Raw genomic sequence first — 55967 nt, 5'->3', positions numbered from 1 at the left:
GCGCTTGTCGGACAGCACGATGGGCGCCGCCATTTCAGGGTGCAAGCCCTGGTGGCAAGCATACACGGCGGCAATCGCCCCCATGTCGGCCTCCTTGTCGCCCGTCAAGTATAAGTGGTCGACGACGCCCAGCACCTTGTTCGGGTAGTCGATGTAGACCAGCAGCAGCGGCACCTTGGCGGCCAGGGCCAGGTGATAAAAGCCGCTTTTCCAGTTCGGGCGGTAGCTGCGCGTCGCTTCCGGCGTGATGGCCAGCCAGTACCAGTCTGCGGCCAGCATGCGTTCGGCCTGGCGCTGGATCGTGCCGCTGGTGGTGCTGCGGTCGACGGGTTCGCCGCCGAGATAGCGCAGCACCTTGCCCATGGGGCCGCGGAACAGCGAATCCTTGGCCAGCCAGCGGAACGGCAAGGACAGCGCCCATTTGCCGAACAGGCCCACCATGAAATCCCAGTTGGACGTGTGCGGATAGACGACGGCGATGCCGCGCGGCCCCGGCAAGGGGCGGAAGCGCAGGCGCCAGCCGAACAGGTGCAGCACGCGCAGCGCGCAGCGCTGGTGCCAGGTCGGCAAGTCGCCCGCTTGTACAAATAAATCGTCCATTGATACCCTTCAGTGACACTGTTTTAATGGGATGGCGCTGGTGGCCATTTTCCTTGAAGCAAAAATTCTGCGCAGGCATTCTATACGGGGCTGGCGGTGGCGACAAGCAGCCGAGGCCGCTATCCATGCGGTGTCGGCGCCGTTTGTACTGCCATTTTAACCATGCTTGCTTCCTGTACCGGGCACTAAATGCACGGTATGTGGTCAAAACTTGATGCAGGGTTGATTCACCCGATAGGGAGCCATGGCATGAAAAACAGTGTCGATGATGTACATGGAAACAATGTCCGAACGGACAAAGTGATGGCCGAGCTCGTCGAGCGTGGCGTGGCGTTTCATCACGCCCTGGGCCGGACGGTGGCGACGGCCTATTTGCGCGAGCATGCGGTACCGGCCGAAGTGATACGCCGCGTCTTCAGCAGCGTGCAGGCGCGCCGCCCGGCCCGGCCGGCACGGCGCCGATGGCGCTGAAAGACAGGCAAAAACGGCGGCCGCCACGATCATTGCGCAGCGAACTGCGTTGGTGTCGTTGCGCCCGTCGCGTGGGGGAATGAGCGGCGCAGAGCCGCTCAGGGTGTGCTCAGGGCGCTGTTCAGGCTTGTGCCGCCAGTGCCGGGTAGTCCGTGTAGCCGGTCGCGTCCGGCGCGTACAGGGTGTCCGGGTTCAGCGGGTTGAGCGGCGCGTCGCTGCGCAGGCGGATGGGCAGGTCGGGGTTGGCGATGAACCACAGGCCAAAGGCCACGGCATCGGCTTCGCCCTTGGCCAGCAAGGCTTCGGCCGCCGCCTTGTCCATTTTCTCGTTGGCAATGTACACGCCGCCAAATTCCTGCTTCAGGTACGGGCCCAGGCGGTCTTCACCGAGCGCTTCGCGGGCGCAGATGAAGGCGATGCCCCGTTTGCCCAGCTCGCGCGCCACATAGCCGAAGGTGGCGCGCGGGTTCGAATCGCCCATGTCGTGCGCGTCGCGGCGCGGCGCCAGGTGCATGCCGACCCTGTCGGCGCCCCATACTTCGATGCACGCGTCCGTCACTTCCAGCATCAAACGGGCACGGTTTTCAATCGAGCCGCCGTAGTTATCGGTGCGCAAGTTGGTGCTGTCTTGCAGGAACTGGTCGAGCAGATAACCATTGGCGCCATGGATTTCCACGCCGTCGAAGCCCGCCTTTTTCGCATTTTCGGCGCCCAGGCGGTAGGCTGCCACGATGCCGGGAATTTCTTCCGCATCGAGCGCGCGCGGCGTGACGTATTCCTGTTTCGGGCGCACCAGGCTGACATGGCCGGCCGGCTTGACGGCGCTGGGTGCCACGGGCAGGTCGTCATCGAGGAAGACGGGCGCGGAAATGCGGCCCACATGCCACAGTTGCAGCACGATCAGGCCGCCTGCGTCATGTACGGCCTTGGTGATGTGTTTCCAGCCTTCCACCTGCTCGTCGGACCAGATGCCGGGCGTGTCGGCATAGCCCACGCCCTGCGGCGTGACGGCCGTCGCTTCCGATATGATCATGCCGGCCGAGGCGCGCTGCGTGTAGTACTCGGCCATCAGGGCGTTGGGCACGCGGCCAGGATTACCGGCGCGCGAACGCGTCAGCGGCGCCATGATGATGCGATTTTTCAGTTGCAGGCTGCCTATGGTGATGGGGTCGAATAAAGTTGCCATGGTTACTATCTTTCCTGTCGAGAATGCCGCGAACGGTGATATGGATGGGGGTTGCTGTTACAAACCTTGCTGCATGTGGTCCAGAAAGGCCTGGATGGTGGCTTCATTGCGCTTGAAAAAGCTCCATTGGCCAACTTTTCTGGCGGAAATTAAACCGGCCTTTTGCAGGGTGGCCAGGTGCGCCGAGACCGTCGATTGCGACAACCCCAGCCGCCGGTCGATCAGGCCGGCGCAGACGCCAAAGTCGAGTGGATGGTCCTGTTCGCAAAAATACTGCTCCGGCTCCTTCAGCCACTGCAAAATCTGCCGCCGTACGGGATTGGCCAGCGCCTTGTGAATGGCGTCGATGTCCATGCTGTTTCTCCTGGTCGATGTTCGTCTTCAAGCGATATATGTATCGTCTTTTGTGAATTTCAATATCGGAATTTTACGATATAAGTAAAAAACGTGCTGGCCGGCGGATTTGTCAGGCAGGGCGGGTGCTGGCGCCGGTCGGTCGGCCGCCCCCGGCAGGTATCAGGCGAAGTGGAACAGCAGCAGGGCGATGACGGCAGGCACCGTTTGCAGATAGAGGATGCGCGTCATGACGGTCACCGCGCCCCACACGCCGGCCACGGCGATGCAGGCCAGGCCGAAGACGGTGAATGCATGGGCGATGGCCGCGTCCGGGTGAAAAAAGCCCAGCGCCAGCGCGGCGACAAGAAAGCCGTTGTAGCAGCCCTGGTTCGACATGGCGGGGCGCACGATCTCCGCCTTTTCCTTGGACAAGCCAAATACCTTGCGTCCGCGCGCATCGAACAGCACGGTTTCCAGCAGCACGATATAGACGTGCAGCAGCAGGATGAGGGCGGTAAGGATTTGGGCCAGCAGTAGCATCATTGTTCCCGGGTGTGTGGATGCCCAATTATGCTGCCATCAGCATATCTTTTGGCAATAGCACCAGAAAAAATGTTCTGGCGGCAAGAGTTTTCACCCGATGGTATACTTTTCCTTTTGCTCCTGTGGGGACGACCCCGCTCGATGTGGGGGCTGCATGGCGGGGACGACCCTGCCGCCTCGGGAGAAATAGATGGCGTGGATCATTCTGGTATTGGCGGGCTTGCTGGAAATCGGCTGGGCAATCGGCCTCAAGTACAGCGCGGGGTTTACCCGCCTCGTGCCCTCCGTCTTGACGGCAGTGTCCATGCTGGGCAGCGTGGTGATGCTGGGCCTGGCCTTGCGCACCTTGCCTCTGGGCACGGCCTACGCCATCTGGACGGGCATCGGCACCGTCGGCACGGCCATCTTCGGCATCATGGTGCTGGGCGAGCCGGCCAGCGCCGCGCGCATCGCCTGCATCGCCCTGATCGTCTCCGGCATCCTGGGCTTGAAATTGCTCAGCCCGCAATAAAGGATGCCAGCATGAGTCTCACCATGACCTATTTCTACCTGGCCATCGCCATCATCGCCGAAGTCATCGCCACCAGCGCCTTGAAGGCGTCCGAGGGATTCAGCCGTTTGTGGCCCAGTGTCATCACCGTGGTCGGCTACAGCATCGCCTTCTGGTGCTTGTCCCTGACCCTGAAGGTCATTCCTACCGGCATCGTGTATGCGATCTGGTCCGGCGTGGGCATCGTGCTCATTTCCGCCGTCGGCTGGTTCTGGTTCAAGCAAAGCCTCGATACGCCGGCCTTGATCGGCCTGGGGCTGATCATTGCCGGCGTGCTGGTGATTAATCTTTTCTCCAAATCAGTGGGGCATTGATCAGAAGCTGCTGGCCACCCGCGCCAGGTAATACCACTCGGCATTGGCTTGCGCGTTGACGTCCGGGAAGAGTATGTAGGCGTCGAATTCAGCCGTCACGGGCGTGCCGTCCGCGCGCACGCCGATCTGCTCGCCCTGTTTAACCTTGTCAAAGCTGGACCAGGTCTTGATGAAGCGGTCGCTTGCATGCAGCTTGTCGTGCACGACGACCATGTTCAGCGCTTCCATGTCGGTGTCGGCGATCGGCTCCGGCTGCGGTGCATCGATAAAGCCGAGGAAGGCCAAGGTGTTCATGATGGCGCGGTAAGCCACGTCCGGCGCGACCGGGTCCGCGTGCTGGCCGCATTCCAGGGTCAGGGCGTAGCCGCCCGTCGAGCGCATGTATTCGGTCGTGCCCACGCCATAGCGCAATACCATGCCTACCTGGTCGCTGCTGCCCAGGCGGCGCTGCACGCCTGCGCCATACGTTTGCAGCCAGCCATCGACGAAGCGGCGCACGCCCAGGCGGCGCGCCAGCGCGCGTTCCTTGTCTTCATGTTGAAACGGTTGCAGCGGGCCATCGTTGTTGCGCGGCCCCACCATGACGAAGGGCTGGCTGTCGGCATTGAACGAGTGCAAGTCGAGCAGCACGTCGTGCTGGCCCAGCAAAGGGCACAGCCAGTTGGCGATGCGGTCTTCAAAATCTTGTGGATTGTCGTTCGGAAACAGATTGCGGTTCAGGTTGCGGTCGCCGCTGCGCACGCCCTTGGCGTAGGCCAGCGGGTTGGTGATGGGCACGAAGGTGACGCTGCCGGCCAGAATCGAGAGGGCGCCGCTGTCGAGTTCAGCCATCACGCGGTGGATGCCCTTGGTGCCGCAGGTTTCATTGCCGTGCACGGCGCCCGTGACGATCAGGCGCGGGCCGCTGCCCTGGCCCGTGTAGTTGATGGATTTGAAGTGGAGTGCGCTGCTCATGCTGGACATATCCTATGCTGTTGCGGGAAGGGAAAGCGGGGTCGGCATATTTTAGCGGGATTCGCCGTGCACGCCTGCAAAAAGTTGGCCATGGCAAGGTGTGGCATGGCATGATCGGCGCCACCGTTGTTTTCCCTTGCCGATTCCATGTCCAGTACGTCCCATCCTTCCCGCCTGTATGGCCTCGATACCTTGCGCGCGCTGGCCATCGTGCTCGTCTTCATGAACCACTATTTGCTGTTCGTCAGCGAGGGCGGGGCGTTTGGTTTCTGGGGAGAAATCGGCTGGACGGGTGTGGACCTGTTCTTTGCCCTCAGCGGCTATCTGATCGGCAACCAGATCTTTGCGGCCCTGCGCAGCGAACACGGCTTTTCCCTGTCCCGCTTTTATGCGCGGAGATTCTTGCGCACCTTGCCCAATTTTTATGTCGTGCTGGCTTTGTATTATGTGTGGCCCGCGTTTCGCGGCGACAGCGCGCTGCTGCCCCTATGGAAATTCCTGACGTTTACGCAAAACATCAATCTGACGCCGGGCACGGCGTTTTCCCATGCGTGGTCGCTGTGCGTGGAAGAGCAGTTCTACGTGCTGCTGCCGGCCGTGGCGTTGTTGATCGCCGCCTGCCGCAAGTCGCTGCTGTGGGCGTGGCTGGCCGTGGCCGCCAGTTTGATCGTCGGCATGCTGGTGCGCGCCTATCTGTGGGATGAATATGTGCAAGTGCCGCGCGGCGGGCTTGGCTACTACAAGTATATTTATTACGCGTCGTGGTGCCGCTTCGACGAACTGGTGGCGGGCGTGGCGCTGGCGCTGCTGAAGAATTACCACCCGACCGCCTGGGCGCGCCTGACCTCGCACGGCAACCGTACCTTGCTGGCGGGAATCGCGGGCACGGCGCTGATGTTTTACGTGTTTCTCACCGATCACTATGGCTATGCGGTGACCGTGTTCGGCTATCCGGCCCTGGCCGCCAGTTTTACTTTATTGCTGGTCGCCGCGCTCAGTCCCGCCAGTGCGCTCTATCGACTGCGCGTGCCGGGCGCGGCCAGCCTGGCCCTGTGGTCGTATGCGATTTATTTGCTGCACAAGCAGCTGTGCATCCTGCTGCGGCCGGTGTTGCAGGATCTCGGTTATGGGCCGGACGGCGCGCCGGCGATACTGGTCAGTGTCGCCGTCAGCATCTTGACGGGCTGGCTCTTGTATAGAGTGGTGGAAACGCCGTTCATGCGCTTGCGGGCGCGCTACGTTCCCGCCAATCATGCATGACGACTACATGTCGATAACGTCGAGTCCCCGTGGCGTGCCGACCAGCAATTCCAGGATCGCATGCACGCGCAGATTCGTGTCTTCGTGTTCCGTGTTGTAGATCAAGGTGCGCAGGCCGGGCACGGCTTCCGTGATGTGGGGGCTGGCGTAGGCATTGATCAATAACAAGACCAGGTCCGTGGCGCCCGCGCCGGGCTGGCGCCGCAGCCGGTCGTGGATCACGTTCAGCAGCGCGCGCTGCATGCGCGGCGTGGGATTGCTGACGTAGGCGAAGACGCTCGGCGTGTTGGTGATGGCCGCGCAGATGCGCCGTTCGATCTCGTCGGGCTTCACGTCGGAGGCAATATCGAAATAAGCGGCTTCCCAGCGCGTGCGCGCATAGGGATGATTGGGCGGGAAGGAGTCGGCCGTTTCAAAACCGCAGATGCGGCTCAGGGTTTTCAGCCAGGCGAATAGGGTGGAGTTCATGCCGCGATTCTAGCGGCATTCCGCGTGTGCCGGGCCGACTCTATATAAAGAGGAGGCTGACGCCCGGGAAGCGGATGAAAAACAGATTAAAGTTTCCTGTAAAACAGCCCTTGTCATTCTGGGAAAGCCTCTCTATAATGCTGGTCTTCGGGGCGGTTAGTTCAGCTGGTTAGAATACTTGGTCGACATCCAAGGGGTCGGGGATTCGAATTCCTCACCGCCCACCAGAATTTAGCAGTAAGTGGTTTTAAAGAGTTTTAAGCTGGCGCAAGCCGCAAGCAGTCATTTGAAATACAATGATCAACAAAAGTTTTACGGGCGGTTAGTTCAGCTGGTTAGAATACTTGGTCGACATCCAAGGGGTCGGGGATTCGAATTCCTCACCGCCCACCAGAATGCAGTTAGAGAGAAAGGTAAAACCGGTTATGACACCGCGAACTACTACCAAGCTTTGGGAGTGACGCTAGTCGAACGGGTTTCCTTTGTCTCAAAAAAGTGAAAAACGCGGCTAGTCCGCGTTTTTTTGCGTCTGCGTTTTCCTTTCAGTTTTTCAGTCCACACCATTCATTGCAGTTTTACCTGGCGCCAGCGCCGATATGGAGATCAATATGCTTACAATCCGACTTCCCGATGGTTCCGCCCGTCAATTTGACGGTCCGGTCACCGTGGCCCAGGTTGCGGCCAATATTGGTACCGGCCTGGCCAAGGCTGCCCTGGCGGGCAAGGTCGACGGCAAGCTGGTCGATACCTCCTATCTGATCGAGCAAGACGCGGAATTGGCGATTGTGACGGACAAGGATGCCGATGGCCTGGAAGTGATCCGCCACTCGACGGCCCACTTGCTGGCGTATGCCGTCAAGGAATTGTTCCCGGACGCGCAAGTGACCATCGGTCCCGTGATCGACAACGGCTTTTACTATGACTTCGCCTACAAGCGTCCGTTCACGCCGGAAGATCTGGTCGCGATCGAAAAGAAAATGGCGGAACTGGCCAAGAAGGATGAGCAAGTCACGCGCAAAGTTGTCGCGCGCGACGAAGCCATCGACTACTTCAACAGTATCGGCGAAGCGTACAAGGCTGAACTGATCGGCTCGATCCCGGCCGACCAGGAAGTGTCGCTGTATTCCGAAGGCAAGTTCACGGACTTGTGCCGCGGCCCCCACGTGCCGTCGACGGGCAAGCTGAAAGTGTTCAAGCTGATGAAGCTGGCCGGTGCCTACTGGCGCGGCGACTCGAAAAACGAGATGCTGCAGCGTATCTATGGCACGGCCTGGGCCAAGAAGGAAGACCAGGAGCTGTATTTGCACAACCTGGAAGAGGCGGAAAAACGCGATCACCGCAAGCTGGGCAAGCAGCTCGATTTCTTCCATTTCCAGGAAGAAGCGCCGGGCCTGATCTTCTGGCACCCGAAAGGCTGGTCGATCTGGCAGCAAGTCGAGCAATACATGCGCAATGTGTACCAAGTCAACGGCTATCAGGAAGTCAAGGCGCCGCAGATTCTCGACCGTGGCCTGTGGGAAAAAACCGGTCACTGGGATAATTACCGTGAAAACATGTTTATCACGGAATCGGAAAACCGCGCCTATGCGCTGAAGCCGATGAATTGCCCTGGCCATATCCAGATTTTCAACAATGGCATGCGCAGCTACCGCGACTTGCCATTGCGCTACGGCGAATTCGGCCAATGCCACCGCAACGAACCGTCGGGCGCCTTGCACGGCATGATGCGCGTGCGCGGTTTTACGCAGGATGACGGCCACATCTTCTGTCTGGAAGAGCAGATCGCCGGCGAAGTGACGGCTTTCCACCAGCAGGCCATGGATGTGTACACGGCATTCGGCTTCACGAATATCGACGTGAAACTGGCCTTGCGCCCCGATAATCGCATCGGCACGGAAGAGTCGTGGGATTTCGCCGAGGAATCCCTGCGTTCGGCCTTGCGCGCCTGTGGCGTGGAATGGACGGAATTGCCGGGCGAGGGCGCGTTCTACGGTCCGAAGATCGAGTACCACCTGAAGGATAGTCTGGGCCGCGCATGGCAAGTGGGCACCGTGCAGATCGATCCGTCGATGCCGGGCCGCCTGGGTGCCGAATACGTGGCTGTGGACAACACGCGCAAGGTGCCGATCATGCTGCACCGCGCGATCGTGGGTTCGCTGGAACGTTTCATCGGCATCCTGATCGAACACTATGCGGGCGCCATGCCGCTGTGGTTGTCGCCGGTGCAGGTGTCAGTGTTGAATATTTCCGACGCCCAAGCTGATTATGTACAAGAAGTAACAACAAAACTGCGCAAAGCGGGGCTGCGCGTACAGGCTGATTTGCGTAACGAGAAGATTACCTATAAAATACGTGAACATTCCGTACAAAAATTGCCTTACATCTTAGTAATTGGCGACAAAGAGCGGGATGCGAATACAGTGGCCGTGCGGGCGCGGGGCAATGTCGATCTGGGCGTCATGTCCGTCGATGCCCTGATTGAGCGACTCAAACATGAAGTCGACACCAAGGCCTGACGAGGAAACTCGCTGCACGACCGTCTTACAAGATTTTTAAAGGAAATTACAATAGCTACTGACAAGTCACATCGCATCAATGGCGAAATCACTGCCCCTGAAATGCGTTTAAGCGGGGTCGATAACGAGCCACTCGGTATCGTAAGTTTGGCTGAAGCCTTCCGCCTGGCGGAAGAGGCAAACGTCGACCTGGTGGAAATTGCGCCTACCGCGCAGCCACCGGTGTGCCGTTTGATGGACTACGGCAAATTTAAGTATTCGGAGCAAAAGAAAGCTCACGAAGCCAAATTGAAGCAAAAGATCATCCTCGTGAAGGAAGTCAAATTCCGTCCGGGGACTGATGATGGTGACTACAATATCAAGTTGCGTAATCTCATCAAGTTCCTCGAAGATGGCGATAAAACCAAGATCACCTTGCGGTTCCGCGGTCGTGAGATGGCGCACCAGGATATTGGCTTCCGCATGCTGGAACGTCTGAAAGCCGATCTGGAGCCGTACGGCCAGGTCGAGCAGTTCCCGAAGATGGAAGGCCGCCAAATGATCATGGTTCTTTCGCCTAAGAAGAAGAAGTAAGCTACAATAGCGTTTTACTGTGGATCGACGTGGTTTGTGCCAGCATTGGCGCGACACCAGATTCCAGGCAGAATTTGCGCGGCCCGCTCAGTAATGTGCGGGCCGCGTGAACTGTAGCGGACTCGCATCCGCTGCACAACATGTGAAAGCAGGCATCTAAGCGCAGCGTCGTGTTGCCACCTGCAATCCTGTTATAAATGGAGCTGTCCGTAAGAGGACAGATTGCTATGCCTAAAATGAAGACCAAAAGCTCCGCGAAAAAACGTTTTCGCGTGCGTCCAGGTGGAACTGTCAAGTCGGGTCACGCGTTCAAGCGCCACATCCTGACCAAGAAGACCACCAAGAACAAACGTCAGTTGCGCGGTACCCGTAACATCAACGCATCGGATGTCACATCCGTCATGCGCATGATGCCGACTGCTTAATCTCACACTCAATTTAAGGAGTTACTATGCCTAGAGTAAAACGTGGGGTTACAGCTCGTGCCCGTCATAAAAAGATTCTTGTTCAAGCTAAAGGCTACCGTGGTCGCCGCAGCCGTGTATACCGTGTTGCCAAGCAAGCAGTTATGCGCGCTGGCCAATACGCTTACCGTGATCGCCGCAACAAGAAGCGCGTTTTCCGCCGCCTGTGGATCGCCCGTATCAACGCCGCTTCCCGTGAGCATGGCGTAACGTACAGCGTATTCATGAACGGCTTGAAAAAAGCAAATATCGAACTGGACCGTAAAGTCCTGGCCGATATGGCTGTGATGGACAAGCCAGCATTCGCTGCGATTGTCAACGCAGTGAAAGCAAAAATCGCTGCGTAAGCATCGGTCATTGCACAACGTCATCCGTAGGGTGACGTTATAAAGAGCGGGGCAGGGGTGTGAACCTTATGCCCCGTTTCCGTTTTTGATTGTTGGGTTCTAGATTACTAAATCCAGGATTGATTTCCAAAACAGGAAAAGCCGCATGAACTCCCTAGAAGAACTCGTCGTCTCGGCCCAGGCTGACTTTATCGCCGCCGCAGACGCTGCCGCACTTGAAAACGCCAAAGCCCGCTACTTGGGCAAGACTGGCCAGATTACCGAAATGATGAAGGGCCTGGGCAAACTGGACCCGGACGCGCGCAAGGCGCAGGGCGCCCTGATCAACGCCGTCAAAGTGCAGATCGAAGACGCGCTGACGGCGCGCCGTGATGCGCTGGCCGATGCCCAGATGCAAGGTCGTCTGAACGCCGAAGCGATCGACGTGACCCTGCCAGGCCGTGGCCGCATGCCAGGCGGCATCCATCCCGTGATGCGCACGTGGGAGCGTGTCGAGGAAATCTTCCGCTCGATCGGCTTCGACGTGGCCGACGGCCCCGAAATCGAGAACGACTGGACTAACTTCACGGCGCTCAACAGCCCGGAAAACCACCCAGCCCGTTCCATGCAAGACACGTTCTACATCGATGGCAACGACACCGACGGCAAGCCCTTGCTGCTGCGCACGCACACGAGCCCGATGCAGGTGCGCTATGCGCGCACGCATACGCCGCCGATCAAGGTCATCGCGCCGGGCCGCACCTACCGCGTCGACAGCGACGCCACTCATTCGCCGATGTTCCACCAGGTCGAAGGCCTGTGGATCGCCGAAGACATCAGCTTTGCGGACCTGAAGGGCGTGTACCTGAACTTCGTCAAGGCTTTCTTCGAGACGGACGACCTGCAAGTGCGCTTCCGCCCGTCGTACTTCCCGTTCACGGAACCGTCGGCCGAGATCGACATCGCCTTCGGCTCCGGCCCCCTGAAGGGCCGCTGGCTGGAAGTGTCGGGCGCCGGTCAGGTGCATCCGACCGTGGTGAAGAACTTCGGCCTCGATCCCGAGAAATTCATCGGTTTTGCTTTCGGCTCCGGCCTGGAACGCTTGACGATGCTGCGTTATGGCATCAACGACCTGCGTCTGTTTTACGAGGGTGATTTGCGCTTCCTCAAGCAGTTTAACTAAGGCGTTTCATTATTCCATGTCACTCGATGCGCTGGAGCGTGCCCTTGCATGCTCGCGCATTGAACATTTGAAAGCTTGATTATGCAATTTTCCGAAAACTGGCTCCGTACCATGGTCGATCCGAAGATGACTTCGGACGAACTGGCCCATCTGCTGACCATGTCCGGTCTCGAAGTCGAGGACGTCGATCCTGTCGCGCCCCCGTTCTCGAACGTGGTGGTGGGCCTGGTCCTGGAGATGGAAAAACATCCGAACGCGGACCGCCTGAATGTGTGCCAGGTCGATGTCGGCACGGGCACCATGCTCAACATCGTCTGCGGCGCGCCGAACGTGCGTCCGGGCTTGAAAGTCGTGTGCGCGATGGCGGGCGCCGTGCTGCCCCCTGGCGCCGATGGCAAGCCGTTTGAAATCAAGGTGGGCCAGCTGCGCGGCGTCGAGTCGCAAGGCATGCTGTGCTCCGCGCGCGAATTGAAATTGTCGGAAGAAAACGCCGGCTTGATGGAATTGCCGGACGACGCGCCGATCGGCCAGAATTTCCGCGATTACTTTGCTTTGAACGACTTGAAATTCACCATCAAGTTGACGCCGAACAAGGCGGACTGCCTGTCCGTGCTGGGCGTGGCGCGCGAAGTGTCGGCATTGACGGGCGTGCCCCTGAATGCGCCGCAGTTCCGCACCGTGCCGGTTTCCAGCGATGAAATCCTGCCCGTGAAAGTCAGCGCGCCGGACCTGTGCGGCCGTTTCACGGGCCGCGTCATCCGCGGCTTGAACGCCAAGGCAGCCACGCCGGACTGGATGAAGCAGCGCCTCGAGCGCAGCGGCCAGCGTCCGCTGTCGGCGCTGGTCGACATTTCCAACTATGTCATGCTGGAACTGGGCCGTCCCAGCCACGTGTTTGACCTGGCAAAGATCCACGGCAGCCTCGACGTGCGTTGGGGCAAGGCGGGCGAATCCGTCAAGCTGCTCAATGGCAACACCATCGCCGTCGACGAGTGGATCGGCGTCATTGCCGATGAGCAGGAAATCGAATCGCTGGCCGGCATCATGGGCGGCGACGCCAGTTCGGTGTCGGACGATACGGACAGCATCTACCTGGAAGCGGCATTCTGGTGGCCGAACGCCATCCAGGGCCGCGCCCGCCGTTTGAATTTCTCGACCGATGCGGCGCACCGTTTCGAACGCGGCGTCGATTTCGCCACCACCGTCGAACATATCGAGCGCATCACGGCCCTGATCGTGGAAATCTGCGGCACGCCGGCCACCACCGTCGGTCCCGTCGACGACCATGTAGTGAACTTGCCGCAACGCCAGCCCGTGACCATGCGCACGGCGCGCGCGCAAAAAGTGATCGGCGTGCCGCTCAACGATGCGCTGATCGCCGATATCTTCACGCGCCTGGCCCTGCCGTTCACCCTGGCCGACGGCGTGTTTTCCGTGACCTCGCCCAGCTACCGTTTCGACATCGAGATCGAGGAAGACTTGATCGAGGAAGTGGCGCGCGTATACGGCTTTGAAAACATCCCGACCTTGCCGCCCGTGGCAGCGAACGTGATGCAGATTGCACCGGAAAATACCCGCTCCTTGTTTGCGGTACGTCATGAGCTGGCCGACCTGGGCTTCCAGGAAGTGGTTAACATGAGCTTTGTCGATACGGCATGGGAGCGCGACTTCTCGGGCAACACCAATCCGATCAAATTGCAGAACCCGATCGCCAGCCAGATGAGCGTGATGCGTTCCTCGCTGATCGGCAGCCTGATCGCCAACGTGCGCTACAACCTGAACCGCAAGACGAACCGCGTGCGCATCTTCGAAGTGGGCGCCATTTACCAGCGCGACGACAGCGTGCAAAACGGCCCGCTGTCGGTGGCCGGCTATGCCCAGCCCAAGCGCGTTGCCGCCATGGCCTACGGCGCGGTGGCCGACGAGCAGTGGGGCCAGCCGTCCCGCACGGTCGACTTCTTCGACGTGAAGGCGGACCTGGAAGCGCTGTTCGCGCCGCTGGTCTTGCGTTTCAGCAAGGCGGAACACCCGGCCCTGCATCCGGGCCGTTCGGCCAACGTGGAGCTTGACGGCAAGGTCATCGGTTTCATCGGCGAATTGCACCCGCGCTGGATGCAAAAGTACGACTTGCCGCTGGCGCCCGTGCTGTTCGAAGTTGACGCGGCAGCCCTGACGCAGCGGGTCGTGCCCGTGTACCAGGAAATCTCGAAATTCCCTGGCGCCAGCCGCGACCTGGCCGTGGTCGTCAAGCAATCGGTGGCCGTGCAGGATCTGCTCGACAGCTTCCATGCCGCCGCCAAGGCAAGCCCTGCGGCGCGTATCGTGCAAGCCATTGTTTTATTTGATGAATATCGTGGAAAAGGTCTGGAAGCGGATGAAAAAAGCCTTGCTTTCCGGATTAGCTTGCAAGATACTCAAAACACCCTGCAAGACGATGTCGTCGATGGCCTGATGGCTGTCCTGATCGATGCCGCCAAGCAGGGCCACGACGCGAAACTGCGTTCGTAATTATCGGACTGGCCGTCGCTTTTTGCGTGACGGCCTTTCCGTCGTCAATCGTAGACGAGCTTGCCATGTGGCGGGCTCGGGCGCACAGAAAAGGCAGGGCAGGAAAATTAATAACAGCGACGTTGATTCCGCCGTACTGCAATCCGCACTGGCCGCCGATTTGCATCGGGCCATGCTGGTTGCCAAAGTGCGCCAGGAAGCGGAAAAAGATTTACCCACCTTGACCAAGGCGGAACTGGCCGAATTGTTGTTCGAGCAAGTGGGCCTGAACAAGCGCGAAGCGAAAGATATGGTCGAGACCTTTTTCGACGAAATCCGCAATGCGCTCGAGCGTGGCGAGGCCGTCAAATTGTCCGGTTTCGGCAATTTCCAGTTGCGCGACAAACCGCAGCGGCCGGGCCGCAATCCGAAGACGGGTGAAGAGATTCCTATCACGGCGCGCCGTGTCGTGACCTTTCATGCGAGCCAGAAGCTGAAAAGCATGGTCGAAGAGACCAGTCCGCTGGCACGTGCTGCCTGAGTGAGTGGCGATGAACGAGCGCATCAGTAAAACCGAGTTGATCGCCCCCTTGCCGCCCATTCCGGCGAAACGCTATTTCACGATCGGCGAGGTGAGCGAGTTGTGCGGCGTCAAACCGCATGTACTGCGCTACTGGGAGCAGGAGTTTTCCCAGCTCAAGCCGGTCAAACGACGCGGCAACCGCCGTTATTATCAGCACCATGAGGTGCTGCTGATACGCCGCATCCGCGAATTGCTGTACGAGCAGGGCTTTACCATCAGCGGCGCGCGCAACAAGCTCGACAGCCGTGGCGCATCGCATGCCATCGCCGACGAGTTGCCAGTGCTGCCGGCCATGCCTGCCGTGCCGCAGGAAGCGCCGCTGGACCGCGTGTGGATACGCAATGAATTAATTGCGATTTTAAACTTGCTAAAATAAGATTTGTACCAATATAGGTGGGGTTGTCCGGTAGCTGTTGACTAAGTTGACTATACTGCATGGGCGCTCCGCCTTGGTGCTGACGCTACCGTACGGCGCGCCATATTTTGAATATAATGTTAATGTTGCGTTTTTGTTAGTGACGCTAAGCCGGAGCAGCGTTCAGGTTCCGGTAGTCTTTCCCAGGCCAGGAAAATTTAAGGGGAAACAATGATACGCGTTGCCATTTGTGATGATCACCAAATAGTACGAGCTGGGTTCAAACAGATTTTTTCGTCGTCAAGCGACTTCAGTGTGGTGGCGGAAGCCGGTACCGGGCGCGAAGCGCTCGATATCGCCCGCCGCGAAATTTGCGATGTATTGCTGCTCGATATCGCCATGCCCGATCAGAGCGGCATCGATACCTTGCGCACGATCCGCCAGGGCCAGCCGGAATTGCCCGTGCTGATCCTCAGCGGCTATCCCGCGCAGCAATATGCGCTGAATCTGTTCAAGATGGGCGCGAATGGCTATCTGAACAAGGAATGCGAAGCCGACGAGCTGATGACGGCCGTGCGCACCGTATTCCAGGGGCGCCGCTATGTCAGCTCCACCGTGGGCGAGTTGCTGGCGCAGTCGTTCGACCGCGACACGAATGCCGCCCTGCATACGGAATTGTCGGACCGCGAGTTCCAGGTCTTCCTGCGCCTGGCACGCGGCGCCACCGTGTCCGATATCGGCGTGGCCTTGTCGCTGAGCATCAAGACGGTCAGTACCTACCGTACGCGCATTATGGAAAAAATGGGCTTGCAATCGAACAGCGACTTGACCTATTACGCAATGAAAAACAATTTGCTTGACTAGCGCTGCGGTGCGATCATGGAAACATGATCGCTCAGCCAGCTAGCCGGGCACGACTTGATGTTGTGCAGTGCAGCAGTTTGTGGCGAGGACTATAATTGGCCGGCGCCGGCGCTCTCTCCCGCGCCGAACCTTGCTAAGGATGCACACCAGGATGTATTTCACCGCTCAACCGGCCCCGAATCACCGCCTGCCCCTGTACAAGACGATCCTGTGCGTGACGTGCGCCTTGTTGCTTGTATTGAATGGTTTCAGTCTTTACCATAACCTGGAGTCGCTGAAGGGCACGAATGCCTTGCTCAGCCAGAGCGCCCGCGTGGCCGACCGCCTGCAGTATTTGAACGTGCTCGTGCTCGATGCGGAAAGCAGCTTGCGCGGCTATTTCATTTCCGGCTCCGAAACCTATCTGGGGCCGTCAAAGACCGCTGCCACCGAAATCGACAACGAATTCAACGAGCTGCAAACCTTGCTCGCGGGCAGTCCCACCCAGCTGAAAAACCTGGGCCAGCTGAAAAGCTTGATCCGTCGCAAGATGTCGATGCTGCAACAGTCGATCGACGTCTACAAGCAGGGCGGATTGGCCGAGATCGTCAACATTTCCCGCGTGACCGATGACCGCGCCACCATGGACGAGATCCGTCTGCAGGTGGTGATCATGACACGCGAACAGAATGAAGCGCTGTCGACCGGCAGCGCCGCCTTTTATCATGAGTACCAGAAAGCCGTGCTGCTCGGCATCGGCATCAATGCCCTGGCCATCCTCGTGCTGATCATGTTTTACCAGCTGGTGCGGCGCAGCTTCCAGAACAGGGCAGCCGTCGAGTATGCATTGCAAAATGCCAACGACACCCTGGAATCGACGGTCAGTAAGCGTACCGAGCAGTTATCCGTGCTGTCGCGTCATTTGATCAGTGTCAACGAAGTGGAAAAAGCGCGCCTGGCGCGCGAGCTGCACGATGAACTGGGTGCCAACTTGACCTCGATCAGCATGGACCTGGGCGCCGTCACGCAGCAGTTGGCGCATACGCAGCCGGAACTGGCCGCGCAGTTGCGCCATGCCAAGGCTACCTTGCTGGAAACGGTGGAACTGAAGCGCCGCATCGTGGAAGACCTGCGCCCCAGCCTGCTGGACAACCTGGGCCTGTGCGCCGCCATCGAAAGCTATTGCGAGGATTTTGCGCGCATGAGCTCGGTGCGCTGCGATACGGACGTGGCCATCAATATCGATAACCGCGAAGCGACCTTGACGATCGCCCTGTTCCGCATCGTGCAGGAATCGCTGACGAATATCCTCAAATATGCTCGGGCCGGCATGGTCAGCGTGACCTTGAAACGCAACGAGCACGGCCTGGTGCTGCGCGTGATCGACGACGGCATCGGCATCACGGAAGACGCGCTGCAAAAACCGATGTCGCACGGCTTGCTGGGCATGCGCGAGCGGGCCCTGCTGCTGGGTGGCACGCTTACCGTGCGCCAGGGGCCGGAAGGCAAGGGGACGTGTGTGGAGGCCGTGATTCCCATGCCGCTGACGCCGGAGCTGGAAGATATCGATGCGGATGCCGAAGCGTAATTTTCCTTGAGATAAAAAAATGGCCGGGCATGCAGCCCGGCCATTTTGCTAACTATCTTGCCCGATCAGCAGCGTGAAACGTCGCGCAGCAAGCGGTCGTATTCCGTCTTGGCGACCTTGTAGCACTCGCCCGCATAGCATTCCAGGCCGGCGCGGTCCAGCACCGTGATATTGCCGCGGCGATAGTGGATCAAGCCTTCTTCCTGCAGCTTGCCGGCGGCGGCCGTGATGCTTTCGCGGCGCACGCCCAGCATGATCGAGATCAGCTCTTGCGTGACTTTCAATTCATTCGATGGCGAACGGTCCAGGCGGTCCAACAGCCAGCGGCACAGCTTTTGCTCGATCGAGCTGTGGCGGCCACCGACGGCGTTCTGCGCCATCTGCGCAAACAGGGCGTTGGTGTAGCGCATCAGCAGCTGGGGCAGGGCGCCGCCTTGATTGAAGGCGTCGCGCAGGCTTTGCGTTTTCAGGCGGTAGCCGTAGCCGGCGCTTTGCACGACGGCCGTGCACATGGCGCGCTCGCCTGCCAGCAGCGAGGCACCGGCTACACCTTCATGGCCGACCACGGCGATTTCCGTCGTGGCGCCGTCTTCCATGACATACAGCAGCGAAATGATGGCGGTGGTGGGGAAGTAGCTGTATTCCAGGTTGTTACCGTAGGCATACAACTCCTTGCCGAAAGGCAGTTCCACCAGTTCCAGGTCTTCGAACAGCGATTCGAGCGCGGCGCGCGGCAGGGCGGCCAGCAATTCATTCTGTTGGGCACTGCTGAGGCTAACCCGCGACGCAAGCTTGATTTCCCGTCCGGCCGCCGGCATGGCGCGCGGCAGCAGCTGGTTCTTCTGGACCGGGGTGCTAAGTTGAGTATGGCTCATAGTATTCCTCACAGGCTTTTTACATCGGAGTGCGACTGCCGCGTTGCTGGTCAAAAAAAAGCTGCCGTACTCATGTGATAACGGCGTTTTGTTCGACCGCGCGGTGCAGATCGCGATGTAGCTACTTTAAGAGCTTATGTAAGTGGCGAACATAAGATTAGCAGTCGCCACTTTGTAGTCTCTTTTGAGGCGAAATTGTAGTCCTTGTCCTACGTGCGCACTTTTGACTAGCTAGCCTTGCGCCGTTCTGCGCGATTTTGTGATATGACGCGCGGTTTATTGGCGCTCCACAGCCCGGCCGGACGCACGCTGGGCAAGCCGTCGCGCACGATCGCGGCGGGCGCCTGGCGTGCGTTTGGCGCCTCGTGTTCTCCCAGGCGGAAGCGGCTCACGGCCTGCGTCAGTGCTTCGCCTTCCTGGTGCAGGCGCTGCGAACCGGCGCGCGCCTCGTCGACCAGACCCGCGTTCTGGCGCGTCATGTCGTCGATTTGCGCCAGCGCCTGGTTGATGCGGGCGATCTCGCCATTCTGTTCGGCGCCCGCGCTGCTGATGCGTCCGATCACCACGGCCACCTGCTGCACCGCATCGACGACCTGGCGCATGGTGCTGCCGGCTGCATTGACCAGGTCGCCGCCCGCATCCACGGTGGCGACGGAATCGCCGATCAGGCGCTTGATTTCCAGCGCCGCCTCGTTCGAGCGCTGCGCCAGGCTGCGCACCTCGGATGCCACGACGGCAAAGCCGCGCCCTTGTTCGCCCGCGCGTGCCGCTTCCACGGCCGCGTTCAGGGCCAGGATATTCGTCTGGAACGCGATGCCGTTGATGACGCTGATGATGTCGACGATCTTGTGCGAACTGGCCTTGATCGAGGCCATGGTCTCGACCACGGCGCCGACGGTCTGTCCGCCGCGCAGGGCCACGTCGGCCGCCGTCGCCACCAGCGTGCGTCCCTGTCCTACGTGGGCTTCGTTGCGGCCCACGGTGGCCGTCAGTTCGCGCATCGAGTCCACGGTGGCGCCCAGCGCGTCCGCTTGCGTGGCCGTATGGCCAGACAGGGCGGCGTTGCCCTGGGCGATATCGGCGCCGGCCGCCGCGATGACGGCCGCGCCGCCGCGGATTTCCTGCACCAGGGTGGCCAGGCCGTGCGTCATGGCGCCGAAGTCGCGCACCAGGTCGCCGATCTCGTCGTGCGCCTGCGAAGTGATGCGCTGCGACAGGTCGCCCGCCGCCGCCGCGCCGACGGCCACGCGCAATTGCGTCACGTCGCGCGCGAACGCGGTATAAAAGCCTGCGCACAGGTAGGCGGCGGCCAGCAGCACCAGCAGCATGGCCGCCAGGATCAGGGCGCGGCGCGCCTCGTCGCGGGCGATGCGCTGCGCCAGCAAGTCGTCCAGCGCGGTGGCGGAGGCGCCGGAGAGCGCGTGCAGGGCGTCGATCGCCTGCATGCCGGCCGCGTGGAATTGCGCGCCCGACGTCTGGTCGTAGGAATTCGTCACTTCATTTTTCGTGCGTTCGAGGAAGGCCAGCGCGGCCGGCACGGCTTTCAGGGCCGGCTGCAGGCTGGCGCGCAGTTCCGGCCTGGCGGCAAGGATCTCGTCGAAACGGGAGGGCAGGCGTTCCAGTTCGTGGCGCGCGATCAGGGCGTTGGCGTTGACGAGCTGATCTTCGTTCGCCTCGAACAGGCCCGTGTCGATGTAGGCGGCGCCGCGCCCGCCGATGTCCGACAGGCTTTCGGCCAAGTCGGGCAGGGTGGCGGTGAAGACGGCGCTCAGGTGGTTGGCGCCCGCGTCCGGGTCCAGGCTCAGGTGCGAACGGTCGGCCACCAGCTGGCCCAGTTTGGCCGCCTGGCGCAGCAGCGCCGTGTGCGCCGCGTAGCTGTCGCGCGCCGCCAGGCCGGCCTGGCGGCCCAGCAGGGCTTGCCACTGTTTCGTCAGTTCGGCCGCCTGGGGCAGGCCCGCGCCGGCCGGCAAACGCGCCAGGGCCGACAGAGACGCCGTGATGCGCGCGTTAAGGGCCGTGTTATCCATGCCCGCCTTGCCGCTCAGGCGCAAGTGCTCGAGGCCGCGCCGCTGCTGCAGCAGGCGCGTGCCTTCCTGCAACTGGCGCACATAGGTCACGCCCCGCTGCGCATCCTGCGCCTGGGCCAGCGACTTGCCCAGCTCCGAGATCAGCAGGGTGGTTGCCAGCGCCAGCGGCAGCAGGAAGACCAGGCAGACAAGCATGAATTTGGGCAGCAGGCGCAGGCGCTGCATGAGTCGGATGGCGGGGGTGAGAAGGATTTTCATCGGGTTTCCAGGGTAGGGTGACAACATTTCTGCAGTGCAATGTTGCCTGCGGATTGTGACCCCTTGATGAAGTGGCTGATTTTGCTTTTCTCCACAGTGAAGCAGTTCACACGGAAGGCCGATCCTTCTGTAAAATCGAGGGTTTTTTGCGAGGGCCATATTATGGTCACCAATATGGCCAACGAGAACGACATCACTACCCCCGATTCCAGCGACAATGCGGACAACGCCGCAGCGCCGGCGAGCAGCAAGGCGCCGGCCGTGATCGCGCGCGAAGTGCAGCGCCGCCGCACCTTCGGCATCATTTCCCACCCGGATGCGGGTAAAACCACCTTGACGGAAAAACTGCTGCTGTTCTCGGGCGCGATCCAGATGGCCGGCACCGTCAAGGCCCGTAAATCGGGCCGCCACGCGACGTCGGACTGGATGGAGATCGAGAAGCAGCGCGGCATTTCCGTCGCCTCCTCGGTGATGCAGTTCGAATTCCGCGACCACGTCGTCAACCTGCTCGACACCCCGGGCCACCAGGACTTCTCGGAAGATACCTACCGCGTGCTGACGGCGGTCGACTCGGCGCTGATGGTGATCGATGCGGCCAAGGGCGTGGAAGCGCAGACGATCAAGCTGCTGGCCGTCTGCCGCATGCGCAATACGCCCATCGTCACTTTCATGAACAAGATGGACCGCGAGACGCGCGATCCGCTGGACCTGCTCGACGAACTCGAGTCGGTGCTGAAGATCCAGTGCGCGCCCGTCACCTGGCCTATCGGCATGGGCAAGAACTTCCGCGGCGTGTACCACCTGCTGAACGACGAGATCATGCTGTTCAAGGCCGGTGAAGAGAAGGCCGACGGCGCCTTCGAAATCATCAAGGGCATCGACAACCCGCGCCTGCAGGAGATGTTCCCGCTGGAGATGGACCAGTTGCGCATGGAAGTCGAATTGGTGCACGGCGCCTCGAACCCGTTCAACCTGGAGGAATTCCTCTCCGGCGTGCAGACGCCCGTGTTCTTTGGTTCGGCCATCAACAACTTCGGCGTGCGCGAGATTCTTTCCGCGCTGGTCGACTGGGCGCCGGCGCCGCGCCCGCGCGACGCGACCGTGCGTTCCGTCGATCCGACCGAGCAGCCATTCACCGGTTTCGTCTTCAAGATCCAGGCGAACATGGACCCGGCCCACCGCGACCGCATCGCCTTCCTGCGCGTATGCTCGGGACGTTTCGAGCGCGGTATGAAGGTCAAGCACTTGCGCCTGGGGCGCGAGATCAAGGTGTCGAACGTGGTGACCTTCATGGCCTCCTCGCGCGAACAGGTGGAAGAGGCGTACGCGGGTGACATCATCGGCTTGCCGAACCACGGCAACATGCAGATCGGCGACAGTTTTTCCGAAGGCGAGATGCTGACCTTTACCGGCATCCCGTACTTCGCGCCGGACTTCTTCCGTTCCGTGCGCATCCGTAATCCGCTGAAGATCAAGCAATTGCACAAGGGCTTGCAGCAGCTGGGCGAAGAGGGCGCGGTACAGGTCTTCAAGCCGGTGCAGGGCGGCGAACTGGTGCTGGGCGCCGTCGGCGTGCTGCAGTTCGAAGTGGTGGCCAGCCGTTTGCTCAACGAATACGGCGTCGACGCCGTGTTCGAAGGCACCAGCATCAGCAGCGCGCGCTGGGTCAGCTGCGACGACAAGCGCGTCCTGCAGGATTTCGAAAACGCGCTGGGCCACAACGTGGCCTACGATGCGGCCGGCAACATGGCCTATTTGGCCACATCGGGCGTCAACCTGCGCCTGACGGAAGAGCGCTGGCCGAAATTGACATTCCACGCGACGCGCGAGCATTCGGCCAAGCTGGCTTGATGTAGCGGCGTCGTCGGGTTACGCGCTTCGCGCTAACCCGACCTACGGGGGGCATGGGCGCGTTGCGCTAACCCCGCCTGCCTGTGCCTGGCGTAGGTCGGATTAGCGCGGCAACGCCGCGCGTAATCCGACAATATCGTTGGCCAGACCTCAAGCCGGCAAGCTCGTGCGCGTGCTCCAGTCGCGCCGCTCCAGCAGCAATGCCGTCAGCTGCGCCGCCGTCATCGGTCGCGCAAAGAAGTAGCCCTGCACGTTGTCGCAGCCCGCTGTTCTTAAAAATTCCACCTGCTGCAAGGTCTCCACCCCTTCGGCCACCACTTTCAGGTGCAGGCTGTGCGCCATGGCGATGATGGCCGTGACGATGGCTTCGCCCTCGCCGGGCAGGTCGTGCACGAAGCTGCGGTCGATCTTCAGCTGGTCGATCGGCAGGCGCTTCAGGTAGGACATCGACGAATAGCCGGTGCCGAAATCGTCGATCGACAGGTGGATGCCCGTCTCCTGCAGGCGCCGCATCAGTTCCACGTTGGCGTGGACGTTGTCCATCAAGACCCCTTCCGTGATTTCCAGCTCCAGCAAGCCATGCGGCAGCTGCGTTTCGTGCAGGATGGCGCGGATATCGTCCATCAGGCCCGGGTCGCGCGCCTGGCAGGCCGACAGGTTGACGGCCACGTGCTCGAGCGAGTCGAGCAGCCCCGCCTTGCACCAGACGGCGGCCTGGCGGCAGGCGCTTTGCAGCACCCAGCGTCCCAGATCGACGATGATGCCGCTTTCCTCGGCCACGGGGATGAATTCGGCAGGGCTCAGCTGGCCCATCTCGCGGCAGTTCCAGCGTATCAGCGCTTCCACGCCGACGATGCGCCCGCTGCGCAAGTCGATCTGCGGCTGGTAGTGCAGATACAGTTCCTCGTTTTGCAGCGCGCGGCGCAGGTTCGCTTCCATGCGCAGGCGGCGCTGGGCGCGCAATTCCATTTCGGCCTTGAACACGGCGTAGCGGTTCTTGCCCTGGTGCTTGGCGTGGTACATGGCCGTATCGGCATTGCGCGTCAGGGTGGCCACGTCCTGCGCGTCGAACGGGTACAGGCTCACGCCGATGCTGGCGCTGACATACAACTGGTGGCCTTCGAGGTCGAACGGTTCGGCCAGCACGGCGAGGATCTTGCTCGCCACGCTGGCCATTTCCGAGGCGTCGTCGGCCGGTTCGACGATGACGACGAATTCGTCGCCGCCGATGCGGCAGATGATGTCGGTGCCGCGCAGGATGGCCACGAGGCGCTCGGCGACGAGCTTGAGCAACTGGTCGCCACAGTGGTGGCCCAGCGTATCGTTGACGATCTTGAAGTTGTCCAGGTCCAGCAGCAGCAGGCCCACGCTGCTGTCCTGGCGGTCGGCGCGCGCCAGCGCGTAGGCCAGCGCGTCGTTGAATTCATGGCGGTTCGGCAGCTGTGTAACGGAGTCGACGTGGGCCAGGTAGTGCAAGTGGCTTTCCGCATGCTGGGCGGCGGTGCGCGTGCGGCGCACCATCAGGAAAGTCAGGCCGAATGCGCACAGGCAGACGAGCAGGGTGAAGGCGGCAAATTGTGCCAGACTGGCGTACAGCGGCGCCAGGCTGGCGCGCAGATACAGGGCGCCGCCGCCGGGCAAGGTCTTGAGGATGGCGGCGCTGCCGTCCAGGTAATCGAGGTGCACGCCGTTGCGCGGCGCGGCGGGCACGGTATCGACGCTGCTGCGCGCATAGCGGGCAAACGGTGCGCCATAGGGGCTGTAGAGCAGGGCTTGCCGGATATGCGGGGCGGCGGCGAGGGGAGCGAGCAGTTGTTGCGCCGCCAGGCGATTGTCCTGGCGCATGGTCTCGGTGGCGGCGGGCGCCAGCATGTCGGCCTGGATCTGCAGGCTGCGCTGGAGGGATGCCTGGAGGGAAAACAACTGGAAGAGGATCAGCAGCAGGCTGGCCATGGTCAGCATGGCCGCCGCGGCCAGCAAGTTCAGCCGGGCTATCCGGTCGCCGCGTAATTGCACGGACGGCAGTATCAATGGCGTCATCATGACGCTTCCTCCTGCCGGCCCCGCTTGTCGCCGCCCCGTGTGATCGCGCCTCGCCCTGCCATACTTTACGTTCCAGTCTGATGAAAACCGAAGTGAGCCGGAACTCTCAACGTGTTGCTAAGTGTTGCTAAGGCCGACATATTGTCATTTTGCAGCGTGAAAGTACAGGGCGTGCGGCAATTTAGTATCCATGCCGGGCACCGCTGGCGGCGGACAAGGCGACAAGACAGGCGGAAAAGGCGGGCGTGTCTTTCTAATAATAATACATGCTGAAGTTTAATCCTTTTTTTGCCTGGCGGTTTTTTTCTCTAAAAACATGCTGAAGGTAAACAAAATACCGCCAAGAATAACTTCAATGTGCCCGGCCATTCCGGCACGGATTAACTTTTTGTCTGTATCGGCCATTGCAAGTCATTGATTTTAATAAATTTTAATGAAGAATGCGCGAACGCTATGGCCTTGCTTCGCGAGTTCGTCCATAATCCGCTGATGATGGACGTTCTGATGCTGTTTGTTTTGTCTGCCGCGGCCAAGCAAGTCGCCGCCAGCAAAACCGGACGCCGCCCTAATGATCAATAGTGAGGATATCTTGGAAAAAAAACCAAAAATTATTTTGTCGTCACAAGACTTGGAACGACTGGAAGCGTTGTTGTATGCCTTGGGTAATAACTTGTCGCCGGACAAGGCCGCCTTGCTCGATGAGCTGGGCCGCGCCGAGGTGCTCGAACCGCAAGAGATTCCCCCGACCGTCGTGACGATGAATTCCACCGTGCGCTTCACGGTGGAAAACAAGGAGGAATTCTGCCTCACGCTCGTGTATCCAAAAGATGTGGAAGGCCAGGCCGACCGCATTTCCGTGCTGGCGCCCGTCGGCAGCGCGCTGCTGGGCCTGTCCGTGGGCGACAGCATCGCCTGGCCCATGCCGGGCGGCGTGGTGAAGGTCAAGATCGAGGAAATCGTCTATCAGCCTGAACGGGCCGGCGAGTACCACCGATAAGCAATGACGGCGGACGGCGCCTGCCGTTCGCCGGCCAGGCCGTGCCGGGACGGAAATTAACTGTTTCGCTGCACGCGCACCACCAGCCATCCCGCCACGACCGTAAATGTGACGATGATGGCGACGATGATCCAGAAGCCCTGCGGATGCTGGGCCAGCGGAATACCCCCCACATTCATGCCCAGCATGCCGGCGATGATATTGATCGGCAAGGCCAGCACGGTGACGATGGTCAGCACGAACAGGCTGCGGCTGTTTTCCTCGTTGACGCTGGCGGCGATCTCTTCCTGCAGCAGCTTGATGCGTTCCTGTAGCGAGGACATATCGCTGAGCACCACCGAAAATTCCTCCGTCGATTGGCGCAGTTCCAGGCTGTCCAGTTCCGACACCCATGCGGGCGGACGCTGCAGCAGGCGGAACAGGGCAGCCGGTTCCGGCGCCAGCAGGCGCTGCAGCCGCACCAGCACGCGCCGCATGGCGCCCAGGTCTTCGCGTTTCGGCACCAGGCGCCCGGCCAGCAAGTGATCCTCGATATCGTCGACCCGCGCCACGGCGTCGCGCACGATGTTGACCAGCACGTCGGCCTGGTCGCGCAGCAGATGGATCAGCAGCTCCACCGACGAGCGGATCGGCTCGTGGTTCTTGATGACGGCCTGGCGCAGCCGTTCGATCGACTGCAGCGGCGCGCGGCGCGCCGTGATGACGAGGTTTTGCGCCACGCTGGCCCACATGGTGGAGATATCGGATGCCTCGAACGAGAAATTGTGCACCACATCGTTGACCACGGCGATCAGGGTATTTTCCGCCTGCTCGATGCGCGTGGAACGGGAACCCTGGTGCAGGGTTTCATAGAATTCGTCGGCCAGCTGCGTGTGCGTCATCAGCCATTTTTCGCTGGCCGCATGCGACAAATTAAAATGCAGCCAGACGAATTCCTGCGCCGGCTGGGCCGTGCTCGCATTGAGCCAGGCCAGCGCGGCCGTCGAGTCGAGCGCCAGCGGCTGCGCCTCGCGGCCAAACAGGAAGCCCCAGACCAGGCCCGAGGTGTCCGAGCCGTAGGTAAAACCGGCAGTTTCCATCGCCATCGTGAATCTTTCTCGCGCAGTGTGATTGATCGTCGCGCGATGTTAATACACGGATGTGTCCGGAAAATGACAAGGCCACCGCGATGGGTGGCCTTGTCCGAACTACGGCTGCATGTTAATTGCGATGGGGATTATCGGGACGGCGGTCGTCGCGGTTTGGAACGCCGTCGCTGTCGCGGTCGTGGCGGTTGCCGTTGTCGCGGTCATAGCGGTTGGGGATGCCGTCGCCGTCACGGTCGTGGCGGTTGCCATTGTCGCGGTCATAACGGTTGGGGATGCCGTCGCGGTCGCGGTCGCCGTTCGGGCCGCGTGGCGACCAGCGGCCTTGCTCCATCTGCCAGCGGCCATCGCGCTGGTTCCAGGCGGGCGGCGCATACACGTAGCCGGGGCGTTCGGCGATCCATACGCCAGGCGTCCAGGCGTAGCGCTGGCTGCGCCATTCCCAGTGGCCGGGCACCCAGGCGTAGCCGTGGCGGGCGCGCGGGATGGCTTCGCGGCGCGGCGGCGGCGGGGCGATGCGGATGTCGTCATAGCGCACCGGCTGCACCTGTGCGGCGACCCAGCCGCCACGGTCCAGGCGCCAGCGGTTGTTCTCTTGTATCCAGGCGGCGCGGCGGTACTGGTTGCCGCCGCGTTCGCGCAGCCATTCGCCGTCGTTCCACACATGGCGCTGGCCATCCCAGTTCCAGTAGCCGGGCGCCCAGACATAGCCGGCGCGCGGTGCCGGCACGCTTTCAAACCGTGGCGGAGGCGGGGCGTTGCCGACGACAATGCTGACGCCGAGCTGATTCTGTGCCATGGCCTGCGCGGGCAGGAAGGCTGCGGCGCTGATGGCAAGCATGGCTGCTGCGTAGAGTGTGATGGGTTTCATGATGTGCTCCATTTCGGTGATTGCGTGAAATGGACTATAGGCGCTTGCCGGCGGTTTTTCGCCTTTGATTCAACTTATTACAATTGACACAATGCTGTGTGTCCGTGTATCCGTGGCCGATACAAATGGCGGCCTGGCGCGGTCGTGTTCAAACTGGCGCCAGGCGGCGTGGGGTCAGCATCGGTGACTCACAGGGCGCTGGCGGTGGTGTTGCCCAGCAAGGCCTGGCGTTCCTCGATCAGCGAGATTTTCTTTTCCTGTTCCGTCAGGCGCTTGGCGCTGACCACGACGACGGGGATGGCGCGGGCCTGCGCCGTATTGCCGGTTTCTGCCGCCTGTGGCCTGGTGAAGCTGGCATAGCTGGCACCGCAGGCGATGGCGACGGCGACGGTGAAGATGGCTTCCATGTTTTTCAGGGCTTTCATGATCGTTCCTTTCGGTGGCGGGTGGGTATGCATGCACTGTAGCCAAGCGCGCGCCCGCCCGCCATGCGCATGCGACCAGCCGTGGTTTTGGCAGGATGGCCTGCAAAAAAACGGCGCTGAAATGCCTGCGCGGGCGACCGCTTGAATTGAGGCCTAATTAGCCCTGTATCCGTGCATATGAATGCACTTGCCGCATGGCATTATTTGATACTGCACCGTGTTGTGCGCCGTGTTGCGCACGCTCGGCGCGCGGCAGGTGCTGCGCCGGCTGTCCTGCTAGAATCGGCATGGCAGCCGTGTTGCGCGCACAATAATTCTCATCAGGAGTGACACATGTTCCAATTGTTTGGTTTTGGCGGCGCCCGCTGCCCGCGCTGCGAGCACAAGAATGGCGCTGCCGCCGGCTATTGCGCGCAATGCGGCTTGTCGCTGGGCGCTCCCGACAGCGACGCGGTGCTGCATGCCAATCAATGGCATCTTGCTGATGGGCAACTGGCCCTGTTCTTTGGCGTGCGCGAATTGTCCTCGCTGTTCGGCAGCGCCGCACGCCGCCTGCAGGTGCCCGCCGAGTCGCGCGCCTGGATCGTGCAATCGGACGCTTTCACCTTGATACCGGCTGGCGATTACGACAGCGCCGCCTTCTTTGCGCGCCTGCCCGCGCTGCTGCCGGCACGCCCGGCCGAAGTGCTGATCGCGCGCGCCGACGCCGTCAGCCTGGAATTCGACCTGCCCGCCCTGGCCAGCACGGAACTGCTGAACATCGCCGCCTCGCTGCGCGTGGACATCGCGCTGGGCCAGCCCGATGCGTTCGCGCGCCAGTTCATGCGCGCGCCGGGCGCCGTCACGCACGCCCACCTGCACGCCTTGCTGCTGCCGTCCGTGCGGCAGATTGCGCTGGAATTCATCGGCAGCCGCGCGCTGCGCGAGATGGAGGCGAATGGCGACCTGCGGCCTGAATTGAACGAACGCCTGCAATCGGCCCTGACGCAGCGCCTGGCGCCGTCCGGCCTGGCCGTGGCGCGCGTGGAAACGCTCAGTTTGCGACACGACAAGCGCGCAGGCGAGGGCGATGCTGGCACCAGCATCGGCACCCTGTGGCTGGGCGGCTTGCCGGCGCAGGAACTGGAACAGCACAGCCTGGAGCGCATGAAGCAGCTCGACCAGCTGTATGACGAGGAAGAATGGCAGCGCATCCGCCGCGAGGAACTGGCGGCGCGCCACGCGCACCGGCGCGCCGAACTGCGGCAGGACGCGACGCTGGAAAAGGCGGAACTGGGCCACCAGGAGGCAGAACGCCTGCAAGCGCTGCGCGGACGCCAGATCGACCTGTATGGCCGCATCCTGGAAGCGAAGTCGCGGCGCCAGGCGCTCGACCATGGTGCCGCGCTGGCGCTGGGCGAGCTGGAACAGGAACTGGCGCAAAAGGGCGCGCAGCGCGCCGATGAGGCGGCCAACTGGGAACACGTGCGCGCGCTGGCCGCCATCAAGATGCGCAGCGAGCTGGAATTGTCGCAGCTGCACGGACGCGAACAGATCCAGATGGCGCAGCAGCGCTTCACCCACCAGGTCCACTTGCAGTCGATCGCGCAGCAAGTGGAAAGCGCGCTGCTGATCGACGACGAGACGGGCCGCCGCACCCAGCTGGCGCGCCTGCGCCAGGCGGAAGCGGATGCGGCCCAGCGCGAGGCGCAGCTGGAGGCGGAGCAGCACCAGGCGGCCTGGCAGGGCCTGATGCTGGCCAACGCGGCGCGCAAGCGCGAGGCCGAGCGGGTGCAGGAGTGGGAAGACCAGATGCAGCTGGCGCGCCAGCGCGAACTGCTGCGCGCCGAGGCGCACAAGGATGAAGCGGCCCAGGTGCAGGCGGCGGAGATCGCGGAAAAGGTGGCGGCGCTGCGGCGCGGCGGCGCGCGCGAGGAGGCCGTCGCGCAGCAGGAAAAGCTGCTGCGCACCATCGAGGCCGACGGCGTGCACGCGCGCCAGCTGCAGCAGCAATCGCAGCTGGCGCAGCTCGACGCGCTGGCCATCGAGGAACAGCGCCAGCAGCTGCGCCAGCTGGAACAGGAAGCGCAATGGCAGCGCGACTTGCTGGCCATGACGCAGCAGCGCGAAAGCGATTACGCGCGCTGGAAGGGAGAATATGAAGCGTTGCTGGCGCAACAGGCGCATGCGGCCGAACTGGCGCGCATCGATATCGACCGCATCGAGAAAATCGGTTCGCTGAGCGATACGGGCAAGGTGGCCATGGCCGCCGGGCAGAACGCGGCCGCGCTGGCGCAAGTGCTCAAGGTGCAGCTGCAGGCCGGCATGAGCGCCGAGCAGATTCACGCGCTGGCGGCGCTGGCTGCGGCCGAGAACAGCATCGCGCCGCTGGACGCGCTGCGCATGGCGCAGGACAGCGTGGCGCAGGAGCGCAGCTACCTGGAAGGCCAGGCGGAACGCGAACGGCGCCAGCAGCTCGACCTGGTCAACCTGCAGAACGCGGCGCACGCGCACGGCCTGTCGGCGCAGGCGCAGCTGGGCGTGGCCGTGGCGCAGGCGCTGCAGCCTGGTGCGGCCTCCGCCGCACCGGCATCAGCGCCGGCCCGCTGCAAGAACGGCCATGCGCAGCGCGCGGGTCACCCGGAAGATAAATTCTGCGCCGCCTGCGGTGTCGCCCTGCAGCCTTGATGGAAGCGTTTCACCCCAGATGATGCAAAAAGCACGAGACAAACTGCGGGAACTGCGCGCCCTCCACGACGACGGACTGCTCAGCGAGCAGGAATTTGAACGCCGCAAGAACGCCATCCTCGACGCCGAGTACGCGCCGCCCGGCGCCGCTCCCGTGGCCGCGCCGCTGCCCGTACGCCAGGGCACGGAGCTGGGCTTCATGACGGGCCAGGAAATCGGCCCGCAGAACCGCCGCTACCGGCTCGAACGGCTGATCGGCACGGGCGGCATGGGGCAGGTATGGCAAGCGACCGACCTGGCCACGCACGCGGAGCTGGGCAGCAGCGAAATGGTGGCGCTGAAGATCTTGCCGCCCCAGCTGACGCAAAGCGCCACGCATGCCAAGCTGCTGATCGAGGAAGCGACCCAGGCGAGGAAGCTCGCGCATGAAAACATCGTGCGCGTCTACGAGTGGGCGCAGGACCCGGCCACGGCCAGCTATTTCATCATCATGGAATGCCTCGAGGGCGAAGACCTCGAGCATTATCTGGCGCGCGAGGGCGCGCTGCCCCTGTCCACCGTGCAGCAGCTGCTGCAGCCGGTGGCCGACGCCCTGTCGTATGCGTGGGAAAAGCACAAGCTGGTGCACCGCGACATCAAGCCTGGCAATGTCTTCCTGACGGCGAAGGGCGACGTCAAACTGCTCGACTACGGCATCGCTTCGCGTGTGCGCAATGCGGACAGCAGCCTGGCGCTGGACATGCCGAATGCGGGCACGCACGGCTACCGTGCGCCCGAGGCCGGCGCCAACCAGCGCCAGCCCAGCCCGCGCCTGGACGTGTATGCGGTGGCCGTGATGATCTACCAGATGCTCGAAGGGCGCATGCCGTTCGACGACGCGCGCAGCGCCAGCCATCTGCCGTCGGCGCCGCAAGCGCTCAACGCGCAGCAGTGGCAGGTGCTGCAGAACGGGTTTTCGCTGACGCCGGAATTGCGTCCGCAATCGGTGCAAGCCTTGCTGGAAAACCTGGAACGCGCGGCCGGGCCGTCGCCCGAAGAACTGGCGGAGCAGGCGCGCCAGCAGCAGGCGCGCGCGGCGCAGCAGCAAAAGGAGGCGGCGCTGGCCGCCGAACAGGCCCGCGAGGCGGCGCTCAAAGAGGCACGTGCGCGCCAGGAAGAACTGGACCAGCGCCGGAAGGCGGAAATCCAGGCCGCCGCGCTGGAAAAGCAGCGATTGGACAAACTGCGCCGCGAGCAGGAGGCGCAGCGCCATTTCGAAGCGGAAGAGGCGCGCAAGCTGCGCAAGGAAGCGCTGCGCGGCCAGCTGCGCGCGCGCCGCGAAGCCGATGCCGCCACCGCCTTGCAGGAACACCAGGAATTGCAGCGCAAGGCCATCGTCGCCAAGGCGGAGGCGGCCTACCGCGCCGAGCAGGAACGCGCGCGCCGCGAAGAGGCCAGCCGCGCCGCCGCGGCCGCTGTCCCCGCGCCGGCATCCGCGCCGGCGACGGAAGCGGAACACGTGGAACCGGTGCCCAATGCGGAAGGCGTCTTGCGCGACGATTTTCTCGATGGCTCGGGACAGGGGCCGGAACTGGTGCTCATTCCCAGCGGCCGTTTCCAGATGGGCGCGCACGAGACGGAACACAAGGCCGCCATCCAGGCCGGCTCGCAACAGGCCTGGCTCGAGCGCGAGATGCCGCAGCACTGGGTCGGCATCGAGCGCCCGTTCGCGCTGGCGCGTCACCCCGTCAGCGTGGGCGAATGGCGCGCCTTCGTCAAGGCGACCGGCTGGGCGGGCGGTTCCGAGACGGACTGGGACAATCCCGGCTTCGTGCAGAACGACCAGCACCCGGTGGTGGGCGTGAGCTGGAATGACGCGCAGCTGTATCTGGGGTGGCTCAGCGAGCGTACCGGGCGCAAGTACCGCCTGCCCAGCGAAGCGGAATGGGAATACGCATGCCGCGCCGGCACGCGCACGGCCTTCAACGTGGGCGACACGATCAGCACCGAGCAAGCCAACTACGACGGTTTGTATGTCTACAACGGCGGCCCGCGCGGCGTGTACCGGGGCGGCACCAGCCCGCTGGGCACCTTCGCGCCGAATTCCTGGGGCCTGTTCGACATGCATGGCAATGTGTGGGAATGGGTGCAGGACGTGGTGCACGACAATTACGAAGGCGCGCCCGTCGATGGCAGCGCATGGGAAGAGGGCAGCGACAGCAGCCGGCGCATCCTGCGCGGCGGCTCGTGGCTGTACCACCCGCGCTACCTGCGCTCGGCCCTGCGCAACGGTTTTTCCACCGTGCTGTCGAACGACATCGTGGGCTTCCGCGTGGCGCGCACGCTCGATTAGGCAAGTACGGCGCCTGGCGTCGTCACGCCGGACCCGGAAGAAATGGCGCTGATGGCCGACGCCGTCTTCCGTATCATATGACCAGGTAGCAGGAGAGCGGGCTGCGCCAAGCGGGCAAACGGTGTAAATTGTGGCTTTCCAAACGCACCAAGGAACGCCATGACCATCAAAGCCATCCGCGACCAGTCGCAGCCCATGCGCCACATCGTGCACGTGCGCGATCACATCATTTCCGCCGACGCCTCGGTGGAGGAGGGCGGCGGCGACGCCGGCCCTTCGCCGCACGACCTGTACGACGCGGCCCTGTCGGCCTGCAAGGCGCTCACCGTCGTCTGGTACGCCAGACACAAAGGCATCCCGCTGGAACACGTGGAAGTGTCGACCGAGCGCGATGCCAGCGACGAGCGCAAGGGCGTGTACCGCCTGGCCGCCACCCTGCACCTGACGGGCGAGCTGACGGATGCGCAGCGCCAGGAATTGCTGGCCGTGGCCGGCAAATGCCCGATCCACAAGCTGATGACGGCCGTCACCACGGAAATCACGACGGTGCTGGCATGAGCGCGGCCATCCTGAAAAGCCACGAAAAAGACCTGGGCGGCGGCTTCGTCGTGCGGCGCCTGCTGCCTTCCGCAGTAAAGCAGGCCGTCGGCCCCTTCATCTTCTTCGACCATTTCGGCCCCATCGACGTGGCGCCCGACGCCAACCACGACGTGCGCCCGCATCCGCATATCGGCCTGGCCACCGTCACCTATCTGTTCGAGGGCGCGATCGACCACCGCGACAGCATCGGTTCCTGCCAGCGCATCGAACCGGGCGCCATCAACTGGATGACGGCCGGACGCGGCATCGTGCATTCGGAGCGCACGCCGCACGACCTGGCGGGACAACCGCACCGCACGCACGGCTTGCAGCTGTGGGCCGCGCTGCCGAAGGCGCACGAAGAGGATGCGCCGAGTTTCACGCACACGCCGCAGGCCGACATTCCCGTCGTGACGCGCGATGGCGCCGTGGTGAAAGTCCTCATTGGCACGGCGTTTGGCAAGACTTCGCCCGTGCGCACCTACATGCCCACGCTGTACCTCGATGTAGCGCTGCAGGCGGGGCGCGAATTGCGCCTGGAGGGCTTGCCGCCGGAAGCGGCGATCTATCCGATCAGCGGGGAGGTGCGGCTCGACGGCGTGGCGCTCGCGCCGCACACCATGGCCTTGCTGCAAACGGGCGCCGTGCCCGTGGTGACGGCAGGCGGCGGGCCTGTGCAGTTCGTCGTGATCGGCGGCGCGCCGCTGGACGGCCACCGCTACCTGTTCTGGAATTTCGTCTCGTCGAGCAAGGAGCGCTTGTCGCAGGCGGCCGACGACTGGAGCGCCCAGCGCATGGGACAAGTGCCGGGCGAGACGGAATTCATCCCGTTGCCGAAGGCGCCATTGCGTCCTCCGGCATAAGCTGGCTTAGAAGCGCGCGCGCAAGGTCAGTTGCGCCTTGCGCGGCTCGCCATAGAAATTGCCCCAGGCCGGCGCGCCCACCGTCTGGTAGTAGCGCTTGTCGAGCAAGTTCGTCACGGACAGCGATGCCGTCCAGTTGCGGTCGATCTGGTACGCGGCGCGCGCGCTCCACAAGGCATACGCGCCCTGCGCCACGGTCACGTCGCGCGTGACGCGCGAGCTCTCCGTCTGGAAGTTCACGCCGCCGCCCACGCTCCACTGCTGCAAGGCGCCGGGCAGGCGGTAGTCGCTCCACGCGCGCAGCATGTGGCGCGGCGAGTAGGTGCTGGCGAACATCACGCCCGCGTTCGACGTCTGCTCCAGGTACTTGAAATTGTTCAGCGTGTAGCCGGCGAACAGCTGCCAGCCCGGCGCCACTTCGCCGCTGATTTCCGCATCGAGGCCTTCGCTGCGCACCTTGCCCGTCGAGAAATAGCACTCCGTGCCGCTGGAGCAGGTATTAGCCAGGTCGAGTTCCGCGCGGTTGCGCTGCTCGATGCGGAACAGCGCCAGCGAGGTGTTCACCTTGCCGTCGAACAGTTCACCCTTGACGCCCACTTCCAGGTTGCGGCCCTTGAGCGGGTCGAGCAGGGCGCCATCGGCCGTGCGCTGGTTTTGCGGCTGGAAGATGTCGGAAACGCTGGCGTAGCCGGACCAGCGCTTGTCGAATGCATAGATCACGCCGCCATACGGCGTGACGACGCCGTTTTCGCGGTACGGGTCGATGTACACCTCGCCCGTGTCGCGGTACACGCTGCTCCATTTGTAGTTCGACACGCGGGCGCCCGCCACTACGGTGAGCGGATCGCTGACGCTGAAGCGCGCCACGCCGTAGGCGCCCGTCTGCGTCATTTTTGTTACGCTGGGATCGCCCCGGTAGCTGTGTTCGCGGAACCAGGCGTCGCTCGGTTCGGCCACGCCGTGATTCGGCTGCAGCGGATTGTTCGCTTGCTGCAGCAGGGCCAGACTGAAATCGCTGTCGCTTTCCAGGCGGTTCGTGCTGATGCCGGCGCTGAAGCCGTGGCGGCGGCCGAAGGCGTTGAATTTGCCGTCGAGCGACAGGTCGAGGCCCTTGTTGGTGCTGCCGTAGTCGAACACGCCGCCAAACATCATCATGCCGGCCAGGGTGGCGGGGTCGATCGCGCCCTGGCTGAACATGTATTTCACGTCATGCCGCTCGCGCGTGTAGTTGGCGCTGGCCTTGAGCGACCAGTCGGCGTCGAAGCGGTGCTCGAATTCGGCGAAGACGGCCGTCTGGCGGCTAGCCCAGCGGTTCCAGTCGGCACCGAGGAAAGTCTCGCGGGGCAGTTTCGGATCGCTGCCGTCGCGGTAGCGCGGCATGCCGGAAAAGAAGGGCGTCGCGTGCAGTTTTTCGTAGCTGGCGCCCGTCGTCAGCTTGCTGCCCGGCGCCAGGTCGAATTCCAGCACGCCGTACAGCACGTCCGTGCGGCTGTCGGCCACGTCATAAAAATAATCGCGCTGGTCATGCGCGGCCACGGCGCGGCCGCGGATGCTGCCCGATTCGTTCAAGGGGCCGGTGACATCGACTTCGCCGCGCACGTCGTTCCAGCGGCCCGCGCTGAGCGCCAGCTGCACCTGCTTTTCCGCCAGCGGACGCTTGCGCACCATGTTGATTGCGGCGCCCGGCGAGCCGGTGCCCTGCAGCAGGCCCGTGGCGCCGCGCACGATCTCCACGCGATCGAGCATGGCCGTATTGCTGGTGAAGCTGTTCGCCTGCGGGTAGTACATGGCGCGGTTGACGCCGTCGAACTGGTAAGTGTCGACCATGAAGCCGCGCGAATACACATAGCGCCCGCCCATGGGGCTGTCGTACATGGTGATGCCGGTGGTGTTGGCCAGCACGGCGTCGATGGTGTTGAGGTTCTGGTCATCCATCTTCTGCCGCGTGACGACGCTGACCGATAGCGGAATTTCGCGCAGGGTCTGCACGCCCTTGCCGACGGTGACGGCGCGCGCCGCATACGAGTTGCTGTGTTCACTGACGGGGTCGCGTTCCATGCTGGCGTTCACGACCACGGGCGCCATGGTCTTTTCCACGCCGGCCGCCGGCGCAGAGGAGGGTGCCGCCTGGCGCAGCACGTAGGCGCCGTTCGGCAGCTGCACCGCTTCCAGGCCGCTGCCGGCCAATACCTGGGCAAAGCCCTGCGCGACACTGTGACTGCCGCGCACGCCGGGCGAGCGCAGGCCGCGCGTCTGCGCGGGGTCGGTCGACAGGCTGACGCCGGCGGCGACGGCAAAATCGTTCAAAGCGGTGGCCAGCGGGCCGGCCGCAATGGCGTAGGCTTGCGGCGCAGCGCTTGAAGCGGCGGCCTGGCCTTGCGCCAGCGCGGGCGCGGCGGCAAAGACGGCGGGGGCGGCGCACGCCATGGCGAGGACGGCCAGGCGGATGGCGCGCGCGGCGGGATGTAGGACGGGGGTGGTCAGCTGCATGCTCGGTCTTTCTGCTCAGGATATGGTCAATGGTGGATGAATCGGCTTCTTACCTGTCAAGCCGAAGCAGCGCAGCGAAACACCAACCCCTGGCGCAAAAAAAACTGAAAGTAATTAGCTTGAACGGGCCGCCACCGTGGCCCAGTAGCGCGTGAAGTAGGTCACTTGCAGTCCGTGCGAGGCGCACAGGCTTTCCAGCACGGCGTCGATATCGTCGAGCCGGTAAGTGCCCGTGACGGGGCGTTGCGCCACGCTCGCGTCGCAGGCCAGGCGTCCGCGCCGGTAGCGCGACAGTTCCTGCACCAGCCGTTGCAGCGGCCAGTCTGCCGCCACCAGCATGCCGCGCAGCCAGCTGTCCTGGTGCGCGGGCATGGCCAGCACGGCTTCCAGACCGGTGCCGCCAAAGCGCAGCTGCTGCCCCGCTTCCAGGCGACGCACGGCATCCGGGCGCGCCGCGCCGCGCACTTCCACGGCGTGTTCGAAGACGCTGACGACGCTGCCACCGTCATCGCAGCGCACGCCGAAGCGCGTGCCCAGCGCGCGGATCACGCCGTGCGGCGTGTCGACGAGGAAGGGGCGCGCATCGGGCGCCGTCGTGATCATGACTTCGCCGTGATGCAGGCGGATGCGGCGGCGCGCGGCGCTGTAATCGACGTCGACGGCGCTATCCGTATTCATCTCCATGCGCCCGCCATCGGCCAGCGTCACGTGGCGGCGCTGGCCCGGCGCCGTGCGCAAGGACGCCGTCCACGCTTGCCAGGGGCCGGACTGCAAGCCCGCCTGGCCCAACATGATGCCGCCGCCGGCCGCCACCAGCATGGCCAGCATTTTCGCGGCGCTGCGCCGTCGCTGCTGCGCCGCCTGCAGGGCAGGAATTGCCAGCGCCGGCGGTATGATGGCCAGCTGGCCGTCCATGCGCTGCAGCAGCGCCCAGGCCCGGTCATGCTCGGCGCTGGCGTCGCGCCATGCCTGCAGGGCGGCCGGGTCGGCGCTGCCGCACTGGAGTTCCACATGCCAGTGGGCGGCGGCGGCCAGCACCTTGCGGGGGATGGGCGCTGACTGCGGGGTGGAAGGGGAAAACATCAGCCGGCCGCCAGCATCAGGCATTCCGTGTAGGCGCGCACCAGGTGCTTTTTCACGGTGGGCAAGGACACGCCGAGGCGCCGGCTGATGTCCACGTAACTCAGTTCTTCGATTTGCGCCAGCAGGAAGATGGCCCGCGTGCGCGCGCCCAGGCGGTCGAGCAGGCGGTCGATGGCGAGCAGGGTTTCGATGATGATGGCGTGCGTTTCGGCGCAGATTGATATCGGCTCGGCTTGCTGGGCCAGCGCTTCCAGATAGGCCTGTTCCAGCGCCTGGCGCCGGTAGCGGTCGATCAGCAAGCCGCGCGCGATGGTCGCCAGGTAGCCGCGCGGCTCGCGCAGCGGCGCCAGCGGTGCCACCTCGTGCTTGCCCAGCAGGCGTAAAAAAGTGTCCTGCGCCAGGTCGGCCGCCTCGGCGCGGTTGCCCAGCTTGCCGCGCAGCCAGCCATACAGCCAGCCATGGTGTTCGCTGTACAAGGTGCTCAGGTGGCTGGCATGGGTGGGACTGACGGTACTCACTGCGTTCTCCAGGCAAGGGATGGGCTGGGCTGACGGAACGCGGGGTGCCGGCTGGCTGGGCTGTTTGAGAATGATACTCATTATCACATTGCCATGCGGGCGGCGTCAATTACTGTCCGCCACCGAGGCGCCAGCGCTCCTGCCACTGTTGCAGATCCGCCCAGGCTTGCTGCAGGGCAGTGGCGGACCAGTGCAGCAGCGCCTCGAAGGCCAGCACGCTGCGCTGCCAGTGGATGCCGTCAAAAAACACGTGGTCGGCCACGATGGTGGCGGCCAGCCAGGCGGCGATGATGACGATGATGTCGTGGCGGCCGCTTTTCCACCAGCGCAGCGAGTGGCGGCGGAAAATCCACGGCACCCCCAGCGGATTGGGCCAGTCGGCCAGCAGATGCATGATGCCGCCGGCGGCAAAGCCGAACAGGGGCGGCGCCCACAGGTGGTACGGCAATTGCAGATACGTGTAGACGAGCAGGGCGATCCAGGCCAGGCCCCAGTGCGTCCACGTGCGGTGCGTGATCCACAGCTTGTGCGTGCGCGCCCACCAGGCCACTTCCAGCCAGTCCGGCGCCGTGCCGCCCAGCGCCCCCATGACAAAGGCGAGCATGCTCAGCACTTGATAGGGGCCGCCGGCGCCAGCGTGCGCGACCAGGGCCGCGGCGATCACGCCGGCAGCCCAACCGGTCGCATGATGCGCTTTGTTGGAAGCCATAGGAAATGTAAAACGCCGCACAGGCGCTTTGTAAAATGTCATGGATATTAACTGGATGAATATACAGTACGCAAGGGCGTCGCTGGGGGCTATTTGCGCAATATCTGCTATTAAAATGTTAAATTGTGTGTCGGAATGGACGTGATGGCGAACTCGGCGCCTGATGCCGGCCGGTCAAGTGTGTTGTGCGGCTGATAATGTATTTGGCGCAGGGCGCGCTATGCTGAAAGCAGTCTTACGTTTTAAGAGGTGTCGCCATGAAAATCCCGCGCGAATTGCAGATTCCCGCCATCGTGTTTACGCTGGAAGCGGTGTTTATTCTGGGATTGTCGATGATTTTTCTCGTACTGATACCGCGCTAAAGCCTTGCGGATAACTGCAGAGTTACAACAGTGTTACTACGCAGTTTGCATGGTGCTATCGCACAGCGCTGCGCCTTCGGTGCGGATGATCCAGCATTCCGGATACGGTTCGCTGGCGAAGCGGTTGTGCCGCGCGAAGCCGCTCAGCTTGTCGAGCGCCGTGGCCGGGGCCAGCGCGGTTTCCTTGCCGCTGGCCGTGTCCAGATGCCAGAAACCGCCGTTGCGGTGGAACAGCAGGGGAAGGCAGCCGGCCTGCGGCGTGGCCAGGTGGCTGGCCGGCGTGGGCTGGGTGTCGGGCAGCAGCAGGTAAAAACACTCGGCGCGGGCGCCGTGGTCGATGCGGTGCAGGATCACGCCGTGCGCGAGGATGGCCGTGACGCTGAGCACGACGATGCCCTTGATGCTGGCGGACAATTCGATGCGCATGCCCAGGCGCAGGGCGACGGGTTTGTGCTTGCCGGGCCAGACGCCGTCGAGCAGCACGCCGTAGCGCGACACGTCTTCGATTTCAAAGCCTTGCTGGCTGCGCCGGATGATGGCGTGGCGGCCCGACAGGCGGCGCGTCAAGCCATTGTTGTCCTGGCCGTCGGGGCTGAAATGGCTGAGCAGCACATCGGCTTCGGGGTCCACCAGCTCGAAGCGTCCCAGCATGCATTCTTCCAGCGCGAACAGGCGGATCTGGCGCTGCTCGCCCGCTTCCGGCGCCGCATTGACGAGGCAGGCAGCCTGGCTCGGGTGCGGATGGCAGTGGCTGGCGGCGGGCAGGTCGACTTCGATCAATTCCTCGTCCCAGGCGATGGTGGTAAAACCCATGTCGATCTTGCCTTGCGGCGCCGACAAATCCACGTGGGCAATGCCGGCATTGCGCGCGGTGACGTCGAGGTTGCAGCCGTCGCCGCCCGTCACGCGGGCAATCGAGGCGTCGTCGGCCATCACGCGCACGTTCTTGTGCGTGCTGAGGAAGATCTGGTGGATTTCCGTCAGGGTGGCGTCGCGGCGCGGTACGAGGATGACAAACGTGCATACCCATTTCTGCGCCACGGCGCCGTCGACGTGGCTGTGTACTTCCACCTCGATCTGGTATTGCCCGTGCTCCTTGTTACGCGAGGAAAACTCGACAAATACGGGTCGCCAGTCGCCGCGCGTGGTGCGCACGAAATCATGCTGGACGGCGCCGCGCGGGATCAGGTCCGAGCGCAGGCGCAAGGTCAGCTGCGGCGCGCAGGCGGCGCTCATGCCGCGCAATTCCATCTTCAGGGTTTGCCGTCCGCCTGCCGCACGGGGATCGAAGCCGCTGATGTGCAGGTGGGCATGTATCGGCTGGTAAGCGGGCGCAGTGGCCGGCTGTGCGGCGGGCACTGGGGTAAATGCCGGCAGGCTGGCGGGGGGCGAGGCTGGCATGGGGCTGGTCAGGCTGGTCACCGCTTGAGCAGCATCGCGTATCACCGCATCGCGCATCGCAGCATCATGCGCACGGGCGTGCGGAAGCGCCGTTGCCGATGGTTCGGAACGGGCGCTGCGCAGTGCGCTCAACAGGTCGTAGCTGCTGGGGGCATTCGTCGCTTGCGGGTGGTTGCCCGCGCAGACTGTTTCCCCAGGCAAGACCCAGAACGTACAGTGCGGGTGCTCCGGGTTGCTGCATTTTTTCATGACATTCTGACTCGAATCGAGCGGGGACATTGCGCCCTCTGTTCTACATGAGAGCTTACGCGCTTTTGCGCCTGCTTGGCAACTTTCGCGGCGCTCGAATGCGCTCTTTTTGCCCAAATTCATCCCCTTGGTCACAGCTTGTCATGCGTGTCATGGAAACTATTGCTCAAAAACACATTTTATGTCTTTCTGGATATGTTATTTTGATATCGCCAGTCCAGCTGCGTTCAGCTGCGCTGTTTGCTGACGATGACTTCCAGATACTCGCCCGGCACCACCAGCGAGTGAGCGCCCGCTGTATTCAGGCGTTCGAGCAGGGCGAACAGTTCTAGCTCCAGCGCCTCGGCGCCACCCGCGTCCAGCGCGGCAAAGGCCTTGTGGACGGGGCCGTAATAATCGCGGAAGACCTGCACCCAGTGGTGGGCGGAGGCGTAGCGGAAATTGAAGACCTTGCGCTGGCTGTGCACCTGTTCGGCCGCCTGGCCGAACAGGTCGCGCACATACGCTTCCTCGCCCCAGCGGGCCGGCGACACCACGCCTGCCGGCGGCGGGACATATTTGCCGATGGTCTTGAAGAGTTGCCCGATAAAGCCGTCCGGGGTCCAGTTGGCCATGCCGATGCGTCCGCCGGGACGCAGCACGCGCAGCATTTCGCTGGCCGCGCGCCGGTGGTCGGGCGTGAACATGACGCCGAAGGTCGACAGGGCCGCGTCGAAACTGGCATCGGCGAAGGGCAGGGCTTCGGCGTCGGCCACGCGGAAGGTCACGGCCAGCCCTTCCGCCTCGGCGCGCGCGCGGCCCTTGTCCAACAGCGCCGGCACATAATCGGTGGAGACGACGCGGGCAAAGCGGCGCGCCGCCGCCAAGGTGGCGTTGCCGTTGCCGGCGGCGATGTCGATGACGTCTTCGTGGGCGCGGATGTCGGCGGCCTCGGCCAGCGACTCGCCGACCGGCTGCAGCGTCACGCCGATGACGGCGAAGTCGCCGCTGGCCCAGCCTGCTTGCTGGCGCTGCTTGATGGCGGCGTAGTCGGGCGCGCCGGCGGCGCCGGCCTGCGGTGTAGCGATGGTGTTGCTCATGGCATGCTCCTGGTGACGTTGGGAGAGGTCCTTCCGTCAGACCGCGCGCCGCGGCGGTGGTTCCTTTTATGCGGGCCGATGTGAGCGTGGCGGCATTTTGCATTATGCTGGCGCAACTGTTGCCCTCAACGCCGCCTGACGCCGAAAGATGACTATGTCTGCCCAACGCCCGCTCCAGCTTGCCATTGCCTATGGCGCCGCCTTGTGCGTGTTCCTGGCCATCGATGCCCTGTGGCTGGCGGTGCTGATGAAACCCGTGTACGCCGCGGCGCTGGGGCCGCTATTGGCGGACACGCCCCGCTGGGCGCCGGCCGTGTTGTTTTATCTGCTGTACGTGGCCGGACTGCTGGTCTTTGCCATCCTGCCCGGCTTGCGCGCGCGCCGCGGACGCACGGCGGCGGCGCTGGGCGCGCTGCTGGGGCTGCTTGCCTACGGCACCTATGATTTGAGCAACTATGCGACCTTGCGCGGCTGGCCGCTGGCCTTGACGGCGATCGACATGGCCTGGGGCACCGTGCTGTCGGCCGTGTCGGCCACGGCCGGCTACCTGGCTGCTAGCCGCCTGGGACGGTGAATGCCGCATCGAAGCGCAGCGCCACCACGGTAATGTTGTCGCTATACAAGCCTTTTGGCGGATGCAAGAGGAAGTCGTCGAGCAGGGCGCTGACGGCCTGAGCCGCAGTCTTGCCGGCACACAAGGCGGGCCAGCGGGCCGTGAGGGTGAGCGGATCCTCGCAGGCCCAGAAACCGTCGCTGGCCAGCAGATAGTGGGCGCCGGGGCGCACGCGCAGCACGCGGCGGTCGCCCAGGTGCGCCAGGAAAGGCGGCAAGGTGGCCGCATCGAGGGCGCGCAAGGGCTTGTCGAGCTGCAAGCTGTCGCTGATGGCGTTGCCTAAAATGAAGGCCTGCGAGATTTGCGGATGGTGCTCGCCGTGCACGGCGGCGCGCCAGCGCGTCTCGTCGAGCGCTCCGCGCATGGCGTACACGGTGGCCGGCACGTGGTCGACGGTGAGGATGCTGGCAACCCCGTCGGCAATTTCATACAGGCGCGAATCGCCCACGTGATACAGCAGCGGCGCTTCGCCGGGCGGCACTTCCAGCAAGGTCAGGGTGGTGCCGGGCGGGCGCGCCTGGGCTGGCGCCGTCCTGGCGAAGGTATCCTGCAAGCGCGTGTGCAACTGGTCGAGTTTGGCTGCCAGGCTGGCCGTGTCGAGGCAGGCGGGTATGGTCAGCAAGCCTTGCACGGCCGCTTCCGCCGCTTCGCGCCCATGGCCGTGGCCGCCCATGCCGTCGAGCACGGCGGCACGCACGTGGCCGCGCGGCCAGCCCGGCACCTGGCAGTGGAACGGCGCCTGCCGCGACAGGCAGACGGCGTGGCCGCTGGCATCGATCAGCAGGAAGTTGTCCTGGTTTTCGCGCCGGGGCATCGGGCCGGCGCCCACGCTGGTGCCGGCGGCGGCATCGAGCCAGGGGCCAAAGTCGAGCGCGTCTTTAATTAAATGCATCGGTTGGTGCGGTCCAGGCGGCCAGCAATGTTGATCGTAGGACACAGCTTAGCCGAAATCGCGCGGGGGCGATACCTTGCCTGTTTCGCACAAAAACCTGCGGCAGCAAGCTGGCGCAGGTTTTATGTGGTGGCGGGTGTCGCTTAACGGCGATGGCCCCAGCCGTGGCCGTGACCGTGGCCACGGTCATAGTAGTCGTAGCGGCCATGGTCGCGGTAGTAGCCGCGGCCCGGCTGCACGTAGACGACAGCCGGCGGGCCGTAGTAGCGCGGTGGCGGCGCGTAGTACACGGGCTGCGGCGCCGGGGCGTAGTACACCGGTTGCGGCGCAGGCGCGTAATAGGTTTCGCGGTAGCCGCCCCGATAGCCGCCACGGTCGTAGTAGCGGTCATTCGTGCTGATGCTGTTGCCGACGGCGGCGCCCAGCACGCCACCGACGATCGCACCATTGCGTCCGCCGGTGCTGTTGCCAATGGCCGCCCCGACAACGGCGCCTGCAACGGTATTGAAGTCGCGGTCACCGGCGACTGCGGCCGAAGACACAGCCACTGCCGCTACCATTACCGCACCCAGGAGTTTCTTGTTCAACATGGCATTTCCTTCCATTCCGGCGAGATCACAATGATCTGCATGAACTGGACTATATCTGCTGTTGCAAGCTTGTTCCACGTCTAATACAACTTATTACAATCGGGGCGGGGCGGTAACAAGTCAGCGCAGGCGCGCCTGCCATTCGGGGCGAAGCAGGCTGTACATTTTGGCGTCGCGCATCACGCCGTTGATAAAGAAAGCCTGGCGTATCAAGCCTTCCTGGGTAAAGCCGTTCTTTTGCGCGATGCGCTCGGAGCCGATGTTCAGCGGGTCCATCAGCAGCTCGAGCCGGTGATACGGATAGGCGCTGAACAGGTAGTCGACCACCAGGCGCGTCGCTTCGCTGATGTAGCCGCGCCCGTCCCGCTGCCGGTCGAACAGGCGGTAACCGATTTCGCGCGAGGCTGGCGTGCGGCTCTTGAAGTGCGTGATCGTGCCGATGATGTGCTGTGAGTGATCTTCGATGAGGAACAATTCGCTGTCTTCGGTGACAAAGCCCGATTGCAGGAAGTCGCGCCGCATGGCCTCGGGCGACTTGAATTGCATGGAGAAAAACTCGCCGCGCGAGGGCAGGTCGTTGACGAGGGAAATATAGGTATTCAGGTCGGCAGCCTGCAAATGCCGGATGGTGCAGAGGGTTCCCTTGAGCATGTCGGTTTCCGGTAGCGATCACGAATCTTCATGGTAATCGACTCTGGGGGCAAGAGGCAATCGGTCCGGTAAAAGTTGCTGCAATGACAGAATAAATACGCTATCGTAGACAGCCGCGCCTTGCCCCTGGCCACGGCGTACCCGCTTCGACCTCGTTGACTGGAACTGACATCACATGCAAATCATCCTGACTGGCGCGCCATTGCGCCGTTCCGTTTTATCCGTCGCCCTTGGCTGCATCGTCAGCGCCGGCGCCTTTGCCGCCGCACCGGGCAATACGCCGCAAGCGCTGGCGCAGGTGCGCGATACGGCGCTGCAAAGCGACTGGGCCTACGCCCGCCTGGCCGACATGACGGACCTGATCGGCCCGCGCCTGTCCGGCTCCGCAGGCGCGGCCGCCGCCGTGCAGCAGGTGGCCGACGCCATGCGCCAGCTGGGCGCCACCGTCACCTTGCAGCCCGTGAAAGTGCCGCACTGGGTGCGCGGCGTGGAAACGGCGGAAATCGTCGATTACGCGGGCCGTCCGCAGGGCGTGTCGCAGCGCGTGGTACTGACCGCCCTGGGCGGCTCCGGCGCCACTGCGGCCGCCGGCCTGACGGCGCCCGTGATCATCGTCAAGAGCCTGGACGAACTCAAGGCGCGCGCGCCGGAAGTGAAGGGCGCCATCGTGCTGATCGACACGCCGTTCGACCAGGAGATGGCCGAACGTGGCCTGGCCGGCGTCACGTATGGACAGGGTTCGCGCGCGCGCTTCCTCGGGCCGAAGGCGGCGGCCGACTTGGGCGCGGCCGCCGCGCTGGTGCGCTCGGTCGGCGGCGCGAACTTCCGCATCCCGCATGCGGGCGCCACGGGCCTCGATGACAACAAGCGCATTCCCGCCGCCGCCGTCACCGTGGAAGACGCCTTGCTGATCGGCCGCCTGGCCGCGCGCGGGCCCTTGAAAATGCACCTGACCCTGACGCCGCAAAACCTGCCGGAGGCGGACAGCTACAACGTGATCGCCGACTGGCCCGGCACGGACAAGGCCGGCGAAGTGGTGGTGGTCTCGGGCCACCTCGATTCCTGGGACCTGGCGACGGGCGCGCACGACGACGGCGCCGGCGTCGTGGCGGCCATGGGCGTGGTGGAAACCTTGAAAAAGCTCGACTACCGCCCGCGCCGCACCATCCGCGTGATCGCCTGGATGAACGAGGAAAACGGCGGCCGTGGCGGCCAGGCCTACTTCGAGGCCCACAAGCAGGCGCTCGGCAAACAATACGCGGCCATCGAGATGGACAGCGGCGCCGGCCGCCCGTTCGGCATCCTCGCCAGTGTGGGGCCGAAGTCGGAAAAACTGTTCGCACCGCTGCGCGCTGCCTTGCTGCCGATGGGCGCGCACGCGTTCACGCGGCGCGACGCGCTGGGCACGGGCGACCTGCACCGCCTGGAAACGGGCGGCGTGCCCAGCTTCGAGCCGCTCGTCGACAGCCACAGCTACTTCCACTACCACCACACGCCGGCCGATACCCTGGACAAGGTCGACCCGGATAACCTCAAGCGCAATGTGGCGCTGATGGCGTCGCTGGCGTGGTTCCTGGCCAATATCGACGGCGAGATCGGCCGCGCGCCGGAGCAGGGCGAGTAAGCGCCAATGTCGCTACCCGATCTGAACCTGTTGATCACCCTCGATGTCCTGCTGGCCGAAGGCAGCGTCACGCGCGCGGCGCGGCGCTTGCGTCTGAGTCCATCGGCCATGAGCCGCGCCCTGGCGCGCCTGCGCGAGACGACCGGCGATCCGCTGCTGGTGCGCGCCGGGCGTGAACTGGTGCCCACGCCGCGCGCGCTGGAGCTGCGCGAACGGGTGGGCCGCTTGCTGGGCGAGGCACTGGCCGTGCTGGGACCGGTGCAAGCGCTCGATCCGCGCCAGCTGGCGCAGACGTTCACGCTGCGTGCGAGCGACGGCTTCGTGGAAAATTTCGGCCCGGCCCTGCTCGCGCATATAGGCGCGCAGGCGCCTGGCGTGCGCCTGCGCTTCGTGCAAAAGCTCGACCGCGAAAGCGTGCAGCTGCGCGAGGGCAGCATCGACCTGGAAACGGGCGTGATCGGCAGTCTCACCAGCCCGGAAGTGCGCACGCGCAGGCTGTTCGGCGACCGTTTCGTGGGCGTGGTGCGCAGCGGCCATGCGCTGGCGCAAGGAGCGATCAGCGCCGAGCGCTATGCGGCCGGCCAGCACGTGCTGGTGGCGCGGCGCGACCAGGATACGGGACCGATGGACGACGCGCTGGCCGCGCTGGGACTGCAGCGCACGATCGCCAGCATCGTCGGCGGCTTTACGGCGGCGCTGGCGCTGGCCGCCGGCTCCGACCTGATCGCCACCGTGCCGGAACGGCATACGGGCAATCTGCGTGCCGGCATGTTCAGCTTTGCGCTGCCGCTGGGCATGCCGGACCTGACCGTGTCGCTGATGTGGCATCCGCGCATGGATGCCGACCCCGCCCACCGCTGGCTGCGCGGCTGCGTGGTCGACGCCTGCGCGGCGCGGATCAGCGCCGGCTGATGGCGCCGGCAGCGGCCTGCTGCACGGGCCCGTCGAAGCCGCCGGCCATGGCCGTGTAGCCGCGCGCCGTGGCGATGGCCACGTCGCGCTGCGCCGTCACCAGCTGCTCCTGCGCGGCCAGCGCAATGCGTTCCGCTTCGAGCACGCCGAGCAGGCTTTCCGCGCCTTCCTGGTAGCGCACGCGCGCCAGGCGCGCGCTTTCCTGCGCCAGCCGGTGCGCCTCGCGCAGTTCCGCTTGGCGGTTGCGCAATTGCACCCATTGCGCGATGGCGCTGTCGGCTTCTTCCAGTGCCAGCGCCAGCGCCTTGTCGAAGCCGGCCTGCGCGGCCTGCACCTCGGCCCCGGCCGCGCGGGCGCGGGCGCGGCGCGTGCCGCCATCGAACAGCGGCAGGGAAAACGCGGCGCCCGCCTGCCAGCGCGCCGCATCGCCGCCATTCCAGTCGCCGGCCACGCCGGAGGCGCCAAACAGCGCGCCCAGGCTGATGCGCGGGAAGCGTTCGGCGATGGCGGCGCCTTCGCGCGCGCTGGCCGCTGCCAGCGCCCGTTCGGCCGCGCGCACGTCGGGCCGGCGCAGCAGCAGGTGGGCCGGCTCGTCCGTCAACAAGGTTTGCGGCAGCGCCAGCGGCATCGGCTGGTCGAGCGCCGCCAGCTCCGGCGCATCGAGACGCTGCCCGGTGAGCGTCGCCAGCCGGTTGCGCGCCACACGTTCTTCGGCGTTCAGGCTGGGCAGGCGGGCGCTGGCCAGGCGCATCTGCGCCTCGGCGCGCATGCGCTCGGCCGGCGCGGCGCGGCCCGCGTTCTCGCGCTCGCGCACCAGTTGCAGGGTGCCGGACTGGTTCGACAGCTGTTCCTGCAGGCTGGCGCGCATCTGCTGCGCGCCGCGCAGCACCAGGTAGGCGTCGACCACCTGCGCCAGGATCAGGCGCCGCACATCGTCGCGCACGGCGGCGCGCTCGTCCGCCGATGCCTCGGCAGCGGTGATGCTGTGGCGTACGCGGCCGAACAGGTCGAGCTCCCAGCTGAAGATGGCGTTCCACTGCACCGGCAAGGCGATGTGCGGCTGGCCGCCGCGGCTCTCGATCGCCGCCAGGCGCGCGCGTCCGGCCTGGGCGTCGAGATCCACCGCCGGCAGGCGGGCACCGCGCGCGGCCTGCGCGAACTCGCGGGCGCTGGCCAGGCGCGCGGCGGCGATGCGCACGTCGTAGTTGTCTTGCCAGGCGCGCTTGACCAGCTGCTCCAGGCTGGCATCGCCCAGTGCTTGCCACCACAGCGCCGGCGGCGCGCCGGCCTGCAGTTCCGGACCGCCTGCCGAGGGCAGGACCGGCAGCTGCGCCGGCTCGAGCGCCCGCGTCGCCGTGGGCGTGCCGGCGCTGCAGCCGGCCAGGGCCAGCATGGCCGCCGCCAGCAGCGGCGCGGAGTGGCGCGTGTTCAGGTGTGTCATGCGGCTCATGCGGCTTCTCCCTGCGCGACCGTGTGCGTGGCCGGCGCCGCACGGCGGCGGCTCAGCAAGGTGAAAAACAAGGGTGTGAACAACAGGCCCGACAAGGTCACGCCCAGCATGCCGGCGAAGACGGCCGTGCCCATCGACTGGCGCATCTCCGCGCCCGCACCGGAAGACAGCATCAGCGGTATCGCACCCAGCAGGAAAGCCAGCGACGTCATCAGGATGGGACGCAAGCGCGTGCGGGCGGCGGCGATGGCCGCTGCGCGCGCATCGGCGCCGGCCGCCATCGCCTGGCGCGCGAATTCGACGATCAGGATGGCGTTCTTGGCGGCCAGGCCGATCAGCACCACGATGCTGATCTGTGTCAGCACGTTGTTGTCCAGGCCGCGCCACGACACGCCGATCAGCGTGGCCAGCACGCAGCTGGGCACGATCAGCACGACGGACAGGGGCAGCAGCCAGCTTTCAAACAGGGCCGCCAGCAGCAGATACACGAGCAGAACGGCCAGGCCCAGCACCATGCCGGTGCTGGCGCCCGCGTGTTTTTCCTGCAGCGCCAGTTCCGTCCACTCGTAGTCGAAGCCGGCCGGCAGGCGCGCCTTGAGCAGTTCTTCCATCGCGGCGATGGTCTGCCCCGTCGAGTAGCCGGGCCTGGTGCTGCCCTGGATTTCGGCGGCGGGATACAGGTTGTAGCGCGGCACGCGGAACGGCGCCGTGCCTTCGCTGAAGGTGGCCACGCTGCCCAGCGGCACCATGTCGCCGCTGGCGGCGCGCGTCTTGAGTGCGGCCAGGTCGGCCACGCTGCGCCGGTAGGGCGCGTCCGCCTGCGCGGTGACGCGCCAGACCCGGCCCATCAGGTTCATGTCGTTGACGAACACGGGCGCCAGGTAGCTTTGCAGGGTCTCGTTGATGCGCAGCGGCGGCACGCCCAGGTATTCGGCCCTGGTGCTGTCCAGTTCAACCTTGATCTGCGGGCTCATGGCGTTGAACGGCGTGAAGGCGCCCATCACCGAGGGCAGTTTCCCCGCTTCCTCGACGATGCCGCGCGCGGCCGCCTGCAAGGCTTGCGGTCCCAGCCCGCCCGTGTCGCGCAGCATCAGCTTGAAGCCGCCGCCGGTGCCGATGCCGCGCACGGAAGGCGGCGGTATCACCATCACGCGCGCCGCGCTGATGGGCGCCAGCTTGCCGCGCAGGGCGCCCAGCATGGCCGACCCGTCCAGGCCACTGTTGGCGCGCGCGCCGAAGTCCTTGAACATGGTGAAGATGACGGCCGTGTTGGGCGCCGACGTAAACGTGGCGCCGTCGGTGCCGACGAAGGCGGCCGTGTGGGCCACGCCGGGGTGGCTCATCAGGCGTGCCGTGGCGTCCTGCGCCACTGCGCTGGTGCGCGCCAGGGTCGAGCCGGCCGGCAGCTGAATCGAGACGATGGCATAGCCGCGGTCCAGCTGCGGCACGAAGCCGCGCGGCGTCGCGTCCAGGCGCCACAAGGTCAGGCCCGTCAGCACGAGGTACACGGGCAGCATCAGCCAGCGCCGCGAGAGGATGCGCCCGGTCAGTTGCACGTAGCCGCCCGTCAGGCGGGAAAAGCCGCGGTTGAAGATGGCCATCCAGCGCGCGTCCAGGCTGTTGGCATCGTGCTGCGGCTTGAGCAGCAGCGCGGCCAGGGTCGGCGACAGCGTCAGCGAGACCAGTGCCGAGATCACGGTGGAAGCGGCGATGGTGACGGCGAACTGGCGGTAGAACATGCCGGAGATGCCATCGATGAAGGCCGTTGGCACGAACACGGCCACCAGCACCAGCGCGATGGCGACCAGCGCGAAGCCCACCTCGTTCATGCTGCGCTGCGCCGCGGCAACGGGGCTCATGCCGTCCTCCATGTGGCGCTCGACGTTTTCCACCACCACGATGGCGTCATCGACGACGATGCCGATCGCCAGCACCAGGCCGAACAGAGACAGCGTATTGAGGGAATAGCCCATCGCGGCCAGCACCGTGAAGGTGCCGACCAGGGACACGGGAATGGCCAGGATGGGAATGACGGCGGCGCGCCACGAGCCGAGGAACAGCAGCATGGCCAGGCACACCAGCAGTGCCGCCTCGAAGATGGTGTCGCGCACCTTGTCGATCGAGGAACGGATGAATTCGGTCGGATTGTAGTAGGCATGGTAGGCGACGTCCTGCGGGAAATCGGCTTCCATTTTGGCCAGCAGCGCCAGCACGCGGTCGCCGGTGGCCAGCGCGTTCGAGCCGGGCAGCAGGCTGATGCTCAGCGCGATGGCGGTGCGGTTGTCGACGAAGCCGCTTTCCGCGTAATCCTGCGCGCCCATCTCGACGCGCGCCACGTCGCGCAGGCGCACCACGCCGCCGACGGCATGGGCGGCGACGATGATGGCCTCGAATTCGGCCACGTCGCGCAAGCGGCTTTGCGCCTGCACCTGCACCTGGTAGGCGCCATCGCTGCCGCCGGGCGGCTGGTTCAATACCCCGGCGGCGACCTGCGAGTTGGCTTGCCGTACCGCCGCGATCACTTCCGGCGCGCTCAGGCCCAGCGAGGCCACGCGCGCCGGATCGAGCCAGATGCGCAGCGAGAAATCGCGCGCGCCGCGCGTGTAGATGTCGCCGACGCCTTCGATGCGGGCCAGCTGGTCCTTGACGGCGGTGCCGATGAAGTTGGAGATGTACTGCTGGTCGCGCGTGCCTTTCGGCGAATCGAACAGCACTACCATCAGCTGGTCGGGCGAGGCCTTCTTGACGGCCAGACCCAGCCGGCGCACGGCGTCGGGCAGGCGCGCTTCGGCCACCGCCACGCGGTTCTGCACCAGCGACTGCGCCTGTTCGATGTTGGTGCCCGGCTTGAACACCACGCTGATGGTCAGCTTGCCGTCGCCCACCGATTGCGAGGACATGTAGAGCATGCCGTCGACGCCGTTGATTTCCTGTTCGATCGGCGCGGCGACCGTATCGGCGATTTCCTGCGCCGAGGCGCCCGGGTAGCTGGCCTTCACCGTCACCGTGGGCGGCACGATCTCGGGAAACTCCGAGATCGGCAGGCGCATGGCCGACACCGCGCCCACCAGGGTGATGAGGATCGACAGCACGATGGCAAACACGGGACGGCGGATGAAAAATTGGGAAAAACGCATGGCCGCTCCTTATGCGCCGCTGGCGCGGGGAGCCGCCACGAGCACCTGGTCGCCCGGGCGCACCTTGGCCGCGCCGGAGACGATGACCCGCTCCTGCGGTCCGAGGCCGGACAGCACGATCTGCTTGTCGCCCTGCAGGCCGCCCAGTTCCACCTTGCGCGGCGCCACCTTGCCCGCCGCGTCCACGACGAACACCATTTTCTTGTTCTGGTCGCTGAGGATGGCGGCGTCGGGCACCAGCAGGCGCTCTTGCGCCGCGCCGACGGGAATGCGCACGCGCGCAAAGCTGCCCGGCATGACGGCGCGGTCGGCGTTGGCCAGGCTGGCGCGCAGGCGCACCGTGCCCGAGCGGACGCTGATCTCGTTGTCGATAAAATCGACGCTGGCATCCTGGGCGGGACCGCCGCCGTCGAGCGCCAGCTGCACCTTGGACGGCAGCCTGCTTTGCTGGCGCAGGCGCTGGAAATCCGCTTCCGACAGGTCGACCGTGGCGCGCACGGGGCTGTGCGCGACGATGGTGGTCAGCACGCCGCTTTGCGCGGCGCCGCCGGCCACGTAGTTGCCGATATCGACGCGGCGGTCCGACACCGTGCCGGCGATGGGCGCGCGCATGGTGGTGAAGGACAGTTCCAGCTCGGCGCTGCGCAATTCCGCCTGGCTCAGCATGACGGCCGCCTGCGCGCCTTCGAGCTCGCCGCGCGCCCGTTCCAGCTCCTCGGTGCTGGCCGCGCCCGTCTGCTGCAGCCGGCTGCTGCGCTCGAACTGGGCCGTGGCCAGCTTGCTGCGCGCATGGGCCTGGGCCAGGCTGGCCCGGGCGCGGTCGCGCGCCGCCGCGAAGGGGCGCGGGTCGATGACGAACAGCGCATCGCCGGCCTTGACCTGCTGGCCATCGCGAAACGCGATCTGCTGCAAGTAGCCCGATACGCGCGAGCGCACTTCGACGCGCTGCGACGGCTCGATGCGGCCCGTGTAGTCGAGGCTCGCCTGCACCATCGACGTTTCCGGCAGCGCCACGGAAACGGTGGGCTTGGGCGGTGGACCGCCAGGCGCGGCCTGGGAGCGGCCGCAGCCGGCCAAGGCGGCGCTGCAGGCCAGGGCCAGCAGCAGTGGGACGGGCAGGGACGGGATCGTACGGGGGCGCATCATGCGGGGTCTCCAGAAGGCGTAGGGGGCTTGGCCAGGGCGCGGCCGAGCGCGAAAATGGCCAGCGCGGCGAGTATCAGCGCGCTGGCGACGGCAAAGGTGGCGTGCATGCCACGGATCATGGCGGCTGGCCGGGCGCCGGCGATATCGCCAGCGCCGGCGGCGAAGACGGCGCCCATCACGGAGGCGCCCGTGACGAGGCCCAGATTGCGCGACAGATTGAGCATGCCGGAGATGAGGCCGCGCTGGTCGGGCACGATGTCGCCCATCACTGCGGTATTGTTGGCTGCCTGGAACAGCGCGTAGCTGGCCGTGAGCAGCATGATCGGTGCGACGTAGCCGGGGATGCCCAGGCTGGCCGGCAGCAGGGACAGCGCCAGGCAGGCGCCGGCCGCGCCGCACAGGCCCGCGCCGCCCATGCGCTGCGCGCCGTAGCGGTCCACCAGCCAGCCGGACGGCACGCCGCAGAACGCCGCCACCAGCGGCCCGGCCGCCAGCACCATGCCGGTGACGGCCGTGCCCAGGCCCAGGCCGCGCGCCAGGTAGAAGGGACCGACTACCAGGGTCGACATCATGACCGTCGACACGAGCATGCTGGTCGCCAGGCCGGCGCTGAGCACGGGCGCGCGAAGCATGGCCAGGCGTATCAGCGGCGCCGGCGCCTTCAGTTCGACGCGGACGAACAGGGCGCCGCCCGCGCAGGCGGCCAGCAGCAGGGCTGCGTTGCGCATGCCGAAATGGCCGCGGCCCAGGGTCATGGCCAGCGCATACGCGGCCAGGGTCAGCGCCAGCAGCAAGGTGCCGCGGTGGTCGAACACGGGCCGCCTGGCGTTGGCGCCATGCTGGTCGGCCGGCAGGAAGCGCCAGGCCAGCAGCAGCGCCACGCCGGCCAGCGGCACGTTGACGAGGAAGATGGCTTGCCAGCCGAAGTGCGCGATCAGCAGGCCCCCCAGTGCGGGCCCGAGCGTGGTGCCGACGGCCGACATGGTGCCGAGCAGGCCCATGGCGCTGCCCGTCTGCGCCTTGGGCACGGTGCTGCCGACAAAGGCCATGGTCAGCGCCATCATGACGGCAGCGCCCAGGCCCTGCAGGGCGCGCGCGGCGACCAGCAGCCACAGGGTGGGCGCCAGGGCGCACAGGATGGAGGCAATGGCAAACAGGGCGATGCCGGCCAGCAGCAGGCGGCGCCGGCCGAGCATGTCGCCGAGGCGGCCCACGCTGACGATCAGCGCTGTGATGGCCAGCAGGTAGGCCAGCACGATCCATTGCACGTCCTGGAACGGCGCATGCAGGGCCCTGGCCATGTCGGGCAGGGCCACGTTGGCGATGCTGGTGCCCAGCGCGGGCAGCAGCATCGACAGGGACAGGCTGGCAAGGGCGCCGCGCACGGGCATCGTGGCGGTGCCGGCCGGGGTGGCCTGCTGGCTTGGAGGTACGGGTTTTGACGGCGAATTCATAAGGTGGCTTGTCCATCCAATAAGAGTCATTCCATGGTAGCGAGGGATTTGGCATGGCGGAAGACGCATCATTTGCACTATATTGTTGCGTTTGACGCCATGTCTGGTGCGTGGGCGCCGCTACAGCATCTGGCCCATCTCGAAGGCGGGCGGGCTGTCGGCCAGGTGGTAGCGGACGATGCGCCCGGGAATGCCGGCCACCGTGCAATGGGCGGGCACGTCCTGCAGGACCACGCTGCCGGCTGCCACCTTGCGCATGTGCCGATTTCGATGTTTCCGGGTATCTTGGCGCCCGCGCCCAGCGTCAAGCCCGGGCTTATCTTCGGATGGCGGCGTTGTCGTCGACTACGGCCATTTCGCCGATGACGATGCGGCTGCCGTGATCGGGCATGATGCGCGCGGCCGGATGGATGTCGATGTCGATGTCGATGCCGAGGACGCCGGCCGCATGGCTGGACAGGGCAAAGGCGGCCTCGCTGCGGTGTTCCGTCCACAGATGGTGTGCCATGCGGCAGGTTTGCTGCGCGTGAAAACCCTTCAGGTTCAGTAGCGCATGCTGGCTGTCGGGGCAGGCGGGATCGCGCTGCGCGATGGCCGCAAGGTCGGCCGTGATGCTGGCCAGGATGGGCGGCTGCGTGCTTAGAATGTCCTCGAACAGGGGCCGCAGCACGGCCGGGCGCATATCGCGCGCGCCCAGGCGCTGTGCCAAGATGGCGGCGAGCAGCCCGGCGGGGCTGTCGTGCGGCAGTATCAGCTCGTCGAGCATGCTGCGCCATGCCGCGCACCTGCGTCCACACGCCGGGAATGTCGTCGGACTGGCTGGCTGCGGCGGCATCGATGCGGCGCAAGGGCGGCGCAGGCGGCAGGGGGCTGGCATAGGTCAAGTAAGTCATCGTGGTGCCTGTCCAGGCAAAGGAAGGGGGAAAGTGGAGCGCATGGCAACAGGGCCGGCGCCGGCTGGCAAGTGCCCGGGCTCCCGGAAGGCCGGGCCAGGCGATTGCGGATACACGATAAGCCGCCACGAAGGACGAAGCAAATCGTAAATACTGAGCGCGCGGCTCACGATTCCTGATGCTTGGGGAGGCAGGGGCGCATGCCGCGCTGGCGCGCGGGCAGGCGGCGCCAGGGGGAGGT

The 55967-nt window shown here is 64.4% G+C and carries 51 protein-coding genes and 2 tRNA genes (1 of these 53 running past the window's edge); 24 read left to right on the top strand and 29 right to left on the bottom strand.

Annotation, left to right across the window (positions count from 1 at the left end):
- The 5 genes from CSQ95_RS26080 to CSQ95_RS26065 all read right to left on the bottom strand — a co-directional run.
- Nucleotides 1-600: the 5' portion of a 1-acyl-sn-glycerol-3-phosphate acyltransferase gene (locus tag CSQ95_RS26080; protein WP_099411584.1), read on the bottom strand. The gene continues 12 nt to the left of window position 1, outside the view; 600 of the gene's 612 nt are visible here — the first part of the coding sequence; it begins with the start codon at nt 598-600; its stop codon lies off the left edge, out of view.
- Nucleotides 601-804: 204 nt separating this feature from the next.
- Nucleotides 805-1104, bottom strand: a complete 300-nt coding sequence (locus CSQ95_RS29380) for a hypothetical protein (protein WP_143450083.1) — start codon at nt 1102-1104, stop codon at nt 805-807.
- An 88-nt stretch (nt 1105-1192) separates the two neighbouring features.
- Nucleotides 1193-2257, bottom strand: a complete 1065-nt coding sequence (locus CSQ95_RS26075; RefSeq protein WP_099411583.1) for an alkene reductase — start codon at nt 2255-2257, stop codon at nt 1193-1195.
- A gap of 57 nt (nt 2258-2314) precedes the next feature.
- The gene (locus CSQ95_RS26070; protein ID WP_070217983.1) at nt 2315-2611 is read right to left on the bottom strand and encodes a helix-turn-helix transcriptional regulator; all 297 of its coding nucleotides are present in this window, start codon (nt 2609-2611) and stop codon (nt 2315-2317) included.
- Nucleotides 2612-2773: 162 nt separating this feature from the next.
- Entirely contained in the window at nt 2774-3136 is a 363-nt protein-coding gene (locus tag CSQ95_RS26065; RefSeq protein WP_373633065.1) for a DUF1304 domain-containing protein, read from the bottom strand.
- A 190-nt stretch (nt 3137-3326) separates the two neighbouring features.
- On the opposite strand from CSQ95_RS26065, the gene sugE reads away from it, so the two are divergent.
- A complete protein-coding gene (sugE, locus tag CSQ95_RS26060) occupies nt 3327-3647 on the top strand; it encodes a quaternary ammonium compound efflux SMR transporter SugE (protein WP_070217981.1) in 321 nt (106 codons plus the stop codon).
- 23 nt (nt 3648-3670) lie between these two features.
- Nucleotides 3671-4000, top strand: a complete 330-nt coding sequence (locus CSQ95_RS26055) for an SMR family transporter (protein WP_070217979.1) — start codon at nt 3671-3673, stop codon at nt 3998-4000.
- Here CSQ95_RS26055 and CSQ95_RS26050 read toward each other — a convergent pair whose 3' ends face one another.
- Nucleotides 4001-4963 carry a succinylglutamate desuccinylase/aspartoacylase family protein gene (locus CSQ95_RS26050; RefSeq protein ID WP_099411582.1) on the bottom strand — a complete coding sequence of 321 codons (963 nt, stop codon included), beginning with the start codon at nt 4961-4963 and terminating at the stop codon, nt 4001-4003.
- A gap of 138 nt (nt 4964-5101) precedes the next feature.
- On the opposite strand from CSQ95_RS26050, the gene CSQ95_RS26045 reads away from it, so the two are divergent.
- On the top strand, nt 5102-6214 hold the full coding sequence (locus CSQ95_RS26045; protein ID WP_099411606.1) for an acyltransferase: 1113 nt from the start codon (nt 5102-5104) through the stop codon (nt 6212-6214).
- 3 nt (nt 6215-6217) lie between these two features.
- On the opposite strand, the gene CSQ95_RS26040 is transcribed toward CSQ95_RS26045, so the two are convergent.
- Complete coding sequence (locus tag CSQ95_RS26040) at nt 6218-6682, bottom strand: hypothetical protein (RefSeq protein ID WP_099411581.1); 465 nt, start codon at nt 6680-6682, stop codon at nt 6218-6220.
- A gap of 150 nt (nt 6683-6832) precedes the next feature.
- On the opposite strand from CSQ95_RS26040, the gene CSQ95_RS26035 reads away from it, so the two are divergent.
- The 12 genes from CSQ95_RS26035 (at nt 6833) to CSQ95_RS25980 (ending at nt 17600) form a co-directional block, all read left to right on the top strand.
- Nucleotides 6833-6909 (top strand) — tRNA-Val (locus CSQ95_RS26035).
- A gap of 89 nt (nt 6910-6998) precedes the next feature.
- Nucleotides 6999-7075 (top strand) — tRNA-Val (locus CSQ95_RS26030).
- A 215-nt stretch (nt 7076-7290) separates the two neighbouring features.
- Complete coding sequence (gene thrS, locus CSQ95_RS26025; RefSeq protein WP_099411605.1) at nt 7291-9198, top strand: threonine--tRNA ligase; 1908 nt, start codon at nt 7291-7293, stop codon at nt 9196-9198.
- A 12-nt stretch (nt 9199-9210) separates the two neighbouring features.
- The gene (gene infC / locus CSQ95_RS26020) at nt 9211-9771 is read left to right on the top strand and encodes a translation initiation factor IF-3 (RefSeq protein ID WP_205711303.1); all 561 of its coding nucleotides are present in this window, start codon (nt 9211-9213) and stop codon (nt 9769-9771) included.
- A gap of 227 nt (nt 9772-9998) precedes the next feature.
- Nucleotides 9999-10196 carry a 50S ribosomal protein L35 gene (rpmI, locus tag CSQ95_RS26015; protein WP_038493025.1) on the top strand — a complete coding sequence of 66 codons (198 nt, stop codon included), beginning with the start codon at nt 9999-10001 and terminating at the stop codon, nt 10194-10196.
- 26 nt (nt 10197-10222) lie between these two features.
- Nucleotides 10223-10582, top strand: coding sequence for a 50S ribosomal protein L20 (gene rplT / locus CSQ95_RS26010; protein ID WP_010399214.1), 360 nt, complete (start codon nt 10223-10225; stop codon nt 10580-10582).
- Between the two features lie 145 nt (nt 10583-10727).
- Nucleotides 10728-11744: a phenylalanine--tRNA ligase subunit alpha gene (gene pheS, locus CSQ95_RS26005; protein WP_034751917.1), complete on the top strand. Its 1017-nt coding sequence runs from the start codon at nt 10728-10730 to the stop codon at nt 11742-11744.
- 81 nt (nt 11745-11825) lie between these two features.
- Complete coding sequence (gene pheT, locus CSQ95_RS26000; RefSeq protein ID WP_099411580.1) at nt 11826-14252, top strand: phenylalanine--tRNA ligase subunit beta; 2427 nt, start codon at nt 11826-11828, stop codon at nt 14250-14252.
- A gap of 172 nt (nt 14253-14424) precedes the next feature.
- Nucleotides 14425-14772: an integration host factor subunit alpha gene (locus tag CSQ95_RS25995; RefSeq protein ID WP_010399205.1), complete on the top strand. Its 348-nt coding sequence runs from the start codon at nt 14425-14427 to the stop codon at nt 14770-14772.
- Between the two features lie 10 nt (nt 14773-14782).
- Nucleotides 14783-15190: a MerR family transcriptional regulator gene (locus CSQ95_RS25990; protein WP_070217963.1), complete on the top strand. Its 408-nt coding sequence runs from the start codon at nt 14783-14785 to the stop codon at nt 15188-15190.
- A gap of 210 nt (nt 15191-15400) precedes the next feature.
- Nucleotides 15401-16033: a response regulator transcription factor gene (locus CSQ95_RS25985; protein ID WP_034783185.1), complete on the top strand. Its 633-nt coding sequence runs from the start codon at nt 15401-15403 to the stop codon at nt 16031-16033.
- Nucleotides 16034-16184: 151 nt separating this feature from the next.
- Nucleotides 16185-17600: a CHASE3 domain-containing protein gene (locus CSQ95_RS25980; RefSeq protein WP_099411579.1), complete on the top strand. Its 1416-nt coding sequence runs from the start codon at nt 16185-16187 to the stop codon at nt 17598-17600.
- A gap of 65 nt (nt 17601-17665) precedes the next feature.
- Here the strand turns inward: CSQ95_RS25980 and CSQ95_RS25975 are convergent, their stop codons facing one another.
- Together CSQ95_RS25975 and CSQ95_RS25970 are read right to left on the bottom strand one after the other, a co-directional pair.
- On the bottom strand, nt 17666-18475 hold the full coding sequence (locus CSQ95_RS25975) for a Crp/Fnr family transcriptional regulator (protein WP_099411578.1): 810 nt from the start codon (nt 18473-18475) through the stop codon (nt 17666-17668).
- A gap of 227 nt (nt 18476-18702) precedes the next feature.
- The gene (locus CSQ95_RS25970; protein WP_099411577.1) at nt 18703-20760 is read right to left on the bottom strand and encodes a methyl-accepting chemotaxis protein; all 2058 of its coding nucleotides are present in this window, start codon (nt 20758-20760) and stop codon (nt 18703-18705) included.
- A gap of 162 nt (nt 20761-20922) precedes the next feature.
- On the opposite strand from CSQ95_RS25970, the gene CSQ95_RS25965 reads away from it, so the two are divergent.
- Nucleotides 20923-22611, top strand: a complete 1689-nt coding sequence (locus CSQ95_RS25965; protein ID WP_373633058.1) for a peptide chain release factor 3 — start codon at nt 20923-20925, stop codon at nt 22609-22611.
- Nucleotides 22612-22761: 150 nt separating this feature from the next.
- Here the strand turns inward: CSQ95_RS25965 and CSQ95_RS25960 are convergent, their stop codons facing one another.
- Both CSQ95_RS25960 and CSQ95_RS30185 read right to left on the bottom strand, forming a co-directional pair.
- On the bottom strand, nt 22762-24654 hold the full coding sequence (locus CSQ95_RS25960; protein ID WP_099411576.1) for a bifunctional diguanylate cyclase/phosphodiesterase: 1893 nt from the start codon (nt 24652-24654) through the stop codon (nt 22762-22764).
- A 276-nt stretch (nt 24655-24930) separates the two neighbouring features.
- On the bottom strand, nt 24931-25059 hold the full coding sequence (locus CSQ95_RS30185; RefSeq protein ID WP_257218224.1) for a hypothetical protein: 129 nt from the start codon (nt 25057-25059) through the stop codon (nt 24931-24933).
- 184 nt (nt 25060-25243) lie between these two features.
- Here CSQ95_RS30185 and rnk point away from each other — a divergent pair, with 184 nt between their 5' ends.
- Nucleotides 25244-25651, top strand: a complete 408-nt coding sequence (gene rnk, locus CSQ95_RS25955) for a nucleoside diphosphate kinase regulator (protein ID WP_162835757.1) — start codon at nt 25244-25246, stop codon at nt 25649-25651.
- Nucleotides 25652-25707: 56 nt separating this feature from the next.
- Here the strand turns inward: rnk and CSQ95_RS25950 are convergent, their stop codons facing one another.
- The 3 genes from CSQ95_RS25950 to CSQ95_RS25940 all read right to left on the bottom strand — a co-directional run bounded on the left by CSQ95_RS25950 (nt 25708) and on the right by CSQ95_RS25940 (nt 28032).
- Nucleotides 25708-26736, bottom strand: coding sequence for a transporter (locus tag CSQ95_RS25950; RefSeq protein WP_180279169.1), 1029 nt, complete (start codon nt 26734-26736; stop codon nt 25708-25710).
- A 115-nt stretch (nt 26737-26851) separates the two neighbouring features.
- On the bottom strand, nt 26852-27607 hold the full coding sequence (locus CSQ95_RS29895) for a hypothetical protein (protein ID WP_257218223.1): 756 nt from the start codon (nt 27605-27607) through the stop codon (nt 26852-26854).
- 188 nt (nt 27608-27795) lie between these two features.
- The gene (locus CSQ95_RS25940; protein WP_070313469.1) at nt 27796-28032 is read right to left on the bottom strand and encodes a hypothetical protein; all 237 of its coding nucleotides are present in this window, start codon (nt 28030-28032) and stop codon (nt 27796-27798) included.
- 333 nt (nt 28033-28365) lie between these two features.
- On the opposite strand from CSQ95_RS25940, the gene CSQ95_RS29375 reads away from it, so the two are divergent.
- The 4 genes from CSQ95_RS29375 to CSQ95_RS25920 all read left to right on the top strand — a co-directional run bounded on the left by CSQ95_RS29375 (nt 28366) and on the right by CSQ95_RS25920 (nt 34473).
- Nucleotides 28366-30699, top strand: a complete 2334-nt coding sequence (locus tag CSQ95_RS29375; RefSeq protein WP_143450082.1) for a hypothetical protein — start codon at nt 28366-28368, stop codon at nt 30697-30699.
- 19 nt (nt 30700-30718) lie between these two features.
- Nucleotides 30719-33031, top strand: coding sequence for an SUMF1/EgtB/PvdO family nonheme iron enzyme (locus tag CSQ95_RS25930; protein ID WP_180279168.1), 2313 nt, complete (start codon nt 30719-30721; stop codon nt 33029-33031).
- 159 nt (nt 33032-33190) lie between these two features.
- On the top strand, nt 33191-33589 hold the full coding sequence (locus tag CSQ95_RS25925) for an OsmC family protein (protein ID WP_099411573.1): 399 nt from the start codon (nt 33191-33193) through the stop codon (nt 33587-33589).
- Nucleotides 33586-34473: a pirin family protein gene (locus tag CSQ95_RS25920; protein ID WP_099411572.1), complete on the top strand. Its 888-nt coding sequence runs from the start codon at nt 33586-33588 to the stop codon at nt 34471-34473. The genes CSQ95_RS25925 and CSQ95_RS25920 overlap by 4 nt, the downstream gene beginning before the upstream one ends.
- A gap of 6 nt (nt 34474-34479) precedes the next feature.
- On the opposite strand, the gene CSQ95_RS25915 is transcribed toward CSQ95_RS25920, so the two are convergent.
- The 6 genes from CSQ95_RS25915 to CSQ95_RS25890 form a co-directional block, all read right to left on the bottom strand.
- Nucleotides 34480-36963, bottom strand: a complete 2484-nt coding sequence (locus CSQ95_RS25915) for a TonB-dependent receptor (protein WP_099411571.1) — start codon at nt 36961-36963, stop codon at nt 34480-34482.
- A gap of 114 nt (nt 36964-37077) precedes the next feature.
- Nucleotides 37078-38046, bottom strand: a complete 969-nt coding sequence (locus CSQ95_RS25910; protein ID WP_180279167.1) for a FecR domain-containing protein — start codon at nt 38044-38046, stop codon at nt 37078-37080.
- The gene (locus CSQ95_RS25905) at nt 38046-38564 is read right to left on the bottom strand and encodes a sigma-70 family RNA polymerase sigma factor (RefSeq protein WP_257218222.1); all 519 of its coding nucleotides are present in this window, start codon (nt 38562-38564) and stop codon (nt 38046-38048) included. Before CSQ95_RS25905 ends, CSQ95_RS25910 begins: the two co-directional genes overlap by 1 nt.
- A 109-nt stretch (nt 38565-38673) precedes the next feature.
- On the bottom strand, nt 38674-39273 hold the full coding sequence (locus tag CSQ95_RS25900) for a metal-dependent hydrolase (protein WP_099411603.1): 600 nt from the start codon (nt 39271-39273) through the stop codon (nt 38674-38676).
- Between the two features lie 398 nt (nt 39274-39671).
- A complete protein-coding gene (locus CSQ95_RS25895; protein WP_257218221.1) occupies nt 39672-41285 on the bottom strand; it encodes an FHA domain-containing protein in 1614 nt (537 codons plus the stop codon).
- Nucleotides 41286-41512: 227 nt separating this feature from the next.
- Nucleotides 41513-42364, bottom strand: a complete 852-nt coding sequence (locus CSQ95_RS25890) for a class I SAM-dependent methyltransferase (RefSeq protein ID WP_099411568.1) — start codon at nt 42362-42364, stop codon at nt 41513-41515.
- A 154-nt stretch (nt 42365-42518) separates the two neighbouring features.
- On the opposite strand from CSQ95_RS25890, the gene CSQ95_RS25885 reads away from it, so the two are divergent.
- The gene (locus CSQ95_RS25885) at nt 42519-42938 is read left to right on the top strand and encodes a DUF2177 family protein (RefSeq protein WP_099411567.1); all 420 of its coding nucleotides are present in this window, start codon (nt 42519-42521) and stop codon (nt 42936-42938) included.
- Here the strand turns inward: CSQ95_RS25885 and CSQ95_RS25880 are convergent.
- The 3 genes from CSQ95_RS25880 to CSQ95_RS25870 all read right to left on the bottom strand — a co-directional run bounded on the left by CSQ95_RS25880 (nt 42919) and on the right by CSQ95_RS25870 (nt 45110).
- Entirely contained in the window at nt 42919-43869 is a 951-nt protein-coding gene (locus tag CSQ95_RS25880) for a PP2C family serine/threonine-protein phosphatase (protein ID WP_099411566.1), read from the bottom strand. The two genes, CSQ95_RS25885 and CSQ95_RS25880, sit on opposite strands and share 20 nt — an antisense overlap.
- A gap of 143 nt (nt 43870-44012) precedes the next feature.
- A complete protein-coding gene (locus CSQ95_RS25875) occupies nt 44013-44459 on the bottom strand; it encodes a glycine zipper 2TM domain-containing protein (protein ID WP_070289651.1) in 447 nt (148 codons plus the stop codon).
- 120 nt (nt 44460-44579) lie between these two features.
- Entirely contained in the window at nt 44580-45110 is a 531-nt protein-coding gene (locus CSQ95_RS25870) for a GNAT family N-acetyltransferase (RefSeq protein ID WP_099411565.1), read from the bottom strand.
- 175 nt (nt 45111-45285) lie between these two features.
- Between CSQ95_RS25870 and CSQ95_RS25865 the strand changes: the two genes are divergently transcribed.
- Nucleotides 45286-46734 carry a M20/M25/M40 family metallo-hydrolase gene (locus tag CSQ95_RS25865; RefSeq protein ID WP_099411564.1) on the top strand — a complete coding sequence of 483 codons (1449 nt, stop codon included), beginning with the start codon at nt 45286-45288 and terminating at the stop codon, nt 46732-46734.
- 6 nt (nt 46735-46740) lie between these two features.
- A complete protein-coding gene (locus tag CSQ95_RS25860; RefSeq protein WP_070224663.1) occupies nt 46741-47646 on the top strand; it encodes a LysR family transcriptional regulator in 906 nt (301 codons plus the stop codon).
- Here the strand turns inward: CSQ95_RS25860 and CSQ95_RS25855 are convergent.
- From CSQ95_RS25855 to CSQ95_RS29885, 6 genes are all read right to left on the bottom strand, one after another.
- Complete coding sequence (locus CSQ95_RS25855; protein WP_099411563.1) at nt 47633-49096, bottom strand: efflux transporter outer membrane subunit; 1464 nt, start codon at nt 49094-49096, stop codon at nt 47633-47635. The genes CSQ95_RS25860 and CSQ95_RS25855 overlap by 14 nt on opposite strands.
- Complete coding sequence (locus tag CSQ95_RS25850) at nt 49093-52233, bottom strand: efflux RND transporter permease subunit (RefSeq protein ID WP_099411562.1); 3141 nt, start codon at nt 52231-52233, stop codon at nt 49093-49095. Before CSQ95_RS25850 ends, CSQ95_RS25855 begins: the two co-directional genes overlap by 4 nt.
- Nucleotides 52234-52242: 9 nt before the next feature.
- On the bottom strand, nt 52243-53379 hold the full coding sequence (locus CSQ95_RS25845) for an efflux RND transporter periplasmic adaptor subunit (RefSeq protein WP_099411561.1): 1137 nt from the start codon (nt 53377-53379) through the stop codon (nt 52243-52245).
- On the bottom strand, nt 53376-54833 hold the full coding sequence (locus CSQ95_RS25840) for an MFS transporter (RefSeq protein WP_218963654.1): 1458 nt from the start codon (nt 54831-54833) through the stop codon (nt 53376-53378). Before CSQ95_RS25840 ends, CSQ95_RS25845 begins: the two co-directional genes overlap by 4 nt.
- A 120-nt stretch (nt 54834-54953) precedes the next feature.
- Nucleotides 54954-55091 carry a hypothetical protein gene (locus tag CSQ95_RS29890; protein ID WP_218963653.1) on the bottom strand — a complete coding sequence of 46 codons (138 nt, stop codon included), beginning with the start codon at nt 55089-55091 and terminating at the stop codon, nt 54954-54956.
- Between the two features lie 58 nt (nt 55092-55149).
- Nucleotides 55150-55599, bottom strand: coding sequence for a hypothetical protein (locus CSQ95_RS29885; protein WP_218963652.1), 450 nt, complete (start codon nt 55597-55599; stop codon nt 55150-55152).
- Nucleotides 55600-55967 lie beyond the last annotated feature (368 nt).

Origin of the sequence: Janthinobacterium sp. BJB304 (assembly GCF_002735765.1) — a bacterium.
GTDB lineage: Bacteria > Pseudomonadota > Gammaproteobacteria > Burkholderiales > Burkholderiaceae_D > Janthinobacterium.
The sequence above is the reverse complement of the archived record's forward strand: the minus strand, read 5'-3'. Positions and strand labels throughout refer to the sequence as shown.

Excerpts from the sequence above, each read along its gene's own strand:
- CSQ95_RS29380 (WP_143450083.1), bottom strand. The coding sequence starts at position 1,104 with ATGATCGTGGCGGCCGCCGTTTTTGCCTGTCTTTCAGCGCCATCGGCG.
- CSQ95_RS26075 (WP_099411583.1), bottom strand. The coding sequence starts at position 2,257 with ATGGCAACTTTATTCGACCCCATCACCATAGGCAGCCTGCAACTGAAA.
- CSQ95_RS26070 (WP_070217983.1), bottom strand. The coding sequence starts at position 2,611 with ATGGACATCGACGCCATTCACAAGGCGCTGGCCAATCCCGTACGGCGG.
- CSQ95_RS26065 (WP_373633065.1), bottom strand. The coding sequence starts at position 3,136 with ATGATGCTACTGCTGGCCCAAATCCTTACCGCCCTCATCCTGCTGCTG.
- sugE (WP_070217981.1), top strand. The coding sequence starts at position 3,327 with ATGGCGTGGATCATTCTGGTATTGGCGGGCTTGCTGGAAATCGGCTGG.
- CSQ95_RS26055 (WP_070217979.1), top strand. The coding sequence starts at position 3,671 with ATGACCTATTTCTACCTGGCCATCGCCATCATCGCCGAAGTCATCGCC.
- CSQ95_RS26050 (WP_099411582.1), bottom strand. The coding sequence starts at position 4,963 with ATGTCCAGCATGAGCAGCGCACTCCACTTCAAATCCATCAACTACACG.
- CSQ95_RS26045 (WP_099411606.1), top strand. The coding sequence starts at position 5,102 with ATGTCCAGTACGTCCCATCCTTCCCGCCTGTATGGCCTCGATACCTTG.
- CSQ95_RS26040 (WP_099411581.1), bottom strand. The coding sequence starts at position 6,682 with ATGAACTCCACCCTATTCGCCTGGCTGAAAACCCTGAGCCGCATCTGC.
- thrS (WP_099411605.1), top strand. The coding sequence starts at position 7,291 with ATGCTTACAATCCGACTTCCCGATGGTTCCGCCCGTCAATTTGACGGT.
- rpmI (WP_038493025.1), top strand. The coding sequence starts at position 9,999 with ATGCCTAAAATGAAGACCAAAAGCTCCGCGAAAAAACGTTTTCGCGTG.
- rplT (WP_010399214.1), top strand. The coding sequence starts at position 10,223 with ATGCCTAGAGTAAAACGTGGGGTTACAGCTCGTGCCCGTCATAAAAAG.
- pheS (WP_034751917.1), top strand. The coding sequence starts at position 10,728 with ATGAACTCCCTAGAAGAACTCGTCGTCTCGGCCCAGGCTGACTTTATC.
- pheT (WP_099411580.1), top strand. The coding sequence starts at position 11,826 with ATGCAATTTTCCGAAAACTGGCTCCGTACCATGGTCGATCCGAAGATG.
- CSQ95_RS25995 (WP_010399205.1), top strand. The coding sequence starts at position 14,425 with ATGCTGGTTGCCAAAGTGCGCCAGGAAGCGGAAAAAGATTTACCCACC.
- CSQ95_RS25990 (WP_070217963.1), top strand. The coding sequence starts at position 14,783 with ATGAACGAGCGCATCAGTAAAACCGAGTTGATCGCCCCCTTGCCGCCC.
- CSQ95_RS25985 (WP_034783185.1), top strand. The coding sequence starts at position 15,401 with ATGATACGCGTTGCCATTTGTGATGATCACCAAATAGTACGAGCTGGG.
- CSQ95_RS25980 (WP_099411579.1), top strand. The coding sequence starts at position 16,185 with ATGTATTTCACCGCTCAACCGGCCCCGAATCACCGCCTGCCCCTGTAC.
- CSQ95_RS25975 (WP_099411578.1), bottom strand. The coding sequence starts at position 18,475 with ATGAGCCATACTCAACTTAGCACCCCGGTCCAGAAGAACCAGCTGCTG.
- CSQ95_RS25970 (WP_099411577.1), bottom strand. The coding sequence starts at position 20,760 with ATGAAAATCCTTCTCACCCCCGCCATCCGACTCATGCAGCGCCTGCGC.
- CSQ95_RS25965 (WP_373633058.1), top strand. The coding sequence starts at position 20,923 with ATGGTCACCAATATGGCCAACGAGAACGACATCACTACCCCCGATTCC.
- CSQ95_RS25960 (WP_099411576.1), bottom strand. The coding sequence starts at position 24,654 with ATGATGACGCCATTGATACTGCCGTCCGTGCAATTACGCGGCGACCGG.
- CSQ95_RS30185 (WP_257218224.1), bottom strand. The coding sequence starts at position 25,059 with ATGGCCGATACAGACAAAAAGTTAATCCGTGCCGGAATGGCCGGGCAC.
- CSQ95_RS25950 (WP_180279169.1), bottom strand. The coding sequence starts at position 26,736 with ATGGCGATGGAAACTGCCGGTTTTACCTACGGCTCGGACACCTCGGGC.
- CSQ95_RS29895 (WP_257218223.1), bottom strand. The coding sequence starts at position 27,607 with ATGAAACCCATCACACTCTACGCAGCAGCCATGCTTGCCATCAGCGCC.
- CSQ95_RS25940 (WP_070313469.1), bottom strand. The coding sequence starts at position 28,032 with ATGAAAGCCCTGAAAAACATGGAAGCCATCTTCACCGTCGCCGTCGCC.
- CSQ95_RS29375 (WP_143450082.1), top strand. The coding sequence starts at position 28,366 with ATGTTCCAATTGTTTGGTTTTGGCGGCGCCCGCTGCCCGCGCTGCGAG.
- CSQ95_RS25930 (WP_180279168.1), top strand. The coding sequence starts at position 30,719 with ATGATGCAAAAAGCACGAGACAAACTGCGGGAACTGCGCGCCCTCCAC.
- CSQ95_RS25925 (WP_099411573.1), top strand. The coding sequence starts at position 33,191 with ATGACCATCAAAGCCATCCGCGACCAGTCGCAGCCCATGCGCCACATC.
- CSQ95_RS25920 (WP_099411572.1), top strand. The coding sequence starts at position 33,586 with ATGAGCGCGGCCATCCTGAAAAGCCACGAAAAAGACCTGGGCGGCGGC.
- CSQ95_RS25915 (WP_099411571.1), bottom strand. The coding sequence starts at position 36,963 with ATGCAGCTGACCACCCCCGTCCTACATCCCGCCGCGCGCGCCATCCGC.
- CSQ95_RS25910 (WP_180279167.1), bottom strand. The coding sequence starts at position 38,046 with ATGTTTTCCCCTTCCACCCCGCAGTCAGCGCCCATCCCCCGCAAGGTG.
- CSQ95_RS25900 (WP_099411603.1), bottom strand. The coding sequence starts at position 39,273 with ATGGCTTCCAACAAAGCGCATCATGCGACCGGTTGGGCTGCCGGCGTG.
- CSQ95_RS25895 (WP_257218221.1), bottom strand. The coding sequence starts at position 41,285 with ATGAAAAAATGCAGCAACCCGGAGCACCCGCACTGTACGTTCTGGGTC.
- CSQ95_RS25890 (WP_099411568.1), bottom strand. The coding sequence starts at position 42,364 with ATGAGCAACACCATCGCTACACCGCAGGCCGGCGCCGCCGGCGCGCCC.
- CSQ95_RS25885 (WP_099411567.1), top strand. The coding sequence starts at position 42,519 with ATGTCTGCCCAACGCCCGCTCCAGCTTGCCATTGCCTATGGCGCCGCC.
- CSQ95_RS25880 (WP_099411566.1), bottom strand. The coding sequence starts at position 43,869 with ATGCATTTAATTAAAGACGCGCTCGACTTTGGCCCCTGGCTCGATGCC.
- CSQ95_RS25875 (WP_070289651.1), bottom strand. The coding sequence starts at position 44,459 with ATGTTGAACAAGAAACTCCTGGGTGCGGTAATGGTAGCGGCAGTGGCT.
- CSQ95_RS25870 (WP_099411565.1), bottom strand. The coding sequence starts at position 45,110 with ATGCTCAAGGGAACCCTCTGCACCATCCGGCATTTGCAGGCTGCCGAC.
- CSQ95_RS25865 (WP_099411564.1), top strand. The coding sequence starts at position 45,286 with ATGCAAATCATCCTGACTGGCGCGCCATTGCGCCGTTCCGTTTTATCC.
- CSQ95_RS25860 (WP_070224663.1), top strand. The coding sequence starts at position 46,741 with ATGTCGCTACCCGATCTGAACCTGTTGATCACCCTCGATGTCCTGCTG.
- CSQ95_RS25855 (WP_099411563.1), bottom strand. The coding sequence starts at position 49,096 with ATGAGCCGCATGACACACCTGAACACGCGCCACTCCGCGCCGCTGCTG.
- CSQ95_RS25850 (WP_099411562.1), bottom strand. The coding sequence starts at position 52,233 with ATGCGTTTTTCCCAATTTTTCATCCGCCGTCCCGTGTTTGCCATCGTG.
- CSQ95_RS25845 (WP_099411561.1), bottom strand. The coding sequence starts at position 53,379 with ATGATGCGCCCCCGTACGATCCCGTCCCTGCCCGTCCCACTGCTGCTG.
- CSQ95_RS25840 (WP_218963654.1), bottom strand. The coding sequence starts at position 54,833 with ATGAATTCGCCGTCAAAACCCGTACCTCCAAGCCAGCAGGCCACCCCG.
- CSQ95_RS29890 (WP_218963653.1), bottom strand. The coding sequence starts at position 55,091 with ATGCGCAAGGTGGCAGCCGGCAGCGTGGTCCTGCAGGACGTGCCCGCC.
- CSQ95_RS29885 (WP_218963652.1), bottom strand. The coding sequence starts at position 55,599 with ATGCTCGACGAGCTGATACTGCCGCACGACAGCCCCGCCGGGCTGCTC.